The 57,391-nt window shown below is 59.2% G+C and carries 58 protein-coding genes and 1 pseudogene (1 of these 59 cut by a window edge); 12 read left to right on the plus strand and 47 right to left on the minus strand.

The annotated features are described in order from the left end of the window. Both L810_RS44090 and trbF read left to right on the plus strand, forming a co-directional pair. Window positions 1-437 (plus strand): annotated as a pseudogene (locus L810_RS44090) (P-type conjugative transfer protein TrbL); the annotation flags it as partial. A 24-nt stretch (window positions 438-461) separates the two neighbouring features. After that, window positions 462-1,193, plus strand: a complete 732-nt coding sequence (gene trbF, locus L810_RS24320; RefSeq protein ID WP_021160976.1) for a conjugal transfer protein TrbF — start codon at window positions 462-464, stop codon at window positions 1,191-1,193. Here the strand turns inward: trbF and L810_RS24325 are convergent. Beyond that, window positions 1,168-2,151 (minus strand): IS110 family transposase, encoded by a 984-nt coding sequence (locus L810_RS24325; RefSeq protein WP_021160977.1) that lies wholly within the window; start codon window positions 2,149-2,151, stop codon window positions 1,168-1,170. The two genes, trbF and L810_RS24325, sit on opposite strands and share 26 nt — an antisense overlap. 226 nt (window positions 2,152-2,377) lie before the next feature. Here L810_RS24325 and trbG point away from each other — a divergent pair, with 226 nt between their 5' ends. Genes trbG through L810_RS24340 form a run of 3 tightly spaced genes read left to right on the plus strand, consistent with a single transcriptional unit; the run spans window position 2,378 to window position 4,886 of the window. Next, complete coding sequence (trbG, locus tag L810_RS24330; protein ID WP_011516113.1) at window positions 2,378-3,370, plus strand: P-type conjugative transfer protein TrbG; 993 nt, start codon at window positions 2,378-2,380, stop codon at window positions 3,368-3,370. Window positions 3,371-3,372: 2 nt separating this feature from the next. Further along, the gene (locus L810_RS24335) at window positions 3,373-4,644 is read left to right on the plus strand and encodes a TrbI/VirB10 family protein (protein ID WP_011516114.1); all 1,272 of its coding nucleotides are present in this window, start codon (window positions 3,373-3,375) and stop codon (window positions 4,642-4,644) included. Further along, a complete protein-coding gene (locus tag L810_RS24340) occupies window positions 4,641-4,886 on the plus strand; it encodes a DUF2274 domain-containing protein (protein WP_011516115.1) in 246 nt (81 codons plus the stop codon). The genes L810_RS24335 and L810_RS24340 overlap by 4 nt, the downstream gene beginning before the upstream one ends. A 309-nt stretch (window positions 4,887-5,195) precedes the next feature. On the opposite strand, the gene L810_RS24345 is transcribed toward L810_RS24340, so the two are convergent. From L810_RS24345 to L810_RS24385, 9 genes are all read right to left on the minus strand, one after another. After that, the gene (locus L810_RS24345; RefSeq protein WP_155836348.1) at window positions 5,196-5,510 is read right to left on the minus strand and encodes a hypothetical protein; all 315 of its coding nucleotides are present in this window, start codon (window positions 5,508-5,510) and stop codon (window positions 5,196-5,198) included. Window positions 5,511-5,538: 28 nt separating this feature from the next. Beyond that, window positions 5,539-5,940: a hypothetical protein gene (locus tag L810_RS24350; protein ID WP_155836350.1), complete on the minus strand. Its 402-nt coding sequence runs from the start codon at window positions 5,938-5,940 to the stop codon at window positions 5,539-5,541. A 61-nt stretch (window positions 5,941-6,001) separates the two neighbouring features. Then, on the minus strand, window positions 6,002-6,421 hold the full coding sequence (locus L810_RS24355) for a hypothetical protein (protein WP_042975931.1): 420 nt from the start codon (window positions 6,419-6,421) through the stop codon (window positions 6,002-6,004). A gap of 428 nt (window positions 6,422-6,849) precedes the next feature. Beyond that, on the minus strand, window positions 6,850-7,059 hold the full coding sequence (locus L810_RS24360; protein WP_021160981.1) for a hypothetical protein: 210 nt from the start codon (window positions 7,057-7,059) through the stop codon (window positions 6,850-6,852). A 211-nt stretch (window positions 7,060-7,270) separates the two neighbouring features. Continuing rightward, window positions 7,271-8,692: an Eco57I restriction-modification methylase domain-containing protein gene (locus L810_RS24365; protein WP_021160982.1), complete on the minus strand. Its 1,422-nt coding sequence runs from the start codon at window positions 8,690-8,692 to the stop codon at window positions 7,271-7,273. 49 nt (window positions 8,693-8,741) lie between these two features. Next, entirely contained in the window at window positions 8,742-9,299 is a 558-nt protein-coding gene (gene flhC / locus L810_RS24370) for a flagellar transcriptional regulator FlhC (protein WP_046196963.1), read from the minus strand. A 2-nt stretch (window positions 9,300-9,301) separates the two neighbouring features. Further along, window positions 9,302-9,949, minus strand: coding sequence for a hypothetical protein (locus L810_RS24375; RefSeq protein ID WP_021160984.1), 648 nt, complete (start codon window positions 9,947-9,949; stop codon window positions 9,302-9,304). Window positions 9,950-9,996: 47 nt separating this feature from the next. Further along, on the minus strand, window positions 9,997-11,277 hold the full coding sequence (locus L810_RS24380) for a hypothetical protein (protein ID WP_155836352.1): 1,281 nt from the start codon (window positions 11,275-11,277) through the stop codon (window positions 9,997-9,999). 113 nt (window positions 11,278-11,390) lie between these two features. Beyond that, on the minus strand, window positions 11,391-11,975 hold the full coding sequence (locus L810_RS24385; RefSeq protein ID WP_155836354.1) for a hypothetical protein: 585 nt from the start codon (window positions 11,973-11,975) through the stop codon (window positions 11,391-11,393). 240 nt (window positions 11,976-12,215) lie between these two features. Here L810_RS24385 and L810_RS24390 point away from each other — a divergent pair, with 240 nt between their 5' ends. Both L810_RS24390 and L810_RS24395 read left to right on the plus strand, forming a co-directional pair. Continuing rightward, a complete protein-coding gene (locus L810_RS24390; protein ID WP_155836356.1) occupies window positions 12,216-12,434 on the plus strand; it encodes a hypothetical protein in 219 nt (72 codons plus the stop codon). 14 nt (window positions 12,435-12,448) lie between these two features. Continuing rightward, a complete protein-coding gene (locus L810_RS24395; RefSeq protein ID WP_021160987.1) occupies window positions 12,449-12,811 on the plus strand; it encodes a hypothetical protein in 363 nt (120 codons plus the stop codon). A gap of 138 nt (window positions 12,812-12,949) precedes the next feature. Here the strand turns inward: L810_RS24395 and L810_RS24400 are convergent, their stop codons facing one another. The 7 genes from L810_RS24400 to L810_RS24430 all read right to left on the minus strand — a co-directional run bounded on the left by L810_RS24400 (window position 12,950) and on the right by L810_RS24430 (window position 19,499). Continuing rightward, window positions 12,950-13,660: a hypothetical protein gene (locus L810_RS24400; protein ID WP_021160988.1), complete on the minus strand. Its 711-nt coding sequence runs from the start codon at window positions 13,658-13,660 to the stop codon at window positions 12,950-12,952. 82 nt (window positions 13,661-13,742) lie between these two features. Beyond that, a complete protein-coding gene (locus L810_RS24405) occupies window positions 13,743-14,333 on the minus strand; it encodes a hypothetical protein (protein WP_021160989.1) in 591 nt (196 codons plus the stop codon). Window positions 14,334-14,687: 354 nt separating this feature from the next. After that, window positions 14,688-15,485 carry a hypothetical protein gene (locus L810_RS24410; protein WP_021160990.1) on the minus strand — a complete coding sequence of 266 codons (798 nt, stop codon included), beginning with the start codon at window positions 15,483-15,485 and terminating at the stop codon, window positions 14,688-14,690. A 127-nt stretch (window positions 15,486-15,612) separates the two neighbouring features. Then, window positions 15,613-15,852: a hypothetical protein gene (locus L810_RS24415; RefSeq protein WP_042975946.1), complete on the minus strand. Its 240-nt coding sequence runs from the start codon at window positions 15,850-15,852 to the stop codon at window positions 15,613-15,615. 526 nt (window positions 15,853-16,378) lie between these two features. After that, complete coding sequence (locus L810_RS24420) at window positions 16,379-16,837, minus strand: hypothetical protein (RefSeq protein ID WP_021160992.1); 459 nt, start codon at window positions 16,835-16,837, stop codon at window positions 16,379-16,381. Window positions 16,838-17,239: 402 nt separating this feature from the next. Next, window positions 17,240-18,034, minus strand: coding sequence for a hypothetical protein (locus L810_RS24425; protein WP_042975950.1), 795 nt, complete (start codon window positions 18,032-18,034; stop codon window positions 17,240-17,242). Next, window positions 18,015-19,499, minus strand: coding sequence for a phage integrase N-terminal domain-containing protein (locus L810_RS24430; protein ID WP_021160994.1), 1,485 nt, complete (start codon window positions 19,497-19,499; stop codon window positions 18,015-18,017). Before L810_RS24430 ends, L810_RS24425 begins: the two co-directional genes overlap by 20 nt. A gap of 1,523 nt (window positions 19,500-21,022) precedes the next feature. On the opposite strand from L810_RS24430, the gene L810_RS24435 reads away from it, so the two are divergent. The 4 genes from L810_RS24435 (at window position 21,023) to L810_RS24445 (ending at window position 23,418) form a co-directional block, all read left to right on the plus strand. After that, window positions 21,023-22,078, plus strand: a complete 1,056-nt coding sequence (locus L810_RS24435) for a PRTRC system protein D (RefSeq protein WP_042975954.1) — start codon at window positions 21,023-21,025, stop codon at window positions 22,076-22,078. A gap of 11 nt (window positions 22,079-22,089) precedes the next feature. After that, window positions 22,090-22,509: a hypothetical protein gene (locus L810_RS47480; RefSeq protein ID WP_143262273.1), complete on the plus strand. Its 420-nt coding sequence runs from the start codon at window positions 22,090-22,092 to the stop codon at window positions 22,507-22,509. A gap of 70 nt (window positions 22,510-22,579) precedes the next feature. Next, entirely contained in the window at window positions 22,580-22,993 is a 414-nt protein-coding gene (locus tag L810_RS24440; protein WP_021160996.1) for a hypothetical protein, read from the plus strand. Beyond that, window positions 22,993-23,418 carry a lytic transglycosylase domain-containing protein gene (locus L810_RS24445; RefSeq protein WP_051392310.1) on the plus strand — a complete coding sequence of 142 codons (426 nt, stop codon included), beginning with the start codon at window positions 22,993-22,995 and terminating at the stop codon, window positions 23,416-23,418. Before L810_RS24440 ends, L810_RS24445 begins: the two co-directional genes overlap by 1 nt. 636 nt (window positions 23,419-24,054) lie before the next feature. Here the strand turns inward: L810_RS24445 and L810_RS24450 are convergent. The 28 genes from L810_RS24450 to L810_RS24580 all read right to left on the minus strand — a co-directional run bounded on the left by L810_RS24450 (window position 24,055) and on the right by L810_RS24580 (window position 54,852). Then, window positions 24,055-25,683 (minus strand): hypothetical protein, encoded by a 1,629-nt coding sequence (locus tag L810_RS24450; protein ID WP_155836360.1) that lies wholly within the window; start codon window positions 25,681-25,683, stop codon window positions 24,055-24,057. A 212-nt stretch (window positions 25,684-25,895) separates the two neighbouring features. Next, a complete protein-coding gene (locus tag L810_RS24455) occupies window positions 25,896-26,492 on the minus strand; it encodes a type 4 pilus major pilin (RefSeq protein WP_021160998.1) in 597 nt (198 codons plus the stop codon). Between the two features lie 194 nt (window positions 26,493-26,686). Beyond that, window positions 26,687-27,838, minus strand: coding sequence for a hypothetical protein (locus L810_RS24460; protein WP_042975957.1), 1,152 nt, complete (start codon window positions 27,836-27,838; stop codon window positions 26,687-26,689). 27 nt (window positions 27,839-27,865) lie between these two features. After that, window positions 27,866-29,719: an ATPase, T2SS/T4P/T4SS family gene (locus tag L810_RS24465; RefSeq protein WP_257008959.1), complete on the minus strand. Its 1,854-nt coding sequence runs from the start codon at window positions 29,717-29,719 to the stop codon at window positions 27,866-27,868. A gap of 68 nt (window positions 29,720-29,787) precedes the next feature. Beyond that, window positions 29,788-30,369 (minus strand): hypothetical protein, encoded by a 582-nt coding sequence (locus tag L810_RS24470; RefSeq protein ID WP_042975960.1) that lies wholly within the window; start codon window positions 30,367-30,369, stop codon window positions 29,788-29,790. Between the two features lie 4 nt (window positions 30,370-30,373). Further along, entirely contained in the window at window positions 30,374-31,675 is a 1,302-nt protein-coding gene (locus tag L810_RS24475; protein WP_021161001.1) for a hypothetical protein, read from the minus strand. Continuing rightward, window positions 31,672-33,261, minus strand: a complete 1,590-nt coding sequence (locus L810_RS24480; RefSeq protein ID WP_242610643.1) for a type II secretion system protein GspD — start codon at window positions 33,259-33,261, stop codon at window positions 31,672-31,674. Before L810_RS24480 ends, L810_RS24475 begins: the two co-directional genes overlap by 4 nt. Before the next feature lie 483 nt (window positions 33,262-33,744). After that, on the minus strand, window positions 33,745-34,224 hold the full coding sequence (locus tag L810_RS24485) for a TcpQ domain-containing protein (protein WP_042975962.1): 480 nt from the start codon (window positions 34,222-34,224) through the stop codon (window positions 33,745-33,747). Further along, window positions 34,221-35,732, minus strand: coding sequence for a TrbG/VirB9 family P-type conjugative transfer protein (locus tag L810_RS24490; protein WP_021161003.1), 1,512 nt, complete (start codon window positions 35,730-35,732; stop codon window positions 34,221-34,223). Before L810_RS24490 ends, L810_RS24485 begins: the two co-directional genes overlap by 4 nt. Before the next feature lie 4 nt (window positions 35,733-35,736). Then, on the minus strand, window positions 35,737-37,065 hold the full coding sequence (locus tag L810_RS24495; RefSeq protein ID WP_042975965.1) for a TrbI/VirB10 family protein: 1,329 nt from the start codon (window positions 37,063-37,065) through the stop codon (window positions 35,737-35,739). Continuing rightward, window positions 37,062-37,829, minus strand: coding sequence for a TrbG/VirB9 family P-type conjugative transfer protein (locus L810_RS24500; RefSeq protein ID WP_042975967.1), 768 nt, complete (start codon window positions 37,827-37,829; stop codon window positions 37,062-37,064). Before L810_RS24500 ends, L810_RS24495 begins: the two co-directional genes overlap by 4 nt. After that, window positions 37,829-38,527, minus strand: coding sequence for a type IV secretion system protein (locus L810_RS24505; RefSeq protein ID WP_021161006.1), 699 nt, complete (start codon window positions 38,525-38,527; stop codon window positions 37,829-37,831). The genes L810_RS24500 and L810_RS24505 overlap by 1 nt, the downstream gene beginning before the upstream one ends. Window positions 38,528-38,735: 208 nt before the next feature. Further along, window positions 38,736-40,679, minus strand: a complete 1,944-nt coding sequence (locus tag L810_RS24510) for an AAA family ATPase (protein WP_042976046.1) — start codon at window positions 40,677-40,679, stop codon at window positions 38,736-38,738. Beyond that, complete coding sequence (locus L810_RS47485; RefSeq protein WP_155836362.1) at window positions 40,679-40,825, minus strand: hypothetical protein; 147 nt, start codon at window positions 40,823-40,825, stop codon at window positions 40,679-40,681. The genes L810_RS24510 and L810_RS47485 overlap by 1 nt, the downstream gene beginning before the upstream one ends. A gap of 64 nt (window positions 40,826-40,889) precedes the next feature. After that, window positions 40,890-41,180: a hypothetical protein gene (locus L810_RS24515; RefSeq protein ID WP_042975968.1), complete on the minus strand. Its 291-nt coding sequence runs from the start codon at window positions 41,178-41,180 to the stop codon at window positions 40,890-40,892. Between the two features lie 37 nt (window positions 41,181-41,217). Then, window positions 41,218-42,432: a type IV secretion system protein gene (locus L810_RS24520; protein WP_051392312.1), complete on the minus strand. Its 1,215-nt coding sequence runs from the start codon at window positions 42,430-42,432 to the stop codon at window positions 41,218-41,220. Between the two features lie 158 nt (window positions 42,433-42,590). Continuing rightward, window positions 42,591-43,376 carry a Conjugative transfer protein TrbJ gene (locus L810_RS24525; RefSeq protein WP_021161009.1) on the minus strand — a complete coding sequence of 262 codons (786 nt, stop codon included), beginning with the start codon at window positions 43,374-43,376 and terminating at the stop codon, window positions 42,591-42,593. Between the two features lie 27 nt (window positions 43,377-43,403). Further along, complete coding sequence (locus L810_RS24530) at window positions 43,404-44,165, minus strand: conjugal transfer protein (RefSeq protein ID WP_042975970.1); 762 nt, start codon at window positions 44,163-44,165, stop codon at window positions 43,404-43,406. Further along, window positions 44,158-46,614 (minus strand): VirB4 family type IV secretion system protein, encoded by a 2,457-nt coding sequence (locus L810_RS24535; RefSeq protein WP_242610642.1) that lies wholly within the window; start codon window positions 46,612-46,614, stop codon window positions 44,158-44,160. Before L810_RS24535 ends, L810_RS24530 begins: the two co-directional genes overlap by 8 nt. 71 nt (window positions 46,615-46,685) lie before the next feature. Beyond that, a complete protein-coding gene (locus L810_RS24540; RefSeq protein WP_042975973.1) occupies window positions 46,686-47,006 on the minus strand; it encodes a VirB3 family type IV secretion system protein in 321 nt (106 codons plus the stop codon). A 10-nt stretch (window positions 47,007-47,016) separates the two neighbouring features. Further along, window positions 47,017-47,388, minus strand: coding sequence for a TrbC/VirB2 family protein (locus L810_RS24545; RefSeq protein ID WP_021161012.1), 372 nt, complete (start codon window positions 47,386-47,388; stop codon window positions 47,017-47,019). Further along, window positions 47,327-48,379 (minus strand): CpaF family protein, encoded by a 1,053-nt coding sequence (locus L810_RS24550; protein ID WP_042975976.1) that lies wholly within the window; start codon window positions 48,377-48,379, stop codon window positions 47,327-47,329. Before L810_RS24550 ends, L810_RS24545 begins: the two co-directional genes overlap by 62 nt. A gap of 128 nt (window positions 48,380-48,507) precedes the next feature. Next, on the minus strand, window positions 48,508-49,110 hold the full coding sequence (locus L810_RS24555) for a DUF4400 domain-containing protein (RefSeq protein WP_242610641.1): 603 nt from the start codon (window positions 49,108-49,110) through the stop codon (window positions 48,508-48,510). Between the two features lie 35 nt (window positions 49,111-49,145). Continuing rightward, complete coding sequence (locus L810_RS24560; protein ID WP_042975980.1) at window positions 49,146-49,769, minus strand: hypothetical protein; 624 nt, start codon at window positions 49,767-49,769, stop codon at window positions 49,146-49,148. A 35-nt stretch (window positions 49,770-49,804) separates the two neighbouring features. Then, window positions 49,805-51,694, minus strand: coding sequence for a conjugative transfer system coupling protein TraD (gene traD / locus L810_RS24565; RefSeq protein WP_021161014.1), 1,890 nt, complete (start codon window positions 51,692-51,694; stop codon window positions 49,805-49,807). Then, window positions 51,691-53,862 carry a MobH family relaxase gene (mobH, locus tag L810_RS24570; protein ID WP_021161015.1) on the minus strand — a complete coding sequence of 724 codons (2,172 nt, stop codon included), beginning with the start codon at window positions 53,860-53,862 and terminating at the stop codon, window positions 51,691-51,693. Before mobH ends, traD begins: the two co-directional genes overlap by 4 nt. Window positions 53,863-54,082: 220 nt before the next feature. Next, window positions 54,083-54,637, minus strand: coding sequence for a FlhC family transcriptional regulator (locus L810_RS24575; RefSeq protein WP_042975983.1), 555 nt, complete (start codon window positions 54,635-54,637; stop codon window positions 54,083-54,085). A gap of 2 nt (window positions 54,638-54,639) precedes the next feature. Beyond that, window positions 54,640-54,852, minus strand: a complete 213-nt coding sequence (locus tag L810_RS24580; protein WP_249205786.1) for a hypothetical protein — start codon at window positions 54,850-54,852, stop codon at window positions 54,640-54,642. 468 nt (window positions 54,853-55,320) lie between these two features. Here L810_RS24580 and L810_RS24585 point away from each other — a divergent pair, with 468 nt between their 5' ends. Beyond that, the gene (locus tag L810_RS24585; RefSeq protein WP_042975987.1) at window positions 55,321-56,001 is read left to right on the plus strand and encodes a helix-turn-helix domain-containing protein; all 681 of its coding nucleotides are present in this window, start codon (window positions 55,321-55,323) and stop codon (window positions 55,999-56,001) included. Here L810_RS24585 and L810_RS24590 read toward each other — a convergent pair. After that, window positions 55,949-56,653 (minus strand): hypothetical protein, encoded by a 705-nt coding sequence (locus tag L810_RS24590; protein ID WP_042975988.1) that lies wholly within the window; start codon window positions 56,651-56,653, stop codon window positions 55,949-55,951. The genes L810_RS24585 and L810_RS24590 overlap by 53 nt on opposite strands. Before the next feature lie 128 nt (window positions 56,654-56,781). After that, on the minus strand, window positions 56,782-57,391 hold the 3' portion of the coding sequence (locus L810_RS24595) for a DUF7146 domain-containing protein (RefSeq protein WP_042975990.1). It continues 464 nt past the right edge of the window; only the last 610 of its 1,074 coding nucleotides appear in the window; the start codon falls outside the window, past its right edge; its stop codon occupies window positions 56,782-56,784.

Below are 57,391 nucleotides of genomic sequence, written 5' to 3' on the forward strand. Positions count from 1 at the left end.
CCGGAAGCGGTGCGCGCGCCGCCACGACGGCGGCCGGCAGTGCGAAGTCGGCGTTCCAGGCCGGTTCCGCCGCCGCTGGCGGCGGCGCAAAGGGCGCGATGGCGGGCCTGGGCAACGTCGCCAAGACCGGCGCGCAGGCCGCCGGATACGCGGCTGCATCCCGTGCTTCCGCTGCCGGGCAGCGGATGGCCGCTCCGTTCCGTGCTGGCTGGAATGGCTCGATGGCCGACGCTGGCGCGTCAGCCGGCCAAGCCTCCGCAGGAGAAGCCCCCGCAGGCGACGCCGCTGCACAGAAGCCGGAACAACCCGCCTGGGCCAAGCGGCTGCATCGCCGCCAGCAACTCACCCACGCCGCGACCACCGCCGCGCACACGCTGCGCGGCGGTGACGGTGGCGGCTCGGGGCAAGGCCCGAGCCTGCGCGGCTCCGACGAGTAAAGCGATTCACAAGGAGAACTGACCATGCGATTCAGAAAACCGCAGGTGCGCTATGCCGACACGCCGCAGCCTGCCACGCCGTACCAAGCTGCCGGCCAGGTGTGGGACGACCGTATCGGCTCGCCGCGCGTGCAGGCGAAGAACTGGCGCCTGATGGCCTTCGGCTGTCTGACGCTCGCGCTGTTGATGGCCGGCGGCCTGGTGTGGCGCTCGGCGCAGTCCTTCGTGACGCCCTACGTCGTGGAGGTGGACAACGCGGGCCAGGTGCGCGCCGTGGGCGAAGCCGCCACGCCGTACCGGCCCAACGATGCACAGACGGCGCACCACATCGCGCGCTTCGTGACGCTGGTGCGCTCGCTGTCCATCGACCCCATCGTCGTCCGCCAGAACTGGCTGGACGCCTACGATTACACGACCGACAAGGGCGCGGCCGTGCTCAACGACTACGCGCGAGTCAACGACCCGTTCGCGCGCATCGGCAAGGAGTCGGTGACGGTGCAGATCACCAGCGTCGTGCGCGCCAGCGACACGTCTTTCAACGTGCGCTGGACGGAACGCCGCTACGTCAACGGCGCCGCGGCGGGCCTGGAGCGGTGGACGGCCGTGGTGTCCATCGTGCTCCAGCCGCCGCGCACCGAAGAACGCCTGCGCAAGAACCCCCTGGGCATCTACGTCAACGGCCTGTCGTGGAGCCGCGAACTGGATTCTTCCGAAGCAACTGTCTTGAAAGTCAACCCCCATGAAGCGACGAATTGAAAGATTGACCGCTCCTGGCCATGGCATTGAGGATGGTCAGCAGCTTGCGCGCGCAAGCGGTGATGGCAAGCTTCTTGGGCTTTCCAGCGGCCAGCAGGCGTTGGTAGAAGACACGGATCACCGGATTGAAGCGCGAGGCCACCAGGGCGGCCATGAACAGAATCTTACGCACCTGGGGCCGTCCGCCGAAGATCGTGCGTTTGCCACGCATGGTTCCGGAATCCCGATTGACCGGGGCCAGTCCGATCAAGGCGCTGATCTCGCGGCCGCTAAGCTTGCCGAGTTCGGGAACCTCCGCGAGCAGTGTTCCGATGGTGGCTTGTCCAACGCCCTTGATCTCGCCGAGGCGTTTGGCCAGCTCGGCATGGCGCACGCCAATGAGCATGCGGATGTCCTTGTCGATGCGCGACAGTTCATCGGCGATGACCTTGAGGATGCGCTCCATGCTGGCACGCATGCGTTGATCGGGGCCGCCGGCGCGATGCTGTTCGGCCATCTGCATCGCCAGCAATTGCCGGCGGCGGGTGATCATCGCCTGCAACTGGCGCTGCGACTCATCGGGCAACGGCTTGATCAGCTTGTGCAGGTCGTCGCGTTGCAGCAGCGTCTTGCCCATGTGGGCAAGCACGCGCGCATCGAGCCGATCCGTCTTGGCCAATCGCCCCATGGACCGCGCGAAGTCACGAGACTGGCGCGGATTGACGATGACTACCCGATAGCCAGCCGCCTGCAATGCACAGGCAGCATCCATCTCAAGGCCACCAGTGGCCTCCAATACGACCAGGTCAACCCGGCGCAGCATCGACAGATGCGCCAGCAGCGCCGCATGGCCGTTCGCATCGTTGGCCGGGGTAAGCGCCGTAGCACCGTCGCTGAAGGCCACCTCCAGCGTGGCTTTGGCTACATCGATGCCAATGGTCAAGGTGTCGTCGTCTGTTCGGTTCGGCAGGCTCGTCATCGCCCCTCCTTTTACATGCGAAGTGAAGTGTTCCTACAACTGTTCGGGCTGATATCGAGCGGCAGGGAACGTGCTCCAAATGCTTCGGAGCGGGCTTGTCGGAGAACCTCTTGGCCCCTGGAGCCAACGGGTTGCACGTCCCTGCCTAACCGTTCACATGGCAGCACGGGCTGCCACGCGTATTTCAACTGATCTCGGTCATACCGAAGATAAAAGGAGCCAAGCCATGAATGATCTTTTCCGTAAATCCGCTTTGCCGGTGATCCTGCTTGCCCTCGTGGGCTGCGCCTCGCAGGGCAAGCCACCGCCGACCATCTCGCTCGATGAGCCGGTGCAGGCCCAGCCGCTGCCGGAGCCGCCCGCGCCGGTGGAGGTGGTGGCCGTGCCCGAGGTTCTACCGATGCCGGCGCAGTTGAAGCCGTTGCCCGAAGCTGAGGACGCCAAACCTGCGCCGGAGCCGGCTGACGAGAAGGTGCGCGTCTCGCGCGCCAATGCCGAGGCCCGCGTAGCCCCCACGCGCGAGGGCTACGTCAATGCGATTCAGGTTTGGCCCTTCACGGACGGGGCGCTCTATCAGGTCTATGCGGCCGTGGGCCGCGTGACCGTGGTTTCGCTCCAGCCGGGCGAGGAACTGGTGACGGTGGCCGCTGGCGATACCGTGCGCTGGATCGTGGGCGACACGTCCAGCGGCAGCGGTGCCGATCTGCGCGTGAACGTGCTGGTCAAGCCGATTCGCTCAGGCCTCAAGACCAATCTCGTCATCACCACCAGCCGCAGGACGTACCTGCTGGAGCTGGCTTCGACGGAAAAGACGTGGATGGCGTCGGTGTCCTGGGAGTACCCGCGCGACCGGATGCTGGCGCTACAGCGCCAAGCGCAGGCGGCCAATGCCGCCGCGCCGGTCGATGCCGGGCTGGCGCTAGAGAACCTGCGCTTCCGCTACGCAATCAGCGGCAGCAATCCGCCGTGGAAGCCGTTGCGCGCCTTCGACGACGGGCAGAAGGTCTATATCCAGTTCCCCGCTGGCATCGCGCAAGGCGAGCTGCCGCCGCTGTTCGTGATAGGGCCGGAAGGCGACGGGCAACTGGTGAACTACCGCTTCCGCTCGCCGTACTACATCGTGGATCGCCTCTTTGGCGCGGCAGAGCTGCGCCTGGGCGGCGACAAGGGCGCCATGGTGCGGATCGAGCGCACGGATGGCGTGGCACGGAGGAACTGACCATGATCCAGGACGACACCCCCGACCTCGCCAGGCCGCAAGCGGGCAAGGTCGCGCCCGAGGCGTTGGCGCTGCGCGCCCAGCCGCGCCCGGTCACGCGCCTGAACCGGCGCACGCTGGCCATCCTCGTCGGCGGCCTGTCGGTCGCCGTGCTCGGAGCCACGATCTGGTCGTTGCAACCGCAGCGGCGCAGCGCGGGCGAGCAGCCCGAGCTTTACAACGTCGATCGCGTCTCGAAGTCCGAAGGGCTGGACGGCCTGCCGGCCGACTACTCGAAGCTGCAGCCGAAGGTGCCCGAGTTGGGGCCGCCGCTGCCGGGCGATCTTGGCCCGGCCATCGTGAACTCGCAGCAGCCGGCCGTGGCCGCTTACGCGGCCCCCGGCCACCATCCCAACGATGCCTTGCGCAAGGAGGAAGAAGCCGCTGCGGCTTCGTCGGTGTTCTTCCGTTCGGGCGGCCAAGGCCCCACCGCCGCGGTGGCGCAGGCGACGCCGGGTGCGCCTGGTGGTGCAAGCGCGCTCGCGGCCTTCGACCCGCTCGCAGCCGGGTCGGCCTCGACGGCGGCGCAGCCTGGCGACCCGACCGCCGTGCAGAACCGGCAAGACCAGAAGGAGGCGTTCCTGAAAGCCGGTTCTACGGAAACCCGCAATTCCGGCAATCTGGCGCTGCCGGCGTCGCCCTATCAGGTGATGGCTGGAACCGTGATCGCGGGCGCGCTGGTGACGGGCATCAAGTCGGACTTGCCGGGCGACGTGATCGCCACGGTGACGGAGCCGGTCTATGACACGGCTACAGGCAAGTACCTGCTGATCCCGCAGGGGTCGCGCATCCTCGGGCGCTACAACAGCCAGGTCAGCTACGGGCAGAGCCGCGTGCAGGTGGTGTGGAACCGGATCATCCTGCCCGACACGTCCTCGCTGACGCTCGACAACCTTGTCGGCACCGATCCAGCCGGCTATTCCGGTCTAGAGGATGACGTGGATTGGCATTGGAATCGCATCGTCGCGGGCGCGGTGCTGACGACGCTGCTGGGCGTCGGAGCCGAGCTGGCCGCGCCGGAGAACCGCCAGGACGGCAACCGCATCGTCATCGCCGGGCGCGACAGCGCCCAGGACGGCATCAATCAGGTCGGCCAGGAGATCACCCGGCGCAACATGAACATCCAGCCGACGCTGACCGAGCGGCCGGGCCTGCCGGTGCGGATCATCGTCAACCGGGATCTAGTGCTGCGGCCCTACCAGCCGCTGTTCTTCAATCGGGGAGCTTCGCAATGAGCGCGACCAAGAAGCTGCGGCTCGGGCCGCTGCCCAAGACCGAGAACGTCAAGCTGACCTTTGCCTGCCCGGCCAGCCTGAAAGCCGACCTCGACCGCTACGCCGCGCTGCACGCGCAGGCATATGGCGAAGCAGTCGATGCAGAGAAGTTGATCCCGCACATGCTGGAGGCGTTCATGGCGGGGGATCGGGGATTCAGGAAGGGCACGACGACCCGGAGCGCGCCATCAAAGCCTACATGATGGCATCGCATTCCAACGGCATCCATCGAACGCGCAGCCCTCAGCTGCGCGTTCTTCATTCTGGAGGCCGCCAAGCCTCTTGGGCTATGATGACGCGACAGGCCCGCCGTTCCTCGGCAATCCAGCACGACACAGTGCGATGCGGCTTTCTCTCCCGACGCTCTTATGTGGCTCCTAGCCGACGAAGCCGCGGTTCTGCAAAGCGGCCCCGAAAAGAGCTAACCTACTGCCCCATATACGGTTTCAAGCCCTGCGTGATTTGCGCGAAAGACTTGACACCGGCACTTTTTTGTTGCTCATGTTCTTTCCTCAAACCGCGAGCGTCTCGATCCGGTTCGGATCTGTCCCGCGGGGACGAATAAGAATCCACACCTGCCGCCTCTCGTCGTTCTCGAACGTCCCAGCAAGGTCAACGCCATACGGCTTCACGAGCGCCCAAATTCCCGGCCGAACCGCGAGCGCGTCTTTGGCTTTCGGGTTCGCGCGCAAAGTTGCTGTCAATGTGTCAAGGAAGCGCTTGCGGGACCACTCGACAGGCATTGAAGCCGTTGCCGAATGGGGCAGCGCTCGCAAGTGAGCAACAGCCGCTTCGATGTCGGGTTCACTGATAACGAAACGTGTCATGAGCATGATTTCCTATCCGTTTCGGTGGCTATTGCTGCGCTCTGGCGAGATCAAAAGCGTCGCCAAACTTGCTTGCATCGCACTCGCCGATCGCCCACGCTCCAGCGCGGACAAAGTCGAAGGGGATCGGATCGGTGGTTTTGAACTTCTCGAATGTGTAGGGTGATCCGTTGTGTTCATAGAATCGGCACCCCACGCCGGCCTGGCGGAGCAAATTTGCGTACGCGCCATGTCCAAGCTTGTAGTAGACCCAGCGCGAGCCGCTCGCGTCGGTCAGATCCGTCATGACCACCGTCGATTCGTCCGTGATCGTCCCCGCCTTGATGCCTTTTTCGTAGGTAGCAATTTCGTGGTCCGCCGCCCACCTCCCGTAGGCATGAAGCCCCGTCACCGCACCGAACAAGATCAGTCCGATGACAACCAGTCCCAACGCATTGAACCCGAATGTGTTCCGGTCCGCTTTCACAATTTCCCCAAGTTTTTCCGAGCGATCAGTTCGAAGTGCTGTTCACGAGCGATACCAGCGCTCCCTGTTTCGCAGGGAAACCCGTTTGAGCGAGATTGATCGTCCACGAGTCGGCGGTCCCGTGCGCGACACCCGACTGATCGACCCAGCCGCCGTTCGCGCCAATTAGCACCGCATCTTTTCGAGCGTCAGACTCGTTTTCCACCTTGTCGCTCACGAGAATCGCCTTCGCAACGCTGCCATTCAGACGAACCACAATGAAAGACGCATGCGTTCTCTCGCCGCGATATGTGTCCCGATGCAGGATCGTGGCCGCTGCGTTCGCCTCCTTGAAATCGCACGCCAAGGCGGTTTGTGCAGACAGCGCCCAGGTAGGACCCATACACGGGTCGTGAGTCGCTTCTGCGGGCGCGAGGCCGATAAGAGCCAGCAATGCCATCAACATTTAGATTCCCCGTTTCCTTCTTTTCCGTCGTCAGTTAGCGCGCTTCCAATTCATGTCTTGGACGCACACAAGCAGTTTGCCATCAGCGGACATGTTGGGAGCTTGACCGGTCGCACAAAGCCGTCCCTCTGCCGGCTCGGAGAATCTGTAAAGAACTCCGCCTCCAATCAGAAATACACCGCAGACATACCAAACCCAGGCTTGCTTTGGGCGTGCCCGCGTCATTCCACCGATGACTAAGCACAGGCCCATGATGCCCAACGACAACGCCGTTACCGTAGTGATATCCATCTACCCCTCTTTTTCCGGTCACTTGCCACACACAGCCGCGTCCGCCTTCCAGCGACGCGGCGGCTCCATGTCGGACTTCGGCGTGTACGGACGCACGAACACTTTGCATTTAGTGTCCGCAACGCTTTGTGTTCCGATCACTCGGGTTTGGTAACGTCGCCGGGCCCGATGCCGACCAGCGTGCCTGCCTGCGCGACGGAAACCTTGCCGCCCGGATGCCCGCATTCCCACAGCTTTCCCAGTTCAGCGGGCGCTGTTTTGCCAGCGCTGATCGATCCGATCACAAGGGTATGACCCACATCGTCTGAGTGAAAGTTGAACTTGAACGGCCGCTTTTTCTTCGTCATTGAGACTGCTCCCATGTTGTTGCTTTTACTGTGTTGCGCTCTTTGATGACTAGGTCACTGTAGTACTCATTGCGCACAGGAATACCTCACAACTTTCGCCCTGATATTACGGCTTCCCGCTCCGAATCTTGAGCTCGCCTGGAATGCAACCGTTTTGTAAGATATTCGGTCGGCACCTGTTTCGAGGACGTTCTCCGGCGGCCGGGCGCCGTCAGGTCGGCACATTTGCCATCGGCATGCGCCGTAGGAGCGTGGTAGTAAGAGACAGGTAACCTCCTTCAAGGCGCTGCGCGTAGTCCCGCGCCCACTCAGCCGCGACTGGGGACGCCAGGGCCTCCTCGACCTGATCGAGCGTGACCGCGCCGCCAGCGACGATGCTCAGATTGTGATTGATCGGCAGGATGCCCGGCGGCACGCGCACGGCCCGGGGCGTCTTTGCGATCCGCGGCACGATCAGCGACTCGCGCGACAGATCGAGCGCATGAAAGGACTCCGGCGGCATCCATACCTTGCCCTGCCGGCCGCGTTTGGCCATCAGGTGCATCCGGCTCGCCAGGTGCGCCATGACTTCCGGCGCGGGTTCCTCGCCGGGGAGCGTGCGGATCGCCCAGCGCGTCGGCGTGCCGAGCTTTCCGTTCTGGATATCGTCCGTGTCGATGGCCGGCACCAGGCACTCGGGCGGCAGGCGGCTAGCCGTTGCGGCGTCGACCACGAACACTCCTTCAGTACCGAGCCACGGCGCGATGCGCACATCCGCGAAGTCGCCGAGCAGCCGCATGCCCTCGTAGCGGGACTCATCTACGCCCGGGTGGATCGGTTTGCCGCTCAGGTTCTGCCCGGCGCCGTCGTCGGATACGAGCACCACGGCCACCGGATGCACGCGCGGCGGCGATCCGGCTCGGCGCTGTTTGGGGCGGTAGAACGCCGTCTCTGCACTCAGACGTTCCACGTGGGCGAGCGACAGGCGCTGGCCAAGCCGCTCCCGCAGACGGCTCGCTCCTGCGTTTACCATCCACCTGTCCGCCGTTACTAGCCCGATACGGCCCGCCGGGCGCACCGTGCGGCTGCATCGCTCGAGGAAGCTGTGCAGCATGTCGCCCCGGGCATAGTCGGGCACGTGGCGGCTGTATTCGTTCCGGAGCAGATCGGGCACGTTGGCGGCGCGCAGATACGGCGGGTTGCCCGCCACGATGTCCCACTGGGGCGTCGTCGGCCCGTCCGTCAGGAAGTCCCGGTTGTGGACCATGTCGTTGGCCAGCATCGCCGCGCGTGCTGTCGACCAGCCGTGCAAGGCAAGTACGGCCGCGACGCGCGATCGCGCATCGACGCACGCCGCCGGGTGAATCTCCCACCCCTCGATCTGGCCTCGAGGATCGAACCCGAACGGCCTTGCGGCGAGCAGCGCGTCGAGCGCACGTGCGAGGAACATGCCGTCGCCGCAACTCGGATCCACGAGACGGCCGTTTTCGTCCGGCCAGCCGAGGCGCTTGAGCAGGTCATCAACGACGGGGCTGGCGGTGTAGATCGCGGTCCTGACGTGCAGCTCGTCGATCGCGGCTCGCCGCGCAGCGGCCTCTTCGTCTTCGAACAGGAGCAGGCCTTGAGAATCAGCGGATTGGGTTTGATAGCGCATGGGTTCGGTCGTGAAGGGTTCTTGTCTGGAATCAGTCCGGGTGGTCGCCTCAGGCCGTGACCGCTGCCTTGCGGGTTTTGCCGGCCCGCGACGGCGGCGCGCAGAGGCCGCACACGAAGCTGTGATGTGGATCGTGCGCGTGCATGACGAACTTCCCGCCGCAGCGCGTGCACGGCGCCATCGTGAGCAAACCCGAATCGAAGAAGCGCACCAGCGTCCACGCGCGCGTGAGAGTCAGTACCGCTTCGTCATCGTCCCGCTCGATGTTTTCCAGGTAGAGCCGGTAACCCTTCACCATCGCCTGGATCGAATCGCAGCGAGCCTCCCGCAGCATGAAGAGGTAGATGTTGTAGAACAGCGAGGAATGGATGTTCGGCTGCCACGTCATGAACCAGTCGGTCGAGAACGGCAGCATGCCTTTCGGCGGCGACTCGCCCTTGATCTCCTTGTAGAGCTTGGTCAGACGCTCACGCGACAGGCTGGTTTCGGACTCCAGCAGTTGCAACCGTGCGCCGAGCTCGATCAGTTCGATCGCCAGGGTGACCTCCCTAACCTCGCCGAGCACGCTCTTTCGGGCGCCGCCGGCGTTCGGTCTACGCGTTACCAGACTCACCGCGCCGCCTCGGTCGGTTGATCCAGCGTCACGTTCTCGCCGTCCGCGCCGCCGCCGGGAGAAAATGCGTTCCTTCCGGTCGCCACGAATTCCCGAATGAGATCGACACGCTGCTCGACCAGGCGTGGTGCCATCGACACGCCATCGCGCACGTCCAGCTTGATGCGGCGGATTTCGTTGCGATCGCGATGCCAGATGATGTCGAGTTCCCACGCAAAGCTGAGCAGCTTGCGCAGGAGGCTCTTTTCGACCTCGTCGATGGTTACCGTTCGTACAGCGCCGGCCGCGACGGTGTGGGCGGGACGATCCCAGTTATCCGCCTGTCCGGACGTCTGGATGCTGACCACGCCGACCGTCGGCAAGTCCGCCGGCCGCCATACCGTCGCACACCCACGGCACTTGTGCGACCGATGCGGCGGGTTATCCCATGCCTTCTCGCCATCGCGTGCCGGCTCGGGCGCGTCGATGTGTTGCAGACCACATGCCGGGCAGAACAGCAGCATCGGAATCGGCGCCGCTTTCAGATCGCCGTGCTCGAGCGCCGCGATCGCCTGCTCGATTGCTTCCCGGTTTCGCACCGGCACGCTCGTCCAGTCGAGATCCTTGAGGGTTTGAGCGATCGCATTCGTGTTCATGTCAGCCATTTGAGTTGACCATCCCATTCGGGTTGAAAAGCCGGTTCCTACCGGGATCAGGCAGTGAGGCCGGCGGCTTTGTCGTCCTGATGCTCCCTGGCCTGAGAGGAAAGGTGGAAGGTAATGTCCGCCAGCGCCCGTAGTCCCTGCGGCCTCGCCACGGTCTTGTCCACCCAGTCCGCAAGGTCAGTCCGTCCGATCCCGTTGAACGCTGCCTTCAACTGCACGGGAAGCTCGCCGTCCATTGAGTACGGTTCTGCCGGCAACGCCACGTCGTCGGGAAAGGTATCGTTGGCGATCACCACAAGTTCGGCCCACGCTTCCGAAACAGCCTTGTCGCGCCGCATTCCGCGAACGGTCTCATCGAGCTCCGCGTCGAGCAAGCCAAGCCGATGCAAAAAATCCGATGCGGAATCGACGGCCGCGTCCGTCATCTCGTCAACGATGGACCGGTTCGGGTTTTCGCGATCGTGAAGCGCTCTCAATTCATCATCGAAACGGGCAACATCGTCCGCGCCGAGTCCCAGCCCGGCAGCGACCGCCTCACGCTGATTCCGGGCGCCGAGTAGCATGAGCCGGTGGACTCGCCATCCGGCGCCCGTCGCTTCGGCATAGACGTCGCGTTGTAGCACCTGGAGCGCTTTCACGCGCCCTGCTTCCAGGTCACCATCGCCCAGGTGGCGGATCAAGGAGCACAAGATCGGCCACTCATTGCCTCCGAAAAGCCCCAGTGGCATGGCGTAACCGCAGGAAGGATGGAATCGCAACTCGTAGGCATTGCTCTCGTCGTCGTCGTCGCATTCCACGAGAGCCTGATCGAGAGCGCTATCCCCTAGTTGTCCCAGCGCGTTGATGTGGTGGTCGCGGACGCAAACCGGGCGCAGGAGATCGAGAAGAGTCGCCCGGTACGCCTTCCGGACGGCGACCACCCGATCGGCCGGCAAGTTCAGCTCACTGGCGCGGTGTGCGCGCTTCGTGGCATCCCGCGGCATCACCAGATAAGGCGAAAACGAAAAGCCCGGGCCACTCAATGACGGATTGACTCGGACGAAGACCTCGCAGTCCGGCGTCGTCAGCATCCAACTGGCGGACAGATCCTTGTAATCGTCGCCGCCGATATGCGGCGGACCGAAGCGCCGGTGCATGTACGCAAAGAGCGTCGGCCACCGGCACTTCTTCAGGGGCGTACTGTCGAGGACTGCATCGTCCAGACTGTATCCGTCCCATAGGTCGCGGCATTCGACGAGCGTTCCACCCCACTGATCCACTGTCGTCGAAACGAAGTTCGGGTCAGGCAGGTGGCGAGGCTTGCGAGGTGTCTTCTTCGGTTCGGTCATTTTCTCTTCGGTCCGGCGAAATAGCTCGTGGGTGCTCCGCGGTGGATAGCCGGGGGAATCCACGGTGTCATCCCATCGTGCCGGACGAAGCGCGGAATTCAAGATGCCGAGCGTCAATGCGGCACCGGGCCCCATTCCTCGCCGAGCGCCATATCCGCAAGGAAGTGCTCGATATCGTCGGGAGTGAGATCCTGGACATGACTCACGAGAAGTTCGATTCCGTATGGGTTCACGCAGTAGATGTAGTCCTCTTCGAAATAGAGGCCGTGGCCTTCGACGTGAACGGACTTCCTTCCGCGAAGCGTTTCGAGAATCTGTTCCGGAAACGGGAGTTTGAGTGCAGGCCAGTCCTTCGCCGCGATCAGCTTCTTGATGCCCTCGCGTTCGACGGCTGCCTGCGCTTCACGTCGCTCGACCTGCTGGTCGTGGATGCCGTGTTCCCATGCCTGGGTGAGCTCGTCATCGTCCCGCAGCAGATGCGGAATCGGCTCGTCCGCGTAGTGATACCCCGCGCGGCGGGCAAGCTCATACGCCCTGCGTCGGTGCCGGTCGAACGCCGGCGTTCCCACGTCGCCCGATGTCACGTACAGCCACATCAGCGCAGACTCGCACCGCGCGTCCAGTGCCAGCGAGAAGAGGCTTTCCACCTCCCCGCCATCCGCATCGTTCCGTTCAGGATTTACAGACGTATCCTGCATACCTGCACCCTCGTATCGTTCTGTCACAAGGCGCATTCTATTCCCATACTTCCTATCAGGAAGTATCTTTCCGCCCGGCACTTATTTCTGCGGTACCGAGTGCCAGTGCAGCGACTTGGGTGAGGTGCTGGTCCGGTCAGGAAGTCAGCCGGCCATGCGCTCGCGGGGGATGGTTCTCCGGCTTGAGATGCCGGACATGATCGGTATGATTTGAACGTGGACCTTCCAGCGGAGACGACGATGGCACACCAAGTAATCGCGACGTTTTTCAACGGCGGCAGGCATCTCGGCGAACTGGTTGTGTTCGAAAGCGCCGACACCTCGGAGGCCTGGAGGGCTTGCAACGCGTATGCGGATAGGCCCGAAAGGGAGCAAATTCAGGTCATCCGTCGCATGATCAACGCAACCAACGCGCTGTTTCATGTCCGGAAATGCAACCCCGAGCCGCTGCTTGCGTAACCGAAGAGGTTCCCATGTCCGATATCGTGAAGGCCCTGTATGTGACAGACGATCGGGATCTGCCTGACGATGAGCAGCGCGCGCTCGTCATCTTTCCCGGCGGCAATGGCGACTGGTACGTCCAGGTCGCACCGAAGCACGGCTGCGCGATCGAAGGAGTGCGGATCTGCATGTCGGGCGGAGCCGCGATGCATTGCCCGGGACTCGGCCCGGCGATCGCAGAAGCCTATCGCGCGATGATCGCCGCGCAGAATGGCGAACGACGGGAGCCCGTTCCCACGCGAGAGGAACTGGAGCGAGAGGTGCACGCGTGGCGCACGGCATTTCCGAAGCATCAGTTCGACGGCATCTTCGACGTCGTCGAAACCCTTGAATGAAGCCGGGACTATCAAGCAGAAAACGCTGCATCCGTCATTGACGCTGGCGCATCGATTTACGAAGCGCGGCCCCAGTAAAGTTGCGCCTGCCACATTCCGTGGTGCCGTGCTGCGTGACTGAAGTGCCGTCTGGTCTGGTCAGAGGTTCAGATACTCGAGCGCATGCCCCTTGAGCAGGATGCACGTGCCGCCTGCCTCTTCCAGGAGTTCGGCCATACCCCTCGACTGAAGCCACTCGAACGCCTCCTGAATGGCAGGGTCGGCCTCCTCGAGCGTCTCCACTTCGGTGCCGTCTTCTGTCGACAGGCCAAATGCCGGGGTGAGCGCATCGGAGCGCACCGCATGGGAAAGGAGCAGCTCGACCATGCTCTGGTCGGCAATCTCGATGGCGCGGACCGCCTGCGCGTCGCTCGTTCCGCCCGCGGCTTCCGGAAATTCGACCGGGGTTACGCCGGCCGCCGGCTGCTCGGAAAGTGCGGCGACAGCGCGACGCAGCTCTTGCGACGCATACATTGCACGTCGCATCTTGTGCTCTGCGCGCGTGCAGCGGCATCCGCCGTTGGTGTGCATCCCCTTCGGCGCCCGGATCACGCAGCCACCGTCTGTGCAGCCTTCCACGGATGCCATGAGCGCATCGTATCGCGTCAGTGCGGCCGTCGCCCCCTCCGGAACCGAACGGGTCCCGCTGGCCAGCTGGAGATCAGTGATCGCGCGAAGGATGCGATCGATACCGGGATGACCATCGAAGCCGAGCAGCGCATTGATCGCGCCGATGTCCGCGCATGCACGCTCGAACGCAGCCTGATAGTCGAGTTCCTCGCCGTTGCCCTGTCCGTTCATGTCATTCATCCGTGTTGATCCGTGAAATCCGTGGTTCTGGAAAGACCATACCGGGTCAGCGTGGCAGATCAAGCCTGTCGCGCCCGGTGGATCAGGAGAAGCCAGCGTGCCATTCCTCGCCGTGGGCCATATCCGTAAGGAAGGGCTCGATATCGGCGACCGTCATGTCCCGCGGATCGCCGAGGAAAAAGAAGCCGTGATTGCCGAAAGGATCGGCGAAGCGCACGCAGTTCCCATCCGGAAACAGCCGATGGCCGCAGATGAGGTGCGACTCACCGCCCTGAAGGTCAAGCAGCAGTTGCTCCGGTGCGGGAAGACCGAACGCGGCCCAGTCCTTTGCGCGGATCAACGTCTCTCGCGCCTGGCGACGGGCGTATTCATCCGCCTCGTGTCGCTCTTTCCGCCGGCGCTCGACGCCCTGCGCCCATCCTTCGACCGTCTCGGAGTCCCCATCGAGCAGATGCGGCATGGGCTCGTCGGCGTACAGGTAGCCCGCCCTGTCGGCAAATTCCCAAGCGCGGCAGCGATGACGGTCAAACGCTTCCGTATGGAGGTCGCCGGCTGTGACGAGAAGCCGCATCAGCACGGCTTCAACGCACGCATCGAGCGCCAGTGAGAACAGGCTTTCCGCCTCCTCGCCAGCCGCATTGTTCCGTTCAGGATTTACAGCCGTGCCCTGCATACCTGCGCCCCTCGTGTCGTATGTCACAGGGGGCATTCTATGCCGATACTTCCCGTCAGGAAGTATATTTGCGCCAGACGCCGCATTTCTGCTGTCGCGGCTCACGGTTCATCGGTGCGGGGGAGTTGCTGCAGGGTTTGGCCAGTGTCGAGGTTCAGGTATTCGACCGCATGACCCTTGAGCAGGATGCACGCGCCGCCGGACCCCTTCCAGGAGTCAGGCCATGTCGCGGAGCTAAAGCCACTCGAACGCCTCCTGAATGGCAAGATGGTCGGGAATCTCGACTGCTCGGACCATCAACGTCTGGGCGGTCTCGGCGGACGCCTTCCTGGAATCGGGCTCGCGCAGGCGGCGTTAGTCCATAACCGAGATCGTCAGCTTCCACAGAAATTCATCAGAGCATCTCTGGGTGACGTACTCGCCACCCTGACAAATGAGCTCGGGGCTGATCCGTTCGATGTCAACCTCGAATGCATCGAACCCGAGATCGTACTTGATGTGCTCCTCGATCTTCGCGAGGTTCGCGTCGTCCCATTCTGCCCAGTCCGGACTGTAGGTCCGCACACCCATGTAGACCGTCTTCTGCTCGCCATGGCCGATATTCCACCCGAGCGCATCGGACAGATCGAAGAATGGATCCTCGGTGGTGCGAACGACGTATGGCCAGGTCGTGTAGAACTGCAAGCGGGAAAGTGGGGGCCACGCGTAATCGTTCAGTTCGGGGCCGTCAGTAAATAGAGTGTGCGGGAACGCGTTGTGCCGAATACGGTGTTTCAGGCTGCCCGCGGAGCCGGCGACTTTCATGCTGCGGCCATTGCTCGAGCTGACGGAAATCCACTGACTTCCCGTCGAGTCGCTATCCACGATTTCTCGCAACTCGTCATCGTTGAGCAGGCAAACAGTCTCCTCACCGCATACGAGTGCGAACCAGAGGCGGTACTCGGCGTGCAGGTCCGCCAGATCGTCAGGGCGGACCGTAAAGCGCCAGGTGCCGCGTTCGGCGCTCGCGTACTTGATTAGAAGGCGCTTGTCGCCGTTGATCTGGTAGTAGCCTTCCTTCCCGGAAACCGAATGCACCTGTGAAAGAACCGGATAGGCGGCGATCTGTGCGAGAGCCGCGCCGTAGTAGAAATCCCCGACCTTGATTTTCATATTTTCACTTCGTTGTAGGTCGCCGGCACTCATCCCGGATGCCAAAAGCCGACGTACCGTGACGGACTGCTGGAACGGGCCCGGCACGTCAAACGTGCGCCCCGCCTCGGAAGGTTTACGGAGTGGGCTATCCCCTGACCGGATTGAAGTTGTAGTCCTGACACACGACGACCACTGCCCGACCGTAGGCGATCAACAGGCTCTTCGCGGCAAGCTTGTGCGTCAACTGATCCTGGAACGCTTCCTTGATCCGTTCACGTCCCGTGGCTTTGTAGAAGTCTTTCCACTGGTACGTGAGCGCTTGTGCGCCTTGCTTTCGCATCTGGTCTGAGATCTCTTCTGCGATGGTTGCGGGGGACTTTGGCATTTCGCTTCTCCTTGTTGGATGCCGAAGTATAAGGATCGTGTATGGCCGCTGCAACAAGATTTTACGTTTCCCCTAAAAAATCCTAAGACATCTCTAAGACAATCGTAACGGATGAAGCCCTTGCCTGGCGGGCGCCGCGTGATTTTCTAAGCGCAAGGACTGAAAGTCCGTGGTGGGATAGTGATACGGCGGCCTGAGTCGCCACATGGAGATCTGGCACGAACCGGGAGCCAGACGAACCGGTGCGCAGCATGGTCAGGGCGACGATCGGCCGGGCTCGTGCATACGCTGCATCTTCGGGCCGAGCACCGCGTCTCCGTTTCATCGCGGCTTCGCTCGCTGGAGCCCTCGCGCCGCTCGCGATCTGGCTGCTCGCTGGCGCGGAAGCGCTACGGATGTTCCGCAACCTCTGAGACATCCGGTCAGGATTCGCAGCGCACAATTCACTTCACGCACGGGAGGGCAGTATCCTCCCCGCGGTTCTGTCCATCACCTGCTCGCCGACGTCAGCCCTTTCCGCCTATCCCTACCCAATCTTGTCGCGGCGCTCAAGCTCCGCAGTCAGGCGATGGATTCGATTCGCCAGCAACAGACGCTGCTCGGCTGACCGGGCACGATCGCGCTGGCGGCCGGCGGCACCACGCCCTCCCAGTCTGGACGGATCGAACCGCGCTATATCCGCGGACACGGACTCGGATTGGCGTCGATTGAGGCTCGCGATGCGGCTGAGTATCCGGAAAACCGGAATCGTCCGCAGGTTGGCGTCCGCGACCGCTTCGATCACGGAGCGCGCGGTCGCTGCATCCGGGCCATAGAACGCCAGTTCGACCGGCCGTCCGGCGTCGCGCAGGCACGCGAGCAACGCGTTGTAGTCGCGGTGGTCCGTTTCGATGCGTTTCCCGAGAATGGTACCGGCGAGCTCGAACGCGAAGGGATCGGGTTCGAGTGGGCGAGATTTCACGTGCGGTGGTTGCTGCTGGGTCATAACCGGATCGGAGGGACGAGGGTCTTCATGGGAACCCGTGCGTCCGGGTTGAAGTGTTGATGATTCGCGGCGCCCTGGATCAGGTCAAACAGCAAGTGCAGATCCATTGCAACCCTCTCCTCACCATTCAATGGTGACCAAATCTACAGGGCCGTGATCAGCATTCAAGGCGTGTAGTCTCGAAATTCCCGGGGAAATAACCGACAACATCCAAAATCGACGACCGGAAGTAGCGTTTTCAGGCCGAAACTTCGTAAATTCATCCAAAGTCCGGCATTTCGAGACACCGGATTGCGCAAAATTGCGATTCGTTAGCGAGTTCTTACGCGACGCTCGGGAGTGGTACGCAACAATCCACCACTCATCGCCAACCACCCGGGCCCGCACCGTGAAGCCGGTTACCTACAGTCCGAAACGATCCTGCTCGCCCGCACGACCAGGGAAGCGCCGCTCCGGAACGGCTGATACAAGATCGGCAGAGGCGAGCACGTCAGCCACATGGGAAGGCCAATTGCCTTCGGTCAGCGGATGGAGAAAGGCAACCTCGCGGATCGTCACAAGGCCGAGCAGCCAAGCGATCATTTCATCTGGCCGGCGCGTGGCGATCCACACACTCCGGTCAGAATCCGTGACACCCACGGTCAGCCCGGATTCGAGATCGATCCCGAACGAGACACCGACCATCGCGCCGAGCCAGAGCACCCGGGCGGAAACAGAGGACCGAAGATAGCGATTCGCAGCCACGATGCCGCGCGGCGCATCCGCCGAGACGTAGCCCGTCCTGCCGGCGCCGGTGCCGAAAACTTCGATGCGTCCAATCTGGAACCCGTCGCACCACGCCATGAGCGATCCCCACGCACCCGGGAGGTCCACACCGAATTCGTCGCGGAACTCCCGAGCCGTTGCGCCCATCAAGCGATCGCTGACCGGAATCGGCATAGCCGCGGTGCCATAAACGTCGCTGGCCGCTCCAGTCAGGATTTCGGCCAGAAAATCGAGCAGCGATCCATTGCGCACCAGGCGATAGTCCACGCCATCCGCGACGAGCTTGGCCTTCACAGCGCCTGCTTCGTGACCGAGCATCCAGCGAACCGGATCCTCGGCCGACCGGCAAACCCAGTTCCGGTCGTCTCGCGCCCATTCGGAGGCAACCTCCCGCCCGTTCTCCCCGACACCATCACGACTCAAGAGCAGCATCGATGCCTCCATCTTCCAGTCCGAAATCGTCGGCGTTCTGGTCCGTCCCGTCGTTCGTGCCATCGATCACCTGAAGCATGTTGTTCAGGTAGGTAGCACTTGCTTCATCCCCTTCCTCGGACATGATCCGGACGTACACGGGCGTCGAAAGCAGCGCCTCGAGCTCCGCTCGCAGCGCATACGTGGGCTGGCCGGCCTCCCCAAATGTCATGAACTCGTACGGAACGGCCACGTCCTGCGGGCGACGCTTACCCATCGCACGAGCACCGACCATGTAGAGGCTGACGAAGCCGTGACGCTCGAGCGCCACGCGGATCGCTTCAAGGTGCGGCTGAAGCGCATCCAGCTCCGCGATCGCGCGGTTCTTCTGGATTTCGCCCATGTTGACCACGCTGCCGCAGTAGGCACTGATGATCGACACGCGGGAGTGGCCGAGAAGCTGCGCCACCAGTTGAGCCGCCACGCGCGTTTCGCCGCGAAGCGGGCTATTGCCACCCCGGATCGCGCTCTGCACACCCGACAGGTGCTCGAACTCGTTATTCGCGACCTCGTGCCGCAGGCCGTGGAGCGTGACGCCCAGATCGGCCTTGGTCAGCCCGAACTTCTTGGCGATGTACGAGAGGCGGCGAGCATTGGTCTTGAGCGATTCCCCCGGCCATCCCAGAAAGCCGTCACGATCCTGCACCACTGCTTGAAGCTGACGGAGTACGTCGAGCTTTTCCTGCGTGTCGAGAGGAAGCACACGATACCGGCCGCCCTTTGTCCCTTTCTTGATGGGAAGCCCTGAACCGCTCGCGGCAATTGCGGCCTTCAGTTCCTCACGCGACACCTTCACATCGGTGAATGCGACGATGTTCGTGGTGCCGCCCACTACTACGGTCGCATATGGACGGATACAGACCATCTCCAGGCGTCGCAGCCCCCATGTCCGGCCTGCGAGCAGCATCAGTCCGGCGCGCTCATCGGCCTGGCGAATCTGGGCCAGCTTTTCGTCGATGTTCACGCCGTTTCCAGACCAGCTCTTATCCGTCTGCGCAGAGAGAGCGCGCGTGGCCCGCTTCGGGTCTTTCACGTACCGCGCGGTCGGGCCGATAAGATCCGGCTTACCGATCCAGCTGCAGAAGATACGGAAGGTCGTGATCCGGTTTTGTAGGGTCGACGCGGCCTTGCGCTCATCGACCCACTTATCCACAAGCGCCTGCATGTGCTTCTCCCGGAAGCTGGTGATCGTGTCGAACCGGTATCCGAGAATTCGCAGCTCTTGAAATCCCTGATAGAGGATATGGCCACGGGCTTCGAGCGTCTTGTCCGATGCGCGCCGGTCGCCGCGAACCGTCCGCAGGTTCTCCTGTTGCTTGAGAAGGTCGGACAGCTGCTTCTTCCAGTTCCCATGAGGAATGGAAGCCTGAGTACCCGCTCTTGGCGCATCCGCCGCTTTACTGTCCGTATCGAAGAAGTCCGCCATTCCTTCACTCCTGATTCCTGGTTGCCCTGGTGTGCTCTGTCGGTAGGCGCGTGAGCACGTCGATTCATCACCCGGTCTCATTCCCGCAGGGATCGGCGCATAGGCGCTCCAATCCCTCCGGGCTTGAGGCCGGGGGGCTTTGCTTCTATTCCTACGTGGTGCTTCTTGTCGCCTTCCGTAGCGACGGGGGGTGGCAGTGCCTGTACGTTAGAAACTTATGGAACTGCACAACCGATCCCTCGGCCGTACAGATGCGCTTTCGCGCCATCCCCGCTTGTGTCCTAAGCGGGGAGCCTTTGTCGCGTTTTTAAGAGGTGCGACGTCCTCCTGACTCTCGGTTAGCGCCCCAAGCGCTTCCCGAACGAATCTGGTTCCTCCCATTCCTTCCCTTGCAGCCTCCGAACCCGTGATGAGGTTCGAGCAAGTTGCCAGATACCCGGCTCGCCCCCGATACGCCTCTAAGGGCGCTCGAAAACGAGTAGGTCGACTTCCATGCGTTTCGCACGAAGCCGCGTCCAGCGGAATGAGAGTCATCGGAATGACTAGAAGCGCATGCGCTTCGCGCCAGTGGATAACGCCCGTGTAGGTCAGGCGTCTGGCGGGCTGCTCCAGGTGGAGCGATCACACATTTTGGGTCGGTGGTGTGTACCGATTCCGTATTGCGAGAACTTCTCGCCGTACGCTTCCTGACGGAATGTAAGCGGCGAGAGCTTTTGTTGAGCCAGAGGCTTCCAGTGCTGACGTTGACGCAGATCGCACGCTCAATGCGTGACGCTTGCCGGACCAACCCGGCGCAATTCGCGCAGGAGGTCTTCGTGCAATCAGAGGTCGTTGTCGAGATGAAAGGTTCTAGCGGGGCGATGCCCGGCGTCGCTGATTTGCGAGCCGTGTGAATCCGCGAGGGATCCACGGGTTGCGTTTTGCCCGAGCGATCCTCATCGGATTTCGGGCGAGGCTAATGCCTCGACTGTCCTGCTTTTGGACGCGTTGCGCGTCCGGTCCCGACGCTGCCTATGGGATGGGCGTCGGTGGCTAGATACGGCCCAGCTGCCGATCAACGCACCGTGCGGTGCGGTCGATGGTTCGCAGATTAGATAGGTCCGCGCTTCTTGTCAAGAATCTAAATCGCTTCCCTACACCGTTACCTTTTACACAAAATCCCGAAACCCCCGGTGCTCATGTGTCTCACGCCACATGGCAGGACACTCTCTTTACAATACCTTTTTCAAGTCAGACGAAGTACGATAGGGCGGTTCACCGATTCCGTTGATCTTCTCGCCAACGTCGCCGGCAAACGTCGGTAAATTGGCCACCCTTGGCCGGTAAGTGGCCAATTTCTGGCCCAGACCGGTGCCGTTTCAAACCCTCCTCTGTCATTCAATCCATGCAACGGGCCGGATATTGGCCGGATATGGGCCATGTATCGCCCACGCGTGGCCGATAACTGGCCGATTTCTGGCCAAGCTTCTTGCCAAGAAGCTGATTAGCCCATATGCTTTGCGTACTTCTTGTGGAGAACCTATATGAGCAAGGCAACCCCGCCCATCGTTCGTGCCATCGACGTCGGCTACGGCAACACCAAATACACCACCTCCCAGCGCAACATCGACAGCGACGCACAGGTCGGTCTCTTCCCTTCCCTCGCCCCGCGAGCTACTCAATCGGACTTCACCGGAGGCCTGATGAGCAAGGCCGATCGGATCGTCGTCGCGGTCGACGGTGAGAGCTATTCCGTCGGCGCCGATGCCCTCGCGGAATCGAAGGGCATCTATAAGCGCGAGGTCGCGGCAGGCTACTCGACGACCCGCATCTATCGCGCACTCTTCCTCGGCGCTCTTCAGAAGATGCGCCTGCAGGCAGTCGACTACATGGTCGTGGGCCTTCCTCTGACGACTTACGATCGGTACGCCGACGAACTCAAGGGCCTCCTGACCGGTGTTCACGAAGTCCCCAATCCCGTCAAGCCTGACCAGAACCTCAAGGTCGACGTGCGCCGCGTGAAGGTATTCCCGCAGCCGAGCGGCGCCTTCTATAACTACGCGGTGCCGCGCAAGCTTCTGGAATCGATGCAATATCAGACGAACCTGGTCATTGACGCCGGCTACGGCACGCTCGACTGGTTTGTCACCGAGGGCGCCCGCCCGTTGACCGGCCGATGCAGCGCGACACCAAAATCGGTGTGGGCCGTCATCAGCGCAGTGGCCGAACACATTGCTCCGGATCTCACGCAGAACCCGCGGACGATGCAGCGGATCGACAACGCTCTTCGCGTCAACGCCCCGTTGAATATCAATGGCAAGCAGGTGGATATCGCGCCGATGCGCACGCTCGTGACTCAGATCGTTGAAGACGCGATCAACGAAATGCTGCTGTCGATCGGAAACATTTCCGACATCGACAACATCCTGATCACCGGTGGCGGCGCGCATCTCTTCGCGGACTACGTGAAGAAAGAGCTGGGCAAGTCGCACAGCCAGATCCACACCGATGCCGATCCGGTCTATAGCAACGTCCGCGGATTCCAATACGCCGGCGAATTCTGGGCGGCGCGAGACGCGAGCAACCGAGCTGCAGCCTGAGGAACTCGACCATGGCACGCCCTCCTTCCGCCATGCGACTTCGGATCACGGTTCCCGCGCATCACGCCGTTCTCCGCCATATGGAACGCCTTGAGGAAGGCTCGGATGCAAATATCGAGCTTCTTCGCCTGGCCGAGCTCGGCGCTCACCTTGAGGACCTGCACGGGCCGATCAAATCGGTTGCAGATATCGTCAAGCTGGTTCATTCGCGAAATGCAGTCGCGGTGGCGACGATTCCGGCGGATCAAACGCCGGCATCATCCGCTGAGCGACAGAGCGCGCCCCAAAGCGTTGATGCTCGGAAAACCGCTGTCCCAGTCTCAGCTGCACCGCAACCCGATCCGCCATCGGCCGTCCCCTCCCCATCCGAAACGGCTGGGGGGCTTGTGGTGGACGAATCCCAAGCCGCGCTCGCGTGGCTACCCGATTAACACAACAGGGCTAGAAACAGAAACGCACGTCGGTACATTGACTCCTGTAAGACCTATCAAGGAGATAACCATGAGCGTGACCAACCAATACATGTGCGAATACGCGCAATTCGATCGCCGGAGCGTCCCGGCCCAACTGCGCGGCACCGGTGACGGCCGGGCCGATCTTTACGACCTGTTCCTGCGTATGGAAGGCGTGAAAAACGGACTGGTCGAGCAAAACGGTGATGTGGTCGACACCTACTCGGCCGCGATGTCCGGCACGAACCTGTCGCCGGCGCTCGCGTGGCTGCTGGTTCGCCTCAACCGCCTGCTGGTCACGCTCGACAGCCTCAACGCCAAGCTGTCCAAGGTTGCCTCGAAGTACGACATCGACCCGTCGGACTCCGACAACTCGCGCGGCCGCGGTATTCGGTCCAACACCCTCTCGAGGAGCTCGCTTTGCACACAAGCCTTCGCATCCGCCGTCGGCTTACGGGGCTGATGGCCGGGGTGGCTCTCGTGCTGCTGACCGCAGCACAACCCGCCCTGGCAGATTGCTTTGATGACGCCGGTACCTATCAATCGGTGAACCCGAACATTCTTCGGGCAATCGCGTGGTACGAGTCCAAAGGCGACCCCACAGCCGTCCACCGCAACTCCAACGGCTCAATTGACGTGGGTGAATTGCAGATCAACTCAATTCACTTCCCGGAGCTCGAGGCGTATGGTGTAAGCCCGTCGTCCTTGAGGGACCAGTGCGTCAACATCTATGTCGCCGCTTGGCATCTAAAGCAAAAAATGGTCAAGTACGGCAATACGTGGGCCGCCATCGGTTCTTATCATTCAGAGACTCCACGACAGCGGGACCAATATGCCCGCGCGATCCAAGGAATTCTGGCGTCGTGGGGACTGGTTTCCCCTCGCTGAACTCGCAGTTTCCTCACAAGTTCAGTCCCAAACCCTCCCGAGATTGCCGCACCTACCAGGCAAGCCACGCAATACGTGTGGCACGGCGACTTACGATCCTCGCTCGGCAGTCCAGAGATGCGCGAGGCGGGAGCGCCCTTTGCGCTCGTCACCGACAGCTGCCGACCGGCCCCCAAAGCGATCACCCACCGCCGGCTCATGCAATGGGCTAGGCTGAACGGTGAGGCAAGGCATACTGCTTCTGACTTCAGCGACGCTGACCGCTGAATCAGCCATTCAAGCTTTTTGGGGTCGCGACGGCATGTGCCTGCGACCGCCAAGCGTTCAACACTTCGTTGTCTAAATCCCCTTCTCCATCCGCGCTCACACAGTTTGGTGGCAGATGTGATCACGGAGAGCAGTTTGGGTCAGGTCGAACGTTTCTCTCAGGCTGCTGATAACGTTCTTCCAATCGATGTCGTGTTTCCAACGACGGCACGAGCGCAGAAACAACTTGCGTTGCGACAGGTTCGCCGGTGGGATTTAGATAAACGAAGAGTCCGCGCTTAGACGGCTCTCTGTCTTCTTGGGGGGAAAGGTGGTGAGGATAGATCGTTGGCCGCTTTGCCCCGGGGGTCTCTTCCCGGGGCAAAGGGATTACTGGGTATAGCTCGCGACGTGCCAGGTAAGCGTATTACTGCCGTTGATTTGCACCATCTGAATCGACGCCGAATTCGAAGCGACAGGAATCGAGACGGGAAGCCACCATTGAGAACCACTTCCGCCGTCGTTCCAGCCGTTGTCGCCAGCATAGAAGTAATTCTGGATGTTCCCCGCTGCATCACGGACGATGAACTGAGCCACACCCGCGTTGCTGCCAGTCCACTGAACGAATACCCATCCATCGACGCGCTTCGTGTTTCCGGGTATCCCAAACCAACCGCCGTTGCCGATGTCCATCGAAACGTAGTTGTTAGTACCCGACGAACCCACCTGCTGCCACACGCCGGATTTACACGACAACAAGTCTCCGTTTGGATCGGTCGTAATCCCGGTACCGGAACAGCCCCAACCTGACCAAGCTGTTGCTGCCATCGACAGCGAGCTATTCACCACGCCGCCGCCGTTGAGGTATGTATAGCCTTGGTTGACCGTCGGGCCATACATCCACGTCGTACCAGTCACCTGCAGATTGCCGCTGCCGCCACCACCGCCGACGATAGTCGAGCCACCGGACCAGGGTTGCAGGTAAAGATTCTCGCCAGCGTTGACGTGCAATCGACCCGGGTCCGTTATCTGTGCGCCGCTGGTATTTAATGTCACGTTTCCGTCGGCGGTAACACCACCCTGCCAGGCATAAATATTTTGTGCCTGGAAATCCGCAGCTCGCGTCCAATTCGCACTTCGCGTGTACACAGTACCGCTGCTCTGAAGAACAATGTTGCTAGAGTCCCCATACAACGCTTGCTTCGCCAACCCGATAATGCCAGCACCGGCTCCCCCCTCATTGACGCCAACGTGCTGTGTATAGACTGAAGCAGCGTTGTTGATGTTCTGGCCGTTTGCGTTCATCGCGCCAGTCAGGGCGCGCGAGCCATTAAGCATGTAAAACTGGCTCAATATCGCATCCGTTGCCGAATAAGAACCGACGCGCATCGCCAAAGTACCAACCTGAACACCAGCCATCGGTGTCTGCCACCCGTTCCCGGTTCCGACCAACTGACCCGCTTGTCCAGGTGGCGTCATACCGGCATCCGCGCCCGCGGCCTGCATGGCAATCCCGGCCAGATCGTTTCGTACAGCCCCGGTGCCGTCCTTGTATGGGGTCGATGAATACACATACCCAGCCAGCGTGCAGTTTCCCCCGGGACAAACCTGGGTAACGTTCGAGGTGAAAACTTGGCCGTTCGGCGCCTTCGTACCAAAGCCCTGCGGCAAATAGCCCAGATTGATTAGTTCCGGGATAGTCGGCGCATAGGGGTTGGCCACACCTGCAACGCCCTGGTTGGCCATAATCGCCTGGCCGTTTGTGCTGTAGTAACCGTTGAGCCCCCCCTGGTATTCGACAGCCCATTGCCCCGTTGCCTTCGCAATGGACTCATCGACGACTTCGGACGTCTGCGCCATCTGCCCAGTCAGAGCGATTGTCGCAACGGTAAGAGCGAGCGCGGTGTCAATGAGCATCGATCCGCGTTGCCCGAGTTTCCTCCGACGCAGCGACAGACCATGACGTCCCCTCCCCGCCGGAGGACGGTCGAAGCTGTTGAAACTCAGTATCTTGCCCATGGAAGCCCCTTGACAAAGACCGCCCTCACGCAATCGGGCGTCGGCGTTCGCCGAATAATTTCCCACTAGGAAGTATAGCCTACGATGCTTGCGGAACGATCACATTTCAAGCCGCACAAGCTTGCAAGTTTCCAATACCGAGAGTAGTAGACCTCTCATAAAAAAAGGCGCCCGTGGGCGCCTTGCCATACTCCTACCCCGAGCCGGATCGATCAGCTCATCAGGAAGGTAAGGGTATTCGCATCCCCGGTGCACGTCATGTTCGCCGGGTTGAACGTCACCGTCGGCGATTTGATGACCGTCGCATTGATGGTGATCTTCGCAGCCCCACGTTGAATTGCCGACAAGATGGGCTGACAGGCCGAATCCGGCAGGTTCGTGACCTTGTACTGCACCGAATCCCCTGCAACGTTAAGGGTGCCGGAGGTAACGGTAAGTTGACCGCCGCCGGGGGCCGTGGTCACGACCCCCGCGTTATCCGACATCGAGACCAGGTTCTTGAAGAAGCCACCCGTGTCGAGGTTGCCGTTCGTAACGTTCGCATACTGGCCCGAATACGAGGATTTCACCTTTCCCGCAAGCGACGTCAGATCCTGGCCCAGTTGGTTGGTCTGCTCGCCGACACTGTTCGAGTTGAAATACGCGTACAGGCCGACAACTGCGATGAGCGCGACGAGCAGGTAAAGGCCATACTCGATCAGCACGCTTCCACGTTGCGCCTCGGCACTCCGACTATCCTTCCGCACCTTCAGGTCATAGACCGAAGTGTCCGCATCGCCCTGCGCCATGTTGATTTCCCGCTTTTCCACGATTCTCATGCTCCTCAAAAAGTATCCATTCACCCTCTCTTGCCAGGACTGAACTACCCTATGGGCGCTCATCCACGCAAGGCATTCGCCCAAACTGGACGTTGACCTGATTACAGCACCCCACCACACGAGGCGAAACTTCGAAACAACCGCTATCCAGGGGATCTTTCATGCCCAAAGAAACCGCAAGCCCGTTAGCCGCGCATCATCATATTGAGCTGGATAATTGCCTTGAATTCGTCCGACATCTTGAACGTGCCGAAGTACATACCCAGCATCATCACGATGACGATCATGACGACGAGGTACCGGACGATGGTTGCTTTCTTTTCCATCTCCGCCGGCGCAGCCTTTCTGACGATCTCTCCGACCTTCGAAAGCATTGTGGACATATCGCTATATTCCGCGATATCGACGATCCGGTAATACGCCCGGTCGTTGACGATTCCAGTGTTGAACGCCTCGCCCTTTGAATTCGGCTCGTGCTCAAAATTATTCAGGATTCGCTTGATATGCCATTTCAGCCACGGATAGGCTTCAGCCTCCATCTTTTCCAGCACATCCGGCACCGTCTGGACCTGCGTGCCAACCCTGACGGTCCCGGCACCCAGCGACGAAAGGAAAGCCGCACCTCGAAAGTCGCGATAAAACTGATACGGAAGGAAGTGCCGATCTAGCCACGGCCGGAATCGCCCGACATAGTTCGGAAAGGACCACTTCACCCACCCGAAGACGAACACCTCCAGCAGGATCAGCGCCCAACCCCACCCTCGGACAACTTCCCCGAGTCCGTAAAACATCTTCCCGACCGGGCCCCAGTGTTCTGGCGGAATCATTCCCCCGATAGACTTGAGCGTGCGGGGCATCAATACGAATCCCTCAACGGCAAGGAAAATGTGGAAAATCACGACTGCGGCTACCGCAGTGAAGAGCACGGTCCGCGCAACTTTCTTCGCCTCTTCCATACCGCGGATGTTCTCCGACAACTGTTCGAGGCCGACCTTGAGATCCCCCGCTCGCTCAGCAAAGGCCAGCACGGTCAGATCTTCCGACGGCACTGTTCCGACGAGCGCTTCAGAGAATGTCGCTACATCTTCGTCCATCCGTTGCAACCAGTACGCCGCAAGCTTTCCTTCCGGCATAGAGCCGTACCGCTCAACGTACGGCTCAAGAAGTTCACGAATGTTTTTCCCTGGTTGCGCCGCCATAAGCCCGGCAAGGTCTGAGTAAAACTCCCCCCGCCGTTGCTTGAACTCATATATGGCGAGAAAGAGCCCGCGCCCTGCCGTAGGGTTGTCGCCGCTTTTCGCTCGACCGAACGACAACCGCTCCAATATCGAATTCATTTACAAGAGGCCTCAAAAAATGACGGATTAGTGGGGTTTCTCTGCGGTCCCGAATCGCTCACCACCCGTTGCAAACTTGCCGAGCCCAAAGCGTCGCTGCTCGTTCTCGTACTGCTCAAAGGTGCCAAATTTCTCCTCGATTTCGTACGGTGAAACTTGGCCCCGGGAGCACCGGTACATCGCAACTTCCATCGCCGACTTCCCGCTTGAATCCTCCTCCGAAAATTTCGCCACACGAAGTTGGTTCACGTACTGGATGAGATCCATATTCTTGTGATTTCGAATCATATCCAGCATGTACGTGTCCAACTCGAGCATCTCCGCAACGACCTTCCGTCCAGCGATACCATTCAACTCGGCCAAACCAGGCTTGCTGCACTTCGGGCAACCAGACTTGTTTGTCAGGTAGATGCCGTCGACGTCAAGGTCGAAAAGCCGCTCGATTCTGTTCAGATACGACGCCTCGGCATGTTGCCGGGCCGGAAAGTCCTGACAACACTCGCAGTTGATCGGCACCAGTGCTTGATAGACGAGCAAATTCATAAATCCTGGAGTTGCCATCACCTCTCGAGGGATTCCCAGCTCGCTCGAGCAAAAGCGATCGATACTGCCGACGTGAGAAGGCGCGTGGACAGTCGTGAAACCCAAATGACCGGATTCCACGATGTCTCTGAACATCGAGGCGCTGTCCAGATCTCGGCACTCGCCGATGAGCACCGCGCTCGGGTCCATCCGCTTCAGCTGTCGCTTCCAAGCAATGAACGAGTCTTCCTGAGTGTCAGTAAGCGACCGCGACACGTTGAACTGGCGCACACCTGGGATCAAATACTCGACTGGGTCCTCTACGGTGTACTTCGCCATCGTATCCGGGAGGTTCGCCATGTTGGTTTGCATCGTGGTGGACTTTCCCGAGCCCACAATGCCGGCCACCGAGATGCCCCCCTTGTGTCTGCTTATCGCGTTGCGCCACATCCAGACTTGTTGTTCGAAATACCCCAGTTGCTCGAGCGTTTTAATGCTCTGCATGTCGTCCTGGTAAAGCATCCGCAGAACAACGACACTTCCCAAGGCTGTACGTCCAGAAGCCCAACGAAACAGCAAGTCGCGATCCCTTACCCTCAATTGCAATTGGCACTGCTGAGGAAGATTCTCGTTGTAAGAGTTCTGAGACCCGTTTTGGGACTTGTTGTTGTATAGATACGCAACCATGTCCAACAGCGTGTGCGTATCAATCAGGAACTCCGGAGGGTGTACCAGCTTCCCGTGAATGCGGAACGACACCTGCGACTTCGCGAGCCGTCGGTTCATGTCGATATGAAGATCCGAGACCTCATTCGCCATCGCGAACTCAGCCATCAACTCGAACTGACGATAGAGCGTGCTTGCATTCTTCTGTTCCAAGGACACGCTGAGCGTTTTGCGACGGCGATTCTCCATCACCTTGTCACGCGCAAGATCAATCAGCACCTGGTCAGACGCAACATAGTAACCCTCCGCCACCAGATCCCACTTGACGGCCAGATGCGCTACCAGCTCATCGACGTAGTCATCGTTGAGCATCTCTTTGGTCAGGATGATCGCGTACTCGCCGTGCTTCTTGCCGCCCTCCGAGTTTGGAGGCACCACCTCCACTGGGCAAATGTTTTGCCGCATGGAGGGAGGCATCTGTACCAGGTCATCGTCGTACATTTTCCGCGTGAAAAGCGGAAGTGCGTCAACCGTTGTAATGATCTCGACCGCATCACCCCCCGGGCCCGGCTCGTCTCTCCGCACCTCCCTACCCAGAGCGTGCTGGTCTCCAGCAATATCCACCACAACGGCACCGGTCGGTTTAGAGGAAGGAGGAACCCAACCCCCACCGTTCTCGACGACGTCAATCACATCACCTCTCGACGACTCTCGTTGCAGAACGTTCGAATCGGATTTGTTGTTCAGAAAGCGACTAAGCATTAGCGAACTCCGTTGACTCCGCCGACTCGGGGACCAGGCATCATGGTGGGCATAGACGGAGGCAACGGCGAGGTTGCGAAACCCGGACTGCCTGTCATTTGGGCTTGTTGCTGCGAAGGCTTGTCATTGCCGTTGTCGAAACCTTCGTCGACCAACGATTCGAAGTGCTTGATCTTTCCCTTCGGCGATCGCAAATTGGCTCCATCCGTGTCAATCGCGACGACCGTATAACCTTTAATCTTTTTGCCTACCGTGACCTGATAGATCACGTCGTTCCACATCAAGTACCCCGAGAGATTCGGGACAACTCCGAAACGAGCAAACAGTCCATCGCGATGCTTGGGCTTGCCTGCATCAGCGTCAGACGCGGCAGGGATTGGTGCGGCCGGCAGTGCCGGCGACTGTTGTTGCGTCGGCAAAAGAGCGGGCGGCGTCGGAGTGCTCTTGTCGCTCTCAGTAAGCGACTTTAGTGTCTTCGTTGCCTCCGCCTCGATCAAATCGTTGACCGAAGGGCCGGCTGCATGTCCAGCAGACCATGCCAAAGAGAGTATCAAACCCGCAAAAACACGCACGACCTTCATATTCCTATCCCCTGATCAGCACTTGGCCTTTAACAGTTGCCTTGAACATTGAGTTGTCAATCGTCGACTGCGGGTCAGACTGCACCACTACAGAAATAGACGAGACCAACGCATACGGTGGAAACTGTCCAAGCAGTTCAAAATCGCGGACCGGTCCATCCATGGTCCAAGTTGCGACTTTGTATGTGTTCTGCAACGAACTCGCGTCGATTCCATCTGCACCGAACAGTCCGAATGGCGTGATCGTGAACTTCCCCGCCACCTGATAACCCTGAAGCTGAGAACCGAAATCCATCGTCACGGCGTTTTCAGTTGGCGCCTGATCGAGGAACTGGCCAACCTTTCCAACAAGTCCGATTGGTGACGTAACCTGCACGTGTGCGACGTCCTGATCAAACTTATAGGCGTGCTTCCACTGTTCAGGCAACGCCGCGACAAATGTCTTATACGTACCTTGCGTCAACGCACGCTTGTAGTCGACAGCGCAAACCATTAACGCCGACGGCGTGAACGAGCACGAGGTGCCAGCTAAACGCCATCCGCCGACATCCCACGGAAGCTCGCGGAACCATTGATACCAAGGGCCAAGGTCCGTTGCTTTGAGACTCGGTGTCAAACGCGCTTGCGCGATAACGTCGTCGTACAGCTTTTGCGGATTGGGTTGCTTGGGGTCGTGATAATCCCGCCATTTCTTCATAATCACCGGGGATGCCACTTTGGCGATTAGAAAGCACGCGAGCACAATGCCAACCGCGATTCCCACCTTCCGAACGGGTAGCTGGGCCTTGGGGCGGTGCATTGCACTGCCTTCGTCCGCGTGCTCGGCCAATACCCCAATCGGCGTGGAATAGATTCCTTCAATCCCGCGAACGTCGCCGATCAGATCGAACGGTTCGTTCTTCAGCAGATCCCGATACTCGGCGACCTTTTGCTCAAGGATTTCGCCCGAGATGTCGGCGAGGTCGAATTTGTCACGCGGCTTGCCTTTGTAGATCCCAACCAGGATGAAGGTCCCGGTCTTGTTGGGATTGTTCAACGCAAGCAGCACGTTCTTCTTGAGTCCCGGGATCCGCGAAACGATCTTTGCCGCCGCGAACACCGGAACCTTGACCGCGCCAACGTCCTTCTCGGTCAGGTCCGCAGCGGGCAGCAATCCGACTTGCAGGGCTTCGTCGTCAGTCCAGATCAGCACCGACTTATGTTCTCGGGCCCGCGAGATCGCCATCGACTCGGGTGTACCACCGCCAACCAGGCGCTTCCACGCGAGTCCGAATGCAACCTTTTTCCCGTTGACGTCAATAATCATGAGTCAGCGTCCTGAACAGCGGCAGACAGAATGATGATGGTGGTCACACGTTCAGAATCTGCAGTCTTGGAGCCACCAGCGATCAACGGAACGTTCGGTGCGAGACCGCGTCGATCGAACTGATTCGTCTTTTGCTCGAAGCCCGTCAAAATGAGCGTTCCGCCGTTGCGTACAATCGCGTCGACGGTAGCGCCCTCGCCGCTTGTGTTCGGAAGTTGGACCGACTGCTGATTTGATCCCGATCCCGAGGTGAAGGTCTGCAGTGACTGCAGCGTCGACTGGTCGATCGACACCGTCAAATTGATCGAGTTATGGGCGGTTACGCTCGGATACAGCATCAGTTTGAATCCGACCTGATCCTGCGATGTCGTGATACCCGGGATCCCACCCGTTCCACCGGCGGTGGACGTTGCGGGCGTCGTCGCGGACACGTACGAGAACGTCTGGCGTACGTTGTAGTACATGCCATGCCGGTTCTGAATCGACAGCGGGATCTCGGTGGACGTCGATACCCGCCCGATTTCCTGAAGCGCCTGAACGATGGCCGTCGTACCCTTGAACGCACCACTCGTAATGCTCAGTCCGAACTGCCCCGCGTTGTTGACGCCGTTTTGACCGATAAGCGAAACGGGTGAAATTGACGACAATTGGAATCCTGGAATGCTTTGCAGGGCCTTCGTCATCACGGCGTTCCAGTCTACCGCTGCCTGACCGGTGTCAGTTGTGTGCACCTGGATCATCTGGAGCCGCACCAGCACCATCTTCGACAGAATTTGCGTCTGGAATTTGATGATTTCTTCTGCTTTGTCGACCGCCTCTTTTGTATCCGTGAGTGTGATCGAGCCAATCGCAGGATCCGCCGAGATCGAGCCAGCGCGGGTCATGATCGTCTGGATCGACGCCTTGACCGAATTCACCTCGCTGATGTTTGTCGCTTCACTCTTGATCGGCGAGTCCTGCTGCTGCGACTGCGTATTCAGCGCGTTCGTATTGTTCGACTGTTGTGTCGACCCGTTGAACGCCGTCGTATAGGACATCGATCCGGGTTTGATCGGCAGCAACCACGTCTTCGTGACCATCCGGTAGAAACGGATCACGCCTTTCTGGTCGTCGTATTTCCAGTTGATTCCGAGCCGGGTCGCGATGAGGTCGAGGGTGCGCGACAATGCCATCTCACCCGGTTCGAACTGTACGTCCATCGGCGTATCGATCGATGCAGAGCCCGAGTATCCTTGCAACCCACCCAAGCCCTCCCCCGTCGTGGGAATCGGCGGAAGCACTCCCTTTGCCGCCGTCGGCAGAGGTGCCGCCGGCGCCACGCCCGCGCCCTGTCCGACCCCGGCAGTCTTGAGGTCCTCACTCGATTGGCCTCTCGGCAGTAGGGCTGACGCCGGCAGATAGACGTCGCTGTCGATTTTGACCGGGATACCCGTCGACAAAGTAATCCGCTCCGCGGCCACCGGAAGCGACACACGCCGGCCGGGGAACATCATGTCCGTATTGACATTCTTCTGCAGTGCGCGCGGGAGCACGACATCGCGACTCAACGCGACTGCCTTCCCAGCGAGAAATGGCGTATCAATCATCTCGTCTCGCACACGGACTTGTTCCGAGTTCGCGATTTGATCGAAGAGTTTCTGCCGTGATTCCGCTTGGATCCTCGAGTTGTCCTCAGATGCTCCCTTCGTCTCCCTCTCCAAAGTGGGAGACACACATCCCGAAAGAGTCAGGGCGGCTACAAGCGGCGCAAGCACGAGGCATTTCATCTCACGTTTCATCGGTCTACCTTGGTATCGTCGGTCTTGTCGACCAGGGCGTCATTAAGGCCACGTCGGTATCGATGCTCCTGCAAGGGAGTGGCGGTTCGACGCCCGACCTTTACCTTTTCCTAGCAGAAAGTAAAACACGCCCGAGACGGTAGAACTACGCAGAAACAGCGCCTATTGCGGGCACCTTTCCAGCCGGAATGACGTCTCCACAACTGGAGATATCACTACGGGCAACCGGGTGACCAGAAATGCGAAAGGGCGCCAACGGCGCCCTCGTCCAACAACTGCGACTGCACACTCCTACCTTTTGCACGGGGTCGTCAGAGGCACCACCTGCACCCAGTTATTCGCGTAATAGCAGCCGTGCACGGCAAGGTCGCCACGCTCGGTGGCTTTCAATGTAGCCCGAACGGCATCAACAAAAGACATGTTCCGCCACGTGTACTCGCCTGTGATGTCGATGTCCCGATCGACATCCCACTCAGAATTCCACCCAGCCTCGCGCCCCCAGCGGGCGATCAGTTTCCGGAAATTTTCATCGCTCGCTCGGACCGCGAACTCCTGCGTCGTTTGGGGAATCGCGGCATCACCGCCAGCCACTACCGTCGCGACGGATGAATTATTGGCAACGGTGACGGCAGCTCCGGATGCTGGAGCAGCGGCCACGGCAGCCGCCCCGGGGACGAACGCTTGATTCTTATGCCCCTGCGCCGCCGCGAACGGCACTACGAGGGCAAGAGCGGCAGCGGCCCCACGCCGCAGTAAAGTCGATTTCTTCATTTCGTAGTAGTCCCGGCAGTGGGTTGAAGCACGACCACGTAACGGCTGTCGCCCACGTGAGTCAGATCCAGTGTCTTGCCGTCCAGGGTGAGCGCCATCTTTTCCCGTACGGGCATCGTGAATGCGGTCGGATCCGTCCACTTCACGGAGATGTCCGAGTTATCGGCACGATCGACGGCGTACATCGTTTTTGGCGAGGTCCGCAGCTTCACCGTCAGGACGGAATTGGCTTCGCTGAGCGTCTCGATCCCGGCCTTCCCATTGATCTTCGTCAGGCCACTGAGATCCGGCTCCGCGTAGATCAATTTGGCCTCCTTGTCCACCCCGAGATTGCATGCGGCCGCACTCGCCTTACCCAGATCGACAACCTTTGCATCAAAATCCGGCTCACGATCAACTGGCGGAACGGTGATCTTCTTGTCCGCGACACCCACGCCCCAGGTGAGCTGGTAGTGCTCCTTCTCGGCGAATACCGCCAAGGTTGAGCGAAGGGAAATCCCGCCGCTTCCGCTCGAGTTATCTCCATTGCTGGAATTCCCGTAGCCGGCAAGCGATGCAAGACGTCGAGCCCCTTCCTCGCGAGAGATCAGACCCGCTTGAAGATCCGCCTTGATTGCATCCGCCTTGAACGCCGGCGAATCTGGCGACGCGTAGTTCACCGGAACCTGTGCCGGCTTGCTGTAGACGCGAATCTCGGCGTCGAGCCCGTCAGCACCGGAGGTATCAGCCGTCACATTGATCACGCTCGGCGGAACGCCATTTTTGACGAGCCAGTCCCGCACCGCGCCCGCGCGATTCTCTGCCAGAGTTTCCATCATGCTGTCGTCGTCGCGCCCCATAATGACAACGCGGCTCGCCTTCTTCGCCGCCGACAAAATCTCCGACGTCGCAGATCGCTTCGGAACCAGAAGCTTCGAACTGCCGCGCTTGAACTGGACGTCGAACTTGTCTTCTGTCGGAAGTTCCGTAGCCCACGAAGCATTGTCCCCAATGACTGGCGTTGCATAGCTATTCGCCTGCATTGCCTGATGCACGTACACCGGGCGACTGCGCTGCGTAATGGCATACAGGCCGTCCACGTCGACGTGCGATGCCGGCACCGTCCCAGGCTCATTCACCCGTGACAGGTCGACGACGTGCGGCTTGGCACCGTCGTACTCTACGACCCCGGTCTCTTGGCCTCGTTGGAATACAAAGCGATTCGCGACGAACGGCACGGTGTAGTAGATGCCTTCCTGATTGGGCTCGAGCAGCTTGCGAGATCCAGCATCGTCGAGCTGAATCACCGGCGCCGTTTTCCCGACAGGGAACTGAAAATAGGTCTTCGAACCATCATCGAACACCTGACTCGGCCGAACGCCTGAACCGCCTGTGGTTCGATATGCGAAGTCGTAGTTCTGATTCGATGCTGCAGGCAGCGGCGCCGTAGCACATCCCGTCATGGCCAGCCCCGAAACCACGATAGCGAGGAAGCGCAGTTGCGCGACAGATTTCAAACTGAGTTTCACGATCTCACCTATGGTATGGCGGCAGCACAAGATCTTTCCCGAGGACGATACTCACGGGGGAACCCGGAGGAACGGTAATCGTCGGCGGAATGTTGTTGTAGCGGTTCAACACCGTCTGAGACGTCTGGACCATAATCTGGCCAGCGGCATTGAGCGGTGAGCTGCTACCCGCATAAACGTTGTTATTGCCACTGTTCTTCGGCGTCGTAGCATATGCGATCGCAGCAGGGATGATGGCTGTCGCAAAAATCTGCAGGATGTGGTTGTTCACGTCCCCAGACAGACCCGTCGCGCCGCCCGAATCGGCCCCTTGTGAATTCGGCGTGTCCACGCAAATACCATCCGGACGGCAGATACGACCCACCGCAACCTCAATCCGCGACTGGCCAAGACGGATATCCCCATTGTTCCCGCCACTGATCGACGAACCCGCCGGAATCATGACCTGTGTGCCAGTAACCGAGTCGTAGACATCGCTGACTACGCGCATCTCGATAGGGCCAGAGAGGTCGCTATCCACCTTTCGCGTCGTAACCGCTTGGATGAGGGTATTGCTGCGCACGTAGTACCTGGCCGGTGGGGCATACGCCGTTTCAGCCGAGTGGTCCGATAGCTTCGAGTTGTAATCCGTCAGCCATTGCGTATTCGCTGTAGCTCCCCCACCCGGGTTGTTGCCGCTTTGCATTCCGGGCATGTGTTTCAGAATATTGCTCATGTCCGACGCACTCGCGAGCTCACTCCGCTGCAGGTCGCTCATCTGAGGCGGGACATAACCCGGCGGCATATTCCCCTGAGCCGAACCTGATTGACTGGCATTCGATTTAACCAAGACGGGCGAGTTTCTGATCATGGACTCGCGGTCTGGATCAGCCACTCCCCGACCGCCCCTCGCGCCATTCGCCGCCATCGTCGGTGGAAGCGGAGGCAACGCGCCAGCAGGAGGCAAACCCACCGTAGAAGATGCGGCTCCTGGCGTTTGCGCCGGCGCCACACCCATCCGTCCGCTATTCGCCGATTGAGCAGCTAGCAGCTCCTGTTGCTTCTTCAGAGCATCAGCCTTCTGCTTGCCTTCCTGAATTTTCTCGAGTTGGACATTCTGTTCCGCGGCTGCCTTGTCCTTATCAATGGATGAAGGGTCCGCCGCTGGACCGAGTTCGGTAGCATGAGGAGGAGTCGGATTGAAATCGTGTCGATGCACGCTCTTTCCGCCGAACTTGATATAAGCCGCCACGAGGACGACCGCGCCAAGAAGAAGCACAATCTTCCAGTGCATGTTCTTCTTGGGCAAGCCTCCGTCGTTGGCTTCCGGATCGATGATCGACTTGTTGGTCATTGAGCGACCTTGTTGTTCGTGATCTCGACTTCTTCCTTGCCGATCTTCAGCAGGAACTTGTGCATGACCTTCGTGACCTTCAGGTATTTCCCATCGACAACAGGATCGAGTGCCGCATAACGGTTATCCGGCGTAACCCAGAAAACTGCCGGCCAATCCTGGATGTTTGCGGGCATCTGGATCCACGTAAACGTGCCGTTGTCGATTACCTGGACCGGTTTGAACGGAGCATTGCCGCTGATCCGATAGTCGAAGTTCAACTGTTCAACGTCGACGCCGCGCGTCAGCGGGTCGCTTGCCGTCGGCCCCACACCAGACGCCTGGGGAGCAGCAGTCGTCGCGATCGGTTGCAACATCGACGTGCCGGGATATCCCCACGTAACCCGTTGGTACCACTTGCCCACATCCGCTTCCGTCGAGCGCAGCATGAGTTGATACGTGCGACGATCTGTAACGACCGTGCCCGACGTCACAACATCGTCGTACTTCGGCCGAATAAAAATGTGGCCCGCAACGCCTGTTTCGCAGTCCCAGGAGAACGAATCGCCGAGGGCAACGCCCTTCACAACCTCTCCGGCTTCCAGTTGGATATCCGTAACAGCCTTGGGGCGAGTGAGGATCTGATACGTGTTGTTCGGATCGAAGTCGAAACGAACGAGTCGAGTGTCACCCGGCAGCGGAGTTGCAATCAACACTGCGTGGGCGCTCAGCGGACCCGCGAGGAACAGAATCGCGGCGAGAATTCTCACAATGAACGACATCATTAAAAGTCCTCGACGCGGGCGAAGTGGGTAATGTAGAGGCCGACGGGATTGCTCGCAATTTCCTCCTCGCTCTTCGGCGGGGAGATCGCGTAGTGGACCGTAATCCGATATTGCTTCGTATCCGGATCTCCCGTACCGCCACCGGCCACGGTCGTCAAGAAGATGAAGCCGACGCCGTTCTCGCCTGGGTCAACACTCTTGACGTGAACGACGCGTGTGTACTGCGCGTTGAGCGCCAATTTGCCGAAGGGGTTGTCGTCCCTCATCATTTGGGCAAACTCGCCGACGGCCGCGCCTCGACAAAGCGCCTGCGCGGCCTTTAGATCTTTCTGCGATGTGTACTGGTCGATGGTGAGCGCCTTCTCTGCCCAATGCCTGAGAAAATAGGAGCGCATGTTGCGATTCGGCGTGAATTGCACAGCGGAGACAGCGCCCCCGTTGGCAACCGCACCATCGGCCTGCGGCTGCACCATCCACGGAACGATGGTCTTGAGTGGCAAGAGGCGATAGAAGTCCGCGGCCATGACAACCAAGCCAAAACCCATGACCACGGCGATGATGAACCATCGTGCCGAGTTGGCCTGGCTTGTACCGATGATTTCGAAGAATTCGCGCTTGGCCTTGTCGTATGCCGTGACCGGCCCGGCATTTCCCGCCATCAGTACGTCGACTGGTTTTTCTTTCCGATTGAACAGCATGCTTCCCGCTCCGAGATTTCTTAGCAGGAAGTAAAACATGGGGGCTTAGTGGTCAACCATTCTAAAAGAACGCCTAAGAAGGGGTTCTTTCCCCGGGTGGACTGCTCCGATACCCGATGGTGACCGTAACACTCCTCCTCGACTAACCCCAAAAGAAAAGGCAGGCCCGTGGAAACAGGGCCTGCCCCGATCGTGAAAGGACCTCCGATCAGTTGCGAGAAATCGTTTCTCGGGCCTCCACAATGTCGTCGACCGTGAGACTAGCTTCCTCGCCATCCAGCATCCTCACGGCACACTGGTTCACAGCTTCCTGAAGGATTGCGTCGACGTTTGCAATCGACTCCCCTTTCAGGGCATCCACCACACGAGCCACGAAACTGTTCAACGGCTCGATGCCTCGTTTTTCCAGCCAGCCGGAGACGAATGTCTCGATACCCACTTGATCAGGCAACTCGAAGCGTACCTTCTCGGTAAAGCGGCCGCCACGCATCGCAGCCTCATCGATATCGTCCACGAAGTTCGTGGCCGCGACGAAAACGATATCCGGTGTTTTGCCAGCCGCGCCGTCCATCGAAACCAGGACTTTGTTGGTCAGGGCGGAGACGTTGGACATCTGGCGGTTCCGGAGAATATCGTCGGCCTCATCCAAGAACACGATCACCGGACGAATGTCCTTCGCCTCGCGGATCAGTTTGTCCCACGATGAGGGATCAGCCATCAGCGTACTCCCTGTGGTCTGCAAGAACGCCCATCCTGTCGCCTTTGCCAGAGCACGTGCCGCTTCGGTCTTTCCCGTTCCCGGAGGACCATAGAACACGATTCCTGTCGGCGCTTTGCCGCCCATTTCCTCGATCTGGCTGATTTTGGACATACGGGTTGCGATCGCCTTCAGACGCTTGCTCGACGGGACAGATAGGATGATCTGGTCCAGCCCTTTCGTATTCTCCGGGATCTTGCCTGCGCGACCTTGCAGAGCTCGCATCGCAGCCATCAAATCGTCGAAGTCAAAGCTATTCCGATTGGTCTTCCGCTTCACTTCCCGAATTTGCTCACCTATCGACTGGATGCGCTTGCTGGAATAGCCGACCCAACGCTTGGCTGCTCGTTCCACTGCCGCTTGCGGAATTTCCACATACGGCACATAACGTTTGAGCGAGGCATCGAGAAGTGCGAGACGGGCAGGTTCATCCGGCGTCGGAACTTCGATTTTGAAATCGAAGCGTCCTTCCCGCATCCCGGCCGCATCAAGCTTGTCGAGGTAGTTCGTTGCAGCAACCACGACGACACGATGCGCACGGATGTCCACCAGCTCCGTCAGCAGTGCGTTCGTGATCTTCCCTTCCTCACCGCCAGACTCTGCCATCCCAGCCCGGTCGACGAGCAGACTGTCGGCTTCGTCGATGAAGAGCATGCACGGAGCGTGCGCCTTCGCGTCCGCAAACGCCTGAACGATGCTTTCCGTCGTCTGGTTCTTCCAACGGCTGGCCACGTCGCTGTTTCGCAGCTTGATCAGTGGAAGCTTGAATTCCCCGGCCAAGCACTCCGCAAATTCCGTTTTGCCATTCCCCGGCTCACCGTGTAGGAGGATACCGTTGCGCGGGTCCTCGCCCTCCGAGCGCTTCGCCAAAATATCCGACACGGCGCCGCGGAGGCGATCCTTCAGATCCTCCATCCCCACGAGCGAATCAAGGGTCTTTCGCGGAGTCGCAACCGGCAGATGCGGCAGCGGCGTAGAACCTGTTTCCTGCGGATTGTTCACGACCATGGCGCGCTCGCGTTCATCAGCAGCCTCAGGGAACTTCCGGGCAAGCCACGGGTAGACTGAAAGAATCGGCAGAAAACCTGCGAACCCCCAGAACTCCCCAGCATCCGCATGACCCGAAAGCAGCGCGATCCAGCTAAACGCAAAGACAGTGATTGCCACGTAAGCGATAGCCCAGAATCGAATAGCCGCAAGACCGAGGACCACAATAACGACAGACGCGACTCGGCCGTAAAGAACCACGTCATGCGTCGATTGGTTCGACGTGAGCAGCTGCCACGTCTCCCAGGCCCATGCAACCGCTGACAGGACCGCGAACGCAAGAAGTGCGATGACCGCCAGGCCGAGGAGCGTATCGAGAGGGTTCGATTGACGATAACGGCCGTTCATCATTCGCCTCCATGGGCCGGCGAACGAGCCGAATCGAAGTGAACTTGGGCGCTGCGTGACGAATGGTCCACGTTCAGGCTGGTGTTGTAGTACCAGCCATAGCAGGCAAGCGCAGCAAACAGAATGGTTCGGTAGAGGGTGGTCATGTTTCCGATCTCCTTACCCCCTAATGTACGTGAAGGCGATACGGAAACAAGCCCCCACGAGTGACTAGAAGAGAAGGCGGTAGATGAAGGGGATCGCTTCCAGGACTGTCCACAAGAGGAGCCCCCCGATCCCCACGAGAAAGACAACGGGCTGCTCAATAAGCGTCCGCGCCAGCGTCACCCCTATCGCACTTGGGACGGACTCCCGAATCATTGCGTGCAACTGGCTTTCCCTCGCATCCCATTCCTCTTCGGTATCCGGCCCCGCGCGAAGCATATGAAGCGTTTCCACAAATGCTTCCCGGAAAGACCTCTTCGTCTGGCGTTCGTCGCGTTGTGCCTCGGTGGTGCTCATGCCATTCCTTTCATATGCCTATCGACAGGTCGAAAAATTAGCGCTTGGACGTACTGCCACCGCGTGCTTGCGCCATGGTTGCCCGAACGCCTCCGCTCGAGGACATAGTGTTTCTGGACCCGCTACTCCCACCGCCACCACGGACCCCGCCACCGCCACCCCGAATCCGGTTGAGCGCGGCCTGGCCGGCCGACTTCAGGCCTTGGCCGGCTGCGCGAGCACCCTTACCCGCGAGCTGACCCGAGCGCTGGGCGGCCGAACCAAGGCCCCTATGCGGCCCCCAGTTCTTCACGCTACTCCAGGCGCTAAAGCCCATGCCAACCCGAGAACCACCTTGGAGCAGCCCCATCGCAATGCCGTTGATCTCCGACATCATGTAGGCGATCACCAAGGCGAGTACGACCAGGACCACATACAGAATGACGTTCGTGGCCGTCGCCCCCTGCGCAACGGTTGTCATGGTGGTCATCAAGGTGTTGGTCATTTTGATCATGATCGCGCCGACGATCTGCATCATGCCGGCGCCAATCATGTACTTCAACCACCCATCGAACAGGAAAGTGGTGTACGGCATCAGAAGCCAAGGCACCATCACGGGCGCAACTGCCAAGCCGATATATACCTTCATCTGCGAGAGGATGTAATTCCCTGCCCACAACGCCGCGGCGCCGGCCACAATCACGGTCGTCGCCAACTTCAGAATCACAATTGCGAGACCGGCGAGAATCGAGCCGAGATCGAAATCACCGATCGTATGGAAGAGCGACGAAAACCAGTTGCTCCCACTCGACCCCGACGACGTCGAGCTTCCGTCCGCACTTGCCCAAAGACTGGAGATAGCGGTGAAAAAACTCTTGAAGCCACCGGACAAATTCGTACCAGCGCCAAACTGGTTCGAAATTTGGGAGAAAGTTTGTGTAAGAGCGTTCTGCGAGCTCGAGTTCAGGCACGCCATCACAATGCCGAGCATTAGGATCTGGATGATGATCTGCGCGAAGACCTCGCCCAAAGACTCGCCCTTTAGCATTCCGGTGATCGCTGTCCAGACGAACATCACGCTGAAGAGCACCCACTCCAGTTCGGCACCATCTGCAGCCAGGGTACCGCTCATATTGCTGAAATTTGACTGAATCGTGCTTTCCAGTTGATTCAGATCGTTCGTCACCTGAGAGACGAAACCCGAGTCCGCCGCGGAAATTGAGATCCCCGACGAGCCAGCGTTCTGCGCGAAAGCCGAGAGCGAAAATAGCATGCACGCGATAAACGCCACGACCGATAGCAGCCCAGATATCCCCGTTCGGTCCGACGATCTTTTCGATGACATTTGCACACTCACACTGAACATACCGGCTTCCTTAGAAACTATTCGCCTAACCGACACTTACCCGCCCATGCGTCGGGCGGGCCCCTTCAGTTCGTCGCTCCGCTGCCGGAGGTTCGGTAGATAGGCGAACCGTTCCTCAATCCGTTGACCAGCGAGCTCATGTTTCCGTTGTCGGTGCTGATGGTCTGGTCGATAGACTGAAGTGCATCGTTGTTGCGCTGCTTTGCGATCGCCTTATTCATTTCTTCCACCGCTTTCGCGCTACCGTTGGTCGACTGGAGCTGTTGCATCAGTTGCGCGTTCTGCATGACGACCCGGTTCATCTGCTGGTTCATCAACTGCATCGACTCGTGGATGCCCGACGTTGTCGGGATCTGCGATTGCCACTGCTGCGCCATCGCATAGTCCTGCTGGATGGCGTTAAGCGTATTGGCCTCGTTCTGCGCGCGGATCTTCGCCGCGCTGATGCCATTTTGGATATCCTGCTTCTGCTTCGTCATATACTGATCCCACGTCATGTTACTCAGCTGGGCTGCTGAGAACTGAGTAGAGATCTGGTTCGACATCCCGGACAGATTGCCGTACAGCGAATTCAGTGAGTTGATGTAGCCATTGATATTGGTCAGATTGAGATTGCCGACACTCTTCAGCGTGTTCAAAGCCTCCGGGCCGATCGATGCGAGCTGCTTGACCTCATTCTCGTACTGCAGTAACTGTGTCGAATACTGCTGCGTTTCCTTAAGAACAGACTGGACCGTCTGCGCCGCGGTCATCAAGTTCTGGGCGTAATTCGTTGGATCGAAAACAATGTACTGGGCAAATGACGCCGTCGAAGCACACATCATCAGTACGGCACCAAGAATCTTTTTCATGGTTATTCCTTTCGTATCGTGTGAGAACTACTGCAGACCGTTGATCAATGACTGACTATTCTGGTTGTCCTGCTGAATGGCGCCATTGAAAATAGTCCGTGCCGCAGCGTCCTGATTCTTTCTGCCTAGCTCATCAGCCTCGCTATTTGCCTTGAGTACGCCATTCTTGTCGGCGAGCATCTTGATGATCTGCGAGTTCTGCATGAGAACTCGGTTCATCTGCGTATTCAGCAACTGGACATCCTCATTCGTTCCCATCGTGGCCGGGATTCGCGCCTGCCACTGCGCCGCCATCGCATAGTCGTTCTGAACCGATTGCAACGTCGCAGCTTCGTTTTGAGCGCGGATCTGTGCCGACTGGACCCTTGCCTTGATTGCCGCTTGTTGTGATGCCAGATATTGAGACCACGTCTGTCCGGACAGTTGAGCCTCCGTGAAACGGTTATTCAACGCGGTCGACACATTGTTCAAATCACCAACGACGTTCTGAAGGCTGGACACATAATTGTTCACGGCCGTCAGATTGGTAACAGAGACACCGCCCAACGCTGCAAGCTGCTGCGGATTGATCGCCGCCAACTGCTTGACCTGCATCTCGTACTGCTGGATTTGCAGCGCATACTTCTGCCCATCCAGGATTACCTTCTGGGCAGTCTGCGCAGCTTTGATTACGTTCTGCGAGAAGTTGGTCGGATCGAACACCAAACCGCCCGTGAACACCGGCATTCCGCCGGCGTAGCACGAGCCCGAAAAGAGGACGGCCAGGAAAGCAGCGACGGCCTTATTCATTTTTTGCGACCTCCCCCAAGCGCACCATTTCCTCGATGTACTGTTCTTCCCAATCGGGAACCAGCTTGGCGCGGAATTCCTTATATTTCTGAATCGCGAGCTGGTCCGACCGCAGGCAGGCGAGCATCTCAGCCGGAAAACGGACGTTTGCCATGCGTGACATACCCTCGGGATTCACGAAGTAGTACTGCACCTTCCGCGTCGCTGTACGGATGCGCTCGATCTGCTCATCGTTGAGCTGGAACTTGTTGCGATACAGGTCCAAGTGCGCCATCACGCTCGGGTTCGGGAGGAAAATCCGGTTCTGAATGTTGTCGATGATCGTGGTGAAGATGTCGCTGTCGGCGATTTCCTTGAGCGACTGTGTCGTCATGCCGACGATCGCATTTTTCTTGGCGAGTGTGCGTAGCCAGTTGTCGAAGCGCTCACGCAGCTTTTTGTTCTTGAAGAGATACCAGACCTCCTCGAGGTAGATCAGCGTCGGCTTGATCCCTTGCTCCGGATCAAGAACCAGCATCTCGTCGATGCAGAAGAATGCGTAGTCGATAAAGACAGGGGCAAGGATCTCATCCTCGAGTAACCCTCCCATCTCAACGTCGGTGAACGACGACAACTTGAAGTCATCCTCCGAGCTATCGAAATGCGGGTACGTGCCACCGTCCTCAAGCCAGGGCTGCAACTCCTTGTACAGATCGTTCGAAATCGCCTTCATGAAGTCTGCGAGGCGCGACAGTCGCCAGTTTTCCGGCGGCTGATCGGCCAGCATGTTGAGCGCCTTGTTCATGTCGAGCTCGTCTTCGGTCTTCCACTCGTATTGCCGAAGAGTCACGATCAGCTGCAGCCACCGCATGAGCCATCCCCGCTTCGTCGGATCATTCACGACGCGCAGAGGATTCATGCGAGGTGCCTTGCCCGTGCTGGGGTTCATGTCGATATGTTTCGCACCCTGAAGACCCGAGGCGACATAGCACGAATAGTCCTTATCGAAGATCAGGACATTGCACGGGTGATACTTGAAGAACTGCGAAATCAGGAAATTGAGCAGCGTCGTCTTACCCGAACGCGACGGGCCCACCACGAAGAAGTGAGGCAAGTCCCCTTGGTGGAAGTTGTAGTTGAATGGAACGTTGTGCTCGGTCGGCAAAAGTGCCAAAGCCGGAATCGGGCGCTGCAGCTGCCCTGACAGGTGCGAATTTCGACGTTCGCCGGTCCGAATCGCTCGGAGTTGTGCCAGATCAGCAAGATTCCCCACGTTGATGAAGCCCCATCGGACGATGTTTGCCCATTGGCCCGGCAATGTCGCCGTGAACGCCGAGAGCGCGTACATTCGTTCGCGAACCACCTTCGCACCGACAGCGGTGCGCATCGTGCTGCCGACGTCTTTTAGCGTCTGCTCCATCTCTTCTTCGGTATCCCCGTAGCAGAGAATGGTCATGTTGTAGTGCCCGTATGCACGGTCGAGCGCCGTCAGATCTTCCAGCGCAGACGACGCGTCTTCGGCCAACGCGAGTTTGCCGGCATCGATCTTGTCCGACTCCGTTTTCGTCATCTGTTCCACCAAGTGCGTCGTCCAACGCTTGGTGCTGGCCATAAAATGGTCCTGCGTCGCCTGGATGTACTTCTTCGCCCGTTCGTTGCCCCAGAACTCGAAGCACTGGCTGACGGTTATTTCACCGTCAATTTGCAGTAGCGGGTCAGTCACGCCGGGCGCGATGATGTTTGGCCAGTTCTTCACGCTCATTGCGCCCACGTAGCGCGTGACGTCACCCTCGAATTCAAGGTGTTTCTTCTTCCGTCGAAGCGTCGAGTCCGGCAGGTACGTATTGAGGTACACCGGAATATCCGGGATTGCGACGCGGTGATGATCGTTCGGCGGACTCACACGCTGGTGCATGAACGTCATCAACTCGTTGCTCTGCAGTCGGCGAAAGCCAAGCGAGTTCACCGTCGTCTCGAACTCTTCGAGAATCTGGCGAAAGTGAGTTTCGTGTGCGTCAAACTGCTCAAATGCGAGCGCCGCGTTCTTCTTCGCCGAAGTGGCGGAGAACAGGATCGCACTCAAGGCTTTGAACATCCCAACCTTGTGCCGATCCATGTGATTCGTCAGCTTGTCGAAAAAGCCGCCCGAGCCACCGAGATTGCGGTAGACCACTGCAAAGTAGTGACGGTTCTCGTACTGCCGCTGGCCGAACAGGTGTTGTTTCCACGACAGATCCAAGAACTTGCCGATCGCCGTCGGAAAATCTGCGTCCGGATAGTATTCCGTCCGACGGCGGTCCATGATGGACCAAACTAGGATATGTTCATCAAATCCCTTGAGAGCACGCTCAAAGTTTTCGACAAACCCATCCGTTTCGATCGGGAGACGGCCCTCGGCATCAATACCCGCAACCTCGTACACGACCATCATCGATCCGTCGAGGTTGAACACCATATCTGCGGCGTTCATACCCATCCACGGTACGAGTTCCGAAAAACTCTTTACCGATTTCAGATATGAGCCGAGGACTGCCTTGATACTCAACATAAGATGTCACGCCCAAAGCCATGCGGCCGTTTGACTTTCGATTTCCGATCGATCCGGACCCAGGGGTCATAGACGTCGGACTGTCGGCTGTACTGCGTGTAGATCAGGAAGATGTTCTCGTCACGCTTCGTCAGCCACACCAGGAAAAGGTGCACTGCTACGCAAAACGGGAAGTACAGCCAGATCCGCCACACTCCCAACATTGCGATCGCGATCGCCAGGTGGACTTTTGCGAGACGCTCTTCCACTCCGGCGATCGTCTTGATACGCATCAGGGACGAGTGGATTACCGTGGTTCGAGGTTCGTAATCCATCTCATCCCCTTTACGCGCCCGAGCAGCCGCTGCCCGTGCCGCCGCCGTCAGTCTGGATCGCGCCGAGCCACGTTGCCGCCTGCAGCGCGATCGAGATGCCGACGATCACGGCGAGACCACGACCGACCCATCCACTGACTTCGCCAGCCGCCCACATGATGCCGAGGATCACCACGATGATCCCCGAGATCGCGTAGCCGACCTGGCCCGTCATGAGGTTGAAGAAGTCGCACAGGATGCCGGTAATCGGCAGCGTAAGCGTCGCGAAGGCCTGCGACGACGAGACCAGCGCGACAGCCAGCAGCGACCCGAGTACGACCCTACGCTGCTCGGGCGAGCTCGCCTTGATCGCCGCCGAGCATCGGGACATCAAACGTTTCATATCTGCTACTCCTATAGATGAGAGTGGTTTTGTACTCTTTCGACTGCCGATCAAAGCCGTCGACCTTTACTACTTCTGCCACGATCCGGTCGTCGCCGACCAACTTCATGAACACCATCACCTGGAAAGCACTGGCAATTCGAGCCTGAATGCCTTCCCGGCTATCCGGCGCATCTGCTGATTGCGCCACCATGTCCTCGAAGCGATTCAGGCCTTCCGCACCGTTATTCGCGTGCAACGTCACCAGAGGACCTTCGTGCCCCGTATTGGCCGCTTGAAGAAGGTCGTTTGCTTCAGCACCGCGGGCCTCGCCGAGCACAATTCGGTCAGGGTTTTGCCGCAGCACGCTTTCTAGCAGGCGTTTAGCCGTAACCTTGAGCTGCGGGTTGATCTGCAACCGCACGTTGTTCGGCGACTTGACGACGAGTTCCGGAACCTGCTCGATGGTGATGATTCGGTCGTCGGGCGGAAAACATCCCAGCAGAGTGTTCGCGAATGTCGTCTTCCCCGAACCCGTACCTCCGACTATCGCGACGCCGAGACGACGACGAACCGTATCCGCCAGAACGTCCGCCACTTCCTGGGGTAGAGCACCCTGCTCTACCCAGTCGGACATGGCCTTGACGACCATGTTGTTGCGTCGGAACGCGATAGTCGGGCCATCGACGGCGACCGGCGGAAGTGTTGCCTCCACACGAAACCCGGGCAGCTTCGTACTTACGATCGCGTCTGCCGATTCGTTGCTCACCTGGATGCCCGAATTGGAAGCGAGAAGGGTAATGGCGGCCTCGATCTGGGCGGCCGAGATCTTCGCCCCGCTGCAGAACTTCTTCCCCCCCTGCTGAACCCAGACATCGTCCGGGCGGTTGATCATGATGTCTGTCACGGTCGCGTCCTCGAGCCACTCCCGGATCGTGCCCAAACAGTTCATGACCATTTCGAGCAGACTGTTTCGGCCGCTGCTGCGGCCATCTCTCTTCAAATCGCTCATCGTTGTCCTCGTTTTGACGACGCGTTACAGCCTCGCCTATTCAGTCATTGCATAATCTACCCAAGCTTCCTGTCAGGAACTACGCGGAAACGCAACGTAAAGCGGGGGGGTTTCCCCCCGACAATTGCTCAGGAACCGAAAATTCGCTGCGAATTGGAGAGCATCACCGCCACAGGAAGGGCCATCACGAGTGCCCAAATCGGCACGAACAGAGGTGTCACCGGGATCGGTGCCACGAGGTACATGACTGGGAAGAAAATGATCCAGAGAAGCACGTGCGCAGCGAGGGAAAAAGCGCTGGGATTCTGGTAGGCAAATTCGGCAAGCTTTTTGGCACGGGTCATGTATCCGTCGACCACACAAGCGATCAGGAAGGGACCAACGAAGGCAAGCCAGTGCCACACGATAAACAGGCGGATCATCATCCCGTAGAGATTGATCACCATCGAACCGAAGTACGAGTTGGTGATTGTTCCAAAGTGCTTGAGCGCTCCGCTCAGGGCGTGCGCCTTCCTGTAGTCAGCTTGTGAAAAGTGAGTTTTGTTCAGGTCCGCGATGAACCCGGATTTCACGAAGGCGGTGCCGTAGACGCTTTTTGCGCTGTCGACAATAGTCTCGGTCTTTTCATCCCCGAAGACCGCCCTCGTCATCTCCACCTCACGTGAGATCCGGTCAAGCCCGTCTTGCACCGAGACGATCGCCGGGACGGCGAGGATCAGCACCAGGGTCACGAGAATCCAAAATTTAAGATGTAAGCCCCACTTCATCACTGCCTCCCATGTGCTCGAATATCCAACGAGCCGCTTGGCAGTTCGCTGACCCTACCAATGTCCTTGGCTGTCATAATCCGACTGCACAGCAGAAAACGATTCCCTACGAGCACATCAGGTTCTGCCGGCGGGACACGGACGAATCGCACTTTCTGAAGGCCAAGGCGTCTTGCCCACGAACCAATGGGTTCCTCGAAAGGCGGCCATACCCGGCGGTTACCTGCCTCATCAAAACCAACAGCGCTGTACTCCATGGCAATGTCAGCAGACAGCGCCAATGATTCGAGAAAGGCGACCATCGAATCGGTGCTTCTGCGTGAAGTCTCATAGACCTCTACGAAGCGCTCGATCGCGCGCTGGATCGCCTCTTCCACCAGCGAAGTCCCCACCGCGCCCGGGTAGCGATCGGACAGGATTTCGCAAAACTTCAGTGCCGATTGCTGCAGCGTTGGCCACTGCAAGAAAATCGGTTTGGCCGCAGCCTTACGCTCGGTCGAACGAAGCACGTTCGACAGGATCACGTCACCCTGTTTGCAGATGCTGGACACAGGCACTTCCACAGCGCCCTTGGTCCGCCTACGAAATTCCATGCCCGACAGATCGATAACCTGCGATTCCATAACTCTCTTTCAACCGATAAAGTGTGCCCAACTCGTCACAGAACGAGCTTCGGAATGCGCCCCTTGACAACCGTCCCGCGGTTCCAAACAGCCATGTAATGCAAATCCGGCAGTTTGCTCATCAACGTGATGGGGAACAGGTCGACCAATTCCTCGGATACCGTCTCGCTGATCGACCCACCGAATTCAATTCCGTGGTCTTCAGTCTTCGAATTGCGTCCGTGGCTGCGCGAAATCTTCTTGATGTATGTTTCACCAATCTTCTCGGCAATGATCTTTTGCGTTTCTTCGTCCTGCGTTGCACCGGCAATCAGGTTGTTGAAGTTGCCGATCATCCGCTTGGCCTTGACCTCCGAACCGAGCTTGTCGGCAAGGTCAGCGAATGTCTGGCCGCAAGCGATGATGTCCAGTCCGGCTCCACGGCCCTTGTTCAACTCTTGAATCACCGGCTCGCACATCACATCGCCCCACTCGTCGATCAAGACGACGATGCGGGACTTATCCTTGATGTTCTTGTCGTAGTTGTATCGTTCACCGGCAACGGCCTGCATATCAGACAGGAGTGCTGCCGCGATCGAAGATCCAACTTCCGAATCGCTCAGAGAGTCGAGACCTGCGTAGAAGATGTACCCACCGTCGAAGATCTTTTTCGTGTCGAAGATCGGCCGGGGATCGTCGATATCGTCGTAATCCGGGCTGAGTAGCCCTTCGAGCTCCCCAGCCGTAAGTTTGGTGAGCAGCGGCAGCAACAGCACCATCATCTTCGCGAACCATTCACGGTTTGAGCGCACCGTACTGATCAGGCCTTTGATTTGTCGTGGCTGATCTTTGAGCGGGATTTCAGATTCGAAGAACTCCACGTAGGCCCGCAGCTCGGCCGAAGCCCCTTCCATATCGTTGTTCTTCTTGCTTTCCGGCTTGTTGAATTTTGCGACGGCGGGTGCCACTTGAGCTTCCCACCCCGGGACGTTCTGCCTGAAGAAGATACGCAGTGCTTTTTCCAGCAGCTTTTGTGCGCCGTTGAGGTTCTGGATCGCATCAAGCAAGGACGACCAGGACGGCCTTGTGCCGGTATAAATCAACGCCTGCGCAACGTGATTGACCTGCATCCACACGAACGAGCGGAATGACTCGTCCCCATCGCTCGGGATGAGTGAAGAAATTCTCGACGCCACCTGGGTCTCCCGGTCCCAGTTCTTGAGCGTGTCGATACGCACGGACTCCGACGGAAACGCAGGGTGGAACGTGATCACCTTCTCCGGTCGCCCCGAAAGCGTGCCGGCGTTCTTCGCGATCTCCTTCAGATCGTGATCCCCTTTCGGGTCAATGATAATGATCGTGTACCCGCGCAAGGCAAGCTGATAGACGAGCAGGCTATACAGCGTTGTCTTGATCGCCCCCGTCGTCGCCAGCACCGCGGTGTGTCCCTGCATCGCCGATAGGGGCATCAGCATGTCCCCCTCTTCCTCGAGCCCGTGGATCCACTGGAGGCCTTTCGCGTTTTTGGGGTCGAGCTGCGGTCCCTTCAGGCCGCGAGCCTTGAGAAACCACTTCGGCGGGTACACGGCCGCAAGATCCCGCTTCATGATCTCGGTGGCCTGTTGGGTATGACTAGGTTCCCAGCGATAACCCCAGCCAAGCCAGAGGTTGTCCCCGAACTTCGGAAGATTGACGCGAACAACATCAGCCTTCAGAAACGTGAAAGGCTTGCCCGCAAGATTGGCCTTGAAGTTCCAGATACTCTGAGTTTGTTTGGCTCGCCACAGCATCATTGCAGCCGAACCGGCGCCCATCCATACGAAGGCATTCGTGTGAACATCGGACGCTAATGCGATGCCAGTCATGGAAGCTAACGACACGCCCCACGCGAAAGCCGATCGTGCTTCATAGGTCGGACGGAATAGATTCTGGTAGTTGATGATCATTGGATGATCTCGAGATACTGAACGGCGTGTGACGCCAAGACGAGGCACGGTGCGTCTTTATCCGAGCCCGGTAGCTTCCGGTGGTGCTGCTTCTTGCCAGGATTGGAAGGGTCGACGTAGAGCATGTTCAGGTGATCGAGCTCCTCAATCACTGCCGGGAGAGGGGCGCCGAGGGTTCCCGCGTATTTGAAGCTCACGCACAAGCCATCGCGGTCGAGCAGGAACTTGTCGTTGAACTCTCCCGATCGATAATCCGCAATCAAACGCCCTAACGTTTCCCCAAGGAACGGCTTCAACTTGCGCCGAAATTGCTCGGGCAGAAGCTGAACGTATGAGAACTCGGCCTGCTCAGCTGGCGCCGGGAGCTTGGCTTGTGCAGGAGCATCTTGCTTCTGAATACCCCCCCGATTCCCGGCGCCGCCGGTCGAAGGTGGAACATTCTTTTGCGCGGGTGCCGCGCCATCATCCCTACCCGCCCGCGCTTTCTTGCTGCCGCGCACACCCTGCCCCTCGCCCGAATCGGCAAGGCTCTGCGTACCTTCTGCGATGCCAGGCGTTCCGCTTGTGTTTGCAGCCTGTTCCACTGTTGCCACGTCAACATCCGGTTTTGCGGCGGGAGGATTTGCTCCCTCAGCAACACGCTCTGCGATCGCTTCTTCTGACGTTCGCTCGCCCAGTTCCGTCGGATCCAGCGTCCGCATCGCCGACCGTGACTGCGCTTGTTGTTGCATCAATGACGTCAGCCTGTCCGGCGCTTTTCCGGCCGGTGCCGGCGGCCTCGGAGCCTCGCCCGGAGTGGAGGTGGCCCCGACTGGCGCGGGAGTCTGCGGAGGCGCAGCCACTTGAGATACCGCAGTAGTTGGTGTCGCCGCCGGCATTTGCGAAACGCTACCGCCGGGCGGGGCTGCGACCGGAGCAGCAATTCCGCCCGCCAACGCCGTAGGTAACGGCGATACCTCGATATCGCCGAGCAGGCTAAGAGGGTTGACGAGTTTGGTTGCGACGTATTCCTTGCCGTTGGGAAGGACGACCTTCCAATACGGATCGCGGTCCACCTTCGCCGTAAAGACCTTCGCGTTCAGCAGGGCCTCGGCGAGCGTGTTTGCCTCCGTCGGCACACCCTGAATTCCCTTTTGAGCGATTTCCCGCGACAGTTCCTCCGCGGCCTTCTTCCAGATCACAAACAGACCGTCCGCACCGAACCATACGCGGCCCCCTTCCTCGTTGATCTTCCACTTGCCGTCACGAATAAGCGTACGCATCGCCTCGAGAAGATGAGGCTCAAGATGGTTACCCACGACCATCGTGCCGTAGTAATCCGGCCGAACCGCCTTGTCGCGATCCAGGACGCGCTTTCGAATCCGCGCAACGAGCTCTGCAACGGAGTTTTCGTTGTCTCGCGCCACACCAGTCGCAACGGAGAACACGATGGGAGCGATCGCCGGCGAACCGGCTTCGAGGTATTGCAGACAGCGATCGGGAACGATACGGCTAATCATCGCCGACACCTCGCCCTTTGCCGACGCGGTCTCAAAGCGCGGTTCGGGTTGCCAGGAAATGTGATACCGGTCAAAGCCGCCTTCACCACACCACCGATGCAAAGGCAGCAGGTACTTGGGCCATTGAGCGCCATCCGGCCCACTGACGATCAAGGACGCCAGCGGCCGGTGCAGCTCCGAGCAGACCCCTGCCAGGAACGCTGCGTAGCGCCACCGCGGCTCAAGCTTATGACGGCGCTCCACACCTTCGGTCGGGGTGAAAATCACCCCCTCGGAGGCCTGCAAGCAGTAAAAGCCCATTTCCAGCGACAGGCGGAACAAACCGCCGGCGCCCGTGTGCGTTTCTTGGCGAGAAGCTGGAAGAAGGTGTATGTACTCGGCAAGGTTCCGGATCACCGATAGGTACATGTCGGAGAAATCCGCTTCAGTACCCCCCGCTACGGTGCGAATCCGCGCGACCATGGCAGACTGGCTTTCCACAATGCTATCGACCGGCAGGACCTCAATGCCCGGATCGACAGGGGGATAAACGGGAACACGCGACGCTACCGTGTCCACACGAACTTTAGACGCAGCATGTCGTTGAAGCACAACCGGCGCGACAACCGGGGCTTCCTGCGACGTCTCGTCCGATCGGCCTGTCAGCCGCTGTAGGAGTTTTTTGAGCATAAAAAAAGTCTATGCTCTGCCACCTACCCGAGAAAGCGCGAAACGTTCGTCAAAAGAACAGTCTTTCCTCGCTTTACCTTTCCTGACAGAAATCTGAGACGGATTGTCAACTTCCGCCACTCAGATTTGACTATTCTTCCTGATGAGAAAGAAGATGCTTACAACGTTCGAAATTTGATGCAGAATAGTGGGAGCTGCGCGAGCAGCCGGAAACAATCACTTACCCCGCTTGATGGAATGTCGCAAGAACGCGGTTCCTGTGGCGCTTGCGGGATCCGCCGAAGTTCCCGTTGTTGCACACCGGGCACATCACGGGTTCGTTTCGCTCATGCACATGATGGGATGAGCAGCAGGCGCACTTCGTGAACCGAAGATCACCCGTCTCGAACCCGCGAACCAAAATCAGAGCCCGCTCGAACGAGAACTCAGAGCTCTTTTCCGGTTCGGAGCTTTCAAGGAAGAATGCGTAAGCTTCGATCAGGGAGTCGATGTGGTGCGCACCGAGTTCGCAGAGGCGTATGTAGGCTTGGAGGATCAGGCTGCCTTTGAAGCGCCAGCCCGGCTTCTGCAAGAACGCGTAGTCCTGCGCCGGAGACATGCCCGGCTTGGGTGTACGGCCGGTGAGCTGGGTAAATATCTCGCGGAAGGTCTGGATGTGTACGCCGCCGCGAGGAGACAGGAGCGCCTGCATCGTTTTGGGACGGGCGCCGAACTCGCACAGGCGCTTGAGCCTATGCTCGTGCTCGATGTAGAAGCGTAGCTGCAGATTTTTCATGATCAGCCGCGCAGAGCAATGACGTTCTGTACGGTGGACTTCGGCGCCGCCTGAACCGTCACAACCTTGAGGAGATCCGTGAACTGGTTGTCCACAAAAATCGCCTGGTTTGCATCCTTGACCTTCTCAACAAGAACTTCGAGGGGGGTCGAGAGAAGGACGTCAACGGCTTCGCTGCTCAGCTTGTACACGAGCATCGCGCGCGTCTGGTTCATGCGAACCGCGTTCCAGCGATTCTCGACGGCCTTTACGTTTTCAAGCGCGGCAAGCTCAAGAATAGGACACATTTCTGAAAACCCTCGATCGTGGTCACTGGTCGATAACCTTTACTTAACATCCTTTTTTGGGGAAACAACTTCTTGACAGGAAGTGTTCCTGACGGGAATCTACCCAAGTCCGCGATGGAATGCAAGCGTCAAGTCCTTTATGCTCGTCAATGTTAGGTACCGCACTCGACAAAGCTCAGGTTCTTCCTTACCGTGCCGTTAACTGTTGGTCGGTTTCGGCCGTCGGCAAACTTGGGGGATCCGACGGCCTGGACTGAAATTTCACATGCGCATTGGGCTTGACAAAACAGCTTGACAAAATGGATTCCGGGGTATCCGCCCTCGACTTTTGTCGTCCGGGGTAACTGACCTGCGGCATAATACTGAGCAGAAAACTCACTTTTTGGGTGCGCCACCATGGAAAAGAGCGGCATCGACGCCGTCAGGCAGACGTTCGGGAAGCGTCTGCATACGATTCTTGACGCAAGAGGACTTCCGACTACCGGATTTGCCCGGAGCCGGTACATTGCGGACTTAATAGGGGTCACATCGCCGACGGCATATAAGTACTTGTCCGGCGTGTTCGTCCCGAGCTATGACATCCTGATCGATCTCGCCAGACGTCTAAACGTCACGCCCGACTACCTGATCGGCGTGGGAAGCTTGAACAGCTACCTCCTCTACGATCCGTCCGGGCACAATCCGATTCAGATGTCGTTGCCCGAACGCATCAAGGAATTTTCGACCATTGGTTGGATCGGGCTGTTCTTCTATTGGAGCGTTTCTGCCCGCGAGGCAATGGATCTCGTCCAAGCCGGTGACAAGGTCGTCTATACCACCCAGAATCTGGGACTTGAGGCGGATCGGCATTACATCGTCCAATACGATGGATTGATGTACATCGCCAGGCTGAAGGCCTTGGTGACACACGAGGATGGCGCTTCTCAGTGGGAGTTCTCTTTTGAGGACGACACCGTGATCCAGTTGTCTCAGACGGACATTGGCTTTGGATATGCCGCACATCAGGCGCCCCAAAGCCTCCATGTCATCGGATCTCCGGTGTATCGACTGCCTGCCGGGCATGCTTTCCCCCGTTGAAGTCAGTGTAGGCGGTGACGAAGTACCCGTCGTCGCCCACCACGAACACCCAATGACTCTCTGCGTGGTATAGCTTGGTGCTCCCCCGCTCCGGATTCCGAATAGGCGACATTCCGGCCTTTGCGACCCGTTGCATCTCCTTCCAGGCGACGACCGCGCTGACATGATTCAGCCGTGCCCGGAATTGATCAAAGCTGTGCTGCCGTACGCCGACTTTGCCGTGTCCCTTCACGTCCAAGAAGAGCTTGAGCGGCTCAGATACCAACAGATGCCGCTCACGGGTCTTGGCACCCTCACCCACCCACGAGCAGTCCTTCTCAACGTTGAGCGGGACTTCGAGGAATTTCGTCAGAAGCAGCACCGCGTAAGGATACAGGTGCGACTTCTTGCTCCGGCCGCTTCGTAGATCCAAGATGGTCGGGTTGGAGATCGTGATCTCGAGGCTCGCTCCGCTCCGATTGTCACCCATCAATTGGACGTCCTCGACGAGGTAATGCAGCGCGCTCAACTCCGCGACAACATCCTTCTCGGCAACATCTGCCTCCACCGTGACATACACGATGCCCTGTTTGCGCCCGAGCCGCCACGTACACACGAAGCGCTCTTCTTCAGCTTGAGTATGAATGGTAAGACGATCGATCTGATTACTCATTTGATTGGCCTGACGTTATAGCGACAGGATACTGATTGCGAACAGCCTTGCAAGGGGATGTCTGCTCCCCATAAAAAAAGCGCCGAGTTCCCCCGGCGCTTTCTGTTCAGGTCGATTCCGACCTATCTTCATGACCGCTTTGGTAGCGAACGAACAAAGTCCAGCATGTCCGTCCCGGCCTTGGCTGGTGCGTACTTGATCACTCGCTTGCCCATCGCCTTCGCGCGCTCAGCGAGCTTCTCGCCTGCCAGGAAGCCACGACGAACTCCCCGACTGTCGGGAAGGTCATTGTCCTGGTAGATCCGAAGCAGATCGATATCGTCGAGCACGGAGAAATCGAACTCCTCCATTCCGCCAGCGTCGACCATAGACCAGCAAGTTTCACGGCGAAACACCCGGACAGCAAGGGACGTTTCGATGCCTTCCGCAACGCTCAGTTCCCGGCTAGTCGGAGCGTAGAGTCGAATGGCCCCCCCCTTGATTTCAAGTGAGAGTTCCTTCTTCTTCACGCTCGGTACCGGGGCCTTCGCACCATCCTCCGTGAGGAAGGTGCGATGGATGTTGCAGCAGACACCATCCGGTCCTTGAATTGCCGCCACCATGCCGGGGAACTTCCCAACAAGAACAAACTTCTCGTCCTCGTTCTTTTCCCAATACGGCAGGGCAGGGTGAAACCGAAGAACAGCAGGAATATCAGCCGGATCAAGCTCGGGAAGACGCCCGGTCAGATACTTCCAG

Origin of the sequence: Burkholderia sp. AU4i (assembly GCF_000466765.1) — a bacterium.
GTDB classification, from domain to species: Bacteria; Pseudomonadota; Gammaproteobacteria; order Burkholderiales; family Burkholderiaceae; genus Burkholderia; species Burkholderia cepacia.

Coding starts and splice junctions, on each gene's coding strand:
- trbF (WP_021160976.1), top strand. CDS start 462: ATGCGATTCAGAAAACCGCAGGTGCGCTATGCCGACACGCCGCAGCCT.
- L810_RS24325 (WP_021160977.1), bottom strand. CDS start 2,151: ATGACGAGCCTGCCGAACCGAACAGACGACGACACCTTGACCATTGGC.
- trbG (WP_011516113.1), top strand. CDS start 2,378: ATGAATGATCTTTTCCGTAAATCCGCTTTGCCGGTGATCCTGCTTGCC.
- L810_RS24335 (WP_011516114.1), top strand. CDS start 3,373: ATGATCCAGGACGACACCCCCGACCTCGCCAGGCCGCAAGCGGGCAAG.
- L810_RS24340 (WP_011516115.1), top strand. CDS start 4,641: ATGAGCGCGACCAAGAAGCTGCGGCTCGGGCCGCTGCCCAAGACCGAG.
- L810_RS24345 (WP_155836348.1), bottom strand. CDS start 5,510: ATGACACGTTTCGTTATCAGTGAACCCGACATCGAAGCGGCTGTTGCT.
- L810_RS24355 (WP_042975931.1), bottom strand. CDS start 6,421: ATGTTGATGGCATTGCTGGCTCTTATCGGCCTCGCGCCCGCAGAAGCG.
- L810_RS24360 (WP_021160981.1), bottom strand. CDS start 7,059: ATGACGAAGAAAAAGCGGCCGTTCAAGTTCAACTTTCACTCAGACGAT.
- L810_RS24365 (WP_021160982.1), bottom strand. CDS start 8,692: ATGCGCTATCAAACCCAATCCGCTGATTCTCAAGGCCTGCTCCTGTTC.
- L810_RS24375 (WP_021160984.1), bottom strand. CDS start 9,949: ATGGCTGACATGAACACGAATGCGATCGCTCAAACCCTCAAGGATCTC.
- L810_RS24380 (WP_155836352.1), bottom strand. CDS start 11,277: ATGACCGAACCGAAGAAGACACCTCGCAAGCCTCGCCACCTGCCTGAC.
- L810_RS24385 (WP_155836354.1), bottom strand. CDS start 11,975: ATGCAGGATACGTCTGTAAATCCTGAACGGAACGATGCGGATGGCGGG.
- L810_RS24390 (WP_155836356.1), top strand. CDS start 12,216: ATGGCACACCAAGTAATCGCGACGTTTTTCAACGGCGGCAGGCATCTC.
- L810_RS24395 (WP_021160987.1), top strand. CDS start 12,449: ATGTCCGATATCGTGAAGGCCCTGTATGTGACAGACGATCGGGATCTG.
- L810_RS24400 (WP_021160988.1), bottom strand. CDS start 13,660: ATGAATGACATGAACGGACAGGGCAACGGCGAGGAACTCGACTATCAG.
- L810_RS24405 (WP_021160989.1), bottom strand. CDS start 14,333: ATGCAGGGCACGGCTGTAAATCCTGAACGGAACAATGCGGCTGGCGAG.
- L810_RS24410 (WP_021160990.1), bottom strand. CDS start 15,485: ATGAAAATCAAGGTCGGGGATTTCTACTACGGCGCGGCTCTCGCACAG.
- L810_RS24415 (WP_042975946.1), bottom strand. CDS start 15,852: ATGCCAAAGTCCCCCGCAACCATCGCAGAAGAGATCTCAGACCAGATG.
- L810_RS24420 (WP_021160992.1), bottom strand. CDS start 16,837: ATGACCCAGCAGCAACCACCGCACGTGAAATCTCGCCCACTCGAACCC.
- L810_RS24425 (WP_042975950.1), bottom strand. CDS start 18,034: ATGCTGCTCTTGAGTCGTGATGGTGTCGGGGAGAACGGGCGGGAGGTT.
- L810_RS24430 (WP_021160994.1), bottom strand. CDS start 19,499: ATGGCGGACTTCTTCGATACGGACAGTAAAGCGGCGGATGCGCCAAGA.
- L810_RS24435 (WP_042975954.1), top strand. CDS start 21,023: ATGAGCAAGGCAACCCCGCCCATCGTTCGTGCCATCGACGTCGGCTAC.
- L810_RS47480 (WP_143262273.1), top strand. CDS start 22,090: ATGGCACGCCCTCCTTCCGCCATGCGACTTCGGATCACGGTTCCCGCG.
- L810_RS24440 (WP_021160996.1), top strand. CDS start 22,580: ATGAGCGTGACCAACCAATACATGTGCGAATACGCGCAATTCGATCGC.
- L810_RS24445 (WP_051392310.1), top strand. CDS start 22,993: ATGGCCGGGGTGGCTCTCGTGCTGCTGACCGCAGCACAACCCGCCCTG.
- L810_RS24450 (WP_155836360.1), bottom strand. CDS start 25,683: ATGGGCAAGATACTGAGTTTCAACAGCTTCGACCGTCCTCCGGCGGGG.
- L810_RS24460 (WP_042975957.1), bottom strand. CDS start 27,838: ATGAATTCGATATTGGAGCGGTTGTCGTTCGGTCGAGCGAAAAGCGGC.
- L810_RS24470 (WP_042975960.1), bottom strand. CDS start 30,369: ATGAAGGTCGTGCGTGTTTTTGCGGGTTTGATACTCTCTTTGGCATGG.
- L810_RS24475 (WP_021161001.1), bottom strand. CDS start 31,675: ATGATTATTGACGTCAACGGGAAAAAGGTTGCATTCGGACTCGCGTGG.
- L810_RS24480 (WP_242610643.1), bottom strand. CDS start 33,261: ATGATTGATACGCCATTTCTCGCTGGGAAGGCAGTCGCGTTGAGTCGC.
- L810_RS24485 (WP_042975962.1), bottom strand. CDS start 34,224: ATGAAGAAATCGACTTTACTGCGGCGTGGGGCCGCTGCCGCTCTTGCC.
- L810_RS24495 (WP_042975965.1), bottom strand. CDS start 37,065: ATGACCAACAAGTCGATCATCGATCCGGAAGCCAACGACGGAGGCTTG.
- L810_RS24500 (WP_042975967.1), bottom strand. CDS start 37,829: ATGATGTCGTTCATTGTGAGAATTCTCGCCGCGATTCTGTTCCTCGCG.
- L810_RS24505 (WP_021161006.1), bottom strand. CDS start 38,527: ATGCTGTTCAATCGGAAAGAAAAACCAGTCGACGTACTGATGGCGGGA.
- L810_RS24510 (WP_042976046.1), bottom strand. CDS start 40,679: ATGAACGGCCGTTATCGTCAATCGAACCCTCTCGATACGCTCCTCGGC.
- L810_RS47485 (WP_155836362.1), bottom strand. CDS start 40,825: ATGACCACCCTCTACCGAACCATTCTGTTTGCTGCGCTTGCCTGCTAT.
- L810_RS24515 (WP_042975968.1), bottom strand. CDS start 41,180: ATGAGCACCACCGAGGCACAACGCGACGAACGCCAGACGAAGAGGTCT.
- L810_RS24520 (WP_051392312.1), bottom strand. CDS start 42,432: ATGCTATTTTCGCTCTCGGCTTTCGCGCAGAACGCTGGCTCGTCGGGG.
- L810_RS24525 (WP_021161009.1), bottom strand. CDS start 43,376: ATGAAAAAGATTCTTGGTGCCGTACTGATGATGTGTGCTTCGACGGCG.
- L810_RS24530 (WP_042975970.1), bottom strand. CDS start 44,165: ATGAATAAGGCCGTCGCTGCTTTCCTGGCCGTCCTCTTTTCGGGCTCG.
- L810_RS24535 (WP_242610642.1), bottom strand. CDS start 46,614: ATGAACGCCGCAGATATGGTGTTCAACCTCGACGGATCGATGATGGTC.
- L810_RS24540 (WP_042975973.1), bottom strand. CDS start 47,006: ATGGATTACGAACCTCGAACCACGGTAATCCACTCGTCCCTGATGCGT.
- L810_RS24545 (WP_021161012.1), bottom strand. CDS start 47,388: ATGAAACGTTTGATGTCCCGATGCTCGGCGGCGATCAAGGCGAGCTCG.
- L810_RS24550 (WP_042975976.1), bottom strand. CDS start 48,379: ATGAGCGATTTGAAGAGAGATGGCCGCAGCAGCGGCCGAAACAGTCTG.
- L810_RS24560 (WP_042975980.1), bottom strand. CDS start 49,769: ATGGAATCGCAGGTTATCGATCTGTCGGGCATGGAATTTCGTAGGCGG.
- traD (WP_021161014.1), bottom strand. CDS start 51,694: ATGATCATCAACTACCAGAATCTATTCCGTCCGACCTATGAAGCACGA.
- mobH (WP_021161015.1), bottom strand. CDS start 53,862: ATGCTCAAAAAACTCCTACAGCGGCTGACAGGCCGATCGGACGAGACG.
- L810_RS24575 (WP_042975983.1), bottom strand. CDS start 54,637: ATGAAAAATCTGCAGCTACGCTTCTACATCGAGCACGAGCATAGGCTC.
- L810_RS24580 (WP_249205786.1), bottom strand. CDS start 54,852: ATGAACCAGACGCGCGCGATGCTCGTGTACAAGCTGAGCAGCGAAGCC.
- L810_RS24585 (WP_042975987.1), top strand. CDS start 55,321: ATGGAAAAGAGCGGCATCGACGCCGTCAGGCAGACGTTCGGGAAGCGT.
- L810_RS24590 (WP_042975988.1), bottom strand. CDS start 56,653: ATGAGTAATCAGATCGATCGTCTTACCATTCATACTCAAGCTGAAGAA.